We start from the raw sequence: 56,073 nt of genomic DNA on the forward strand, positions 1-56,073 counted from the left end.
CCTACATCGACCGCACCGACACCACAAAAGCGAAGGCTGCACTGCAACCGGCAGTCGACAAGCTCAAGAATGGTGTCTCGATAGTCATAGCTCCGGAGGGCACCCGTTCTCCGACGCCACGCCTGGGCCCTTTCAAGAAGGGCGGATTTCACTTGGCGATCCAAGCCGGTGTGCCGATCGTGCCCGTGGTGATTCATAATGCGGGCGAACGGATGTGGCGCAATTCGCTTGTCGCCCATCCAGGCCCGGTCTACGTCTCGGTGCTCGATCCCATCTCGACCGAAGGCTGGGAGACCAAAGACCTCGACGCACACGTCGAGAAGGTACGCGCGCAGTTCGAAGCTGCGCTACTTGCCGGCCACCGCTGAGCGTGCCAGGTGCTCGCGTGAAAACGCGAGCGCCTGCGCCAGCATCGACGACCGCTCCCGCCGGGTGCGCGCGTTCTGCGTGTTGATCTCGATGACAGCCTGGCCGCTGAATTCGCTCGCAGCCAATTGCTGACACAACTCCGCGCACGGCTGTGAGCCATGCCCCGGAATCAGGTGCTCGTCCATCGACGCCCCGCGACCGTCGGCCAGGTGCAGGTGCTCGAGCCCCTTGCCCATACGGGAGGCCAACTCCAAGGCATCCATGCCCGCCGTCGCGGTGTGCGACAGGTCGAGTGTGTAGTGAGCGTGATCGGAATCGGTCGGGTCGTACGACGGACTGAACGCGGACAACGCTGCCCCCGGACCACCACGCTTACGCAGACGCTCCGCGGATTTGTCCTTGCCGCCGAAGAAGCTGTCGGCGCGCATGGGGAACATGTTCTCCACCGCCACCACGACGCTGCTCTTCGATTCGAGATCGACAACCTGTTCCGCGAAGCCATCGGCGTACTTCCGCTGCCACCGGAACGGCGGGTGGACGACCACCGTCGTCGCTCCCAAGGTTTCGGCAGTGCGTACCGAACGCTCGAGCTTCTCGACCGGATCGGAACCCCACACGCGCTGCGAAATCAGCAGACACGGCGCATGCACGGCCTGCACCGGAATCGCATACTTGCGAACGAGGGCAGCCACAGCACCGATGTCCTGACTCACGGATTCGGCCCACACCATCAGTTCGACACCGTCGTATCCGAGATCAGCGGCGTAGCGAAATGCTGCTTCCGTGTTCTCCGGATACACCGAGGCCGTCGACAAGCCGACGGCTATCGGCCGACGAACCATGCGCTGCGATCCCCCGATCATCGTCCGATCAACCCGAGGTCAACAAGAACGCCAGTGGACCGAGCGTCACGATCATGCCGACGACCACGGCGATCACGAAACTCGTGATGTCGTCCGTCTTCCGCAGAACCCGCACGACGGCCACCAAGCCGACGATCACGATCAGCGCGAGCACCAACGCCACCCACGGCAGCATGTCCCACAGCTTCTCGAAGCCCTTGAACATCGCGCCGCCGACGATCAGTGCAACAACCACCTGACCGGCAAGCACTGCCCATTCACGGATCGAGTTACGCTCGCCTGCCTCTTCCGCTGCCGGTTCGGCTTCGACATCGGACTCCGCGACGGCACTGGAATTTTTTCCACTGTCATCGACAGCCGGCGCCTTGACCAGATCGACCACGGCGGTCGATTCGGCCTCACCGGCATCCGCGTCTGCGATCTTGTCGATCAGTTCGGTGCTCTCTTCCGGCGCGGCCGGAGCAGGAGCAGTCGGTGCAGGTGCCTTCACGACAGGAGTGGGGACACGCGGCGGCAGGATCGGCGGACGCAACGACGGCGACTGGGTTGCGGCGCGCTCCTGACGCATCAGGTCGCCCGCGAGGGTCTGACCCGACAGCAGTGCTGGTTCCTGCGTTACCTGCGTCGGTGACGAAGAGTTGAGCGGTGCCCGGCTCACCCACTGTCCGGGCGAGGACTTCGAGGTCTGTCCCGGAGAAGGTGTGGAAGTCGGCTTCGGAGTGGTGACCGGCGGTGTGGCAACCGGCTTCGATTCGGCCTTGGGTGCCTGCGGCTCGTCATCGTCATCGTCGTCGAACGAGACGGCGAAGGCGGCGGTGCGGTCGGCGGGAACCTTCGGTGCCGGTTCGGCTGACTTGGCGGTTTCCGCGACAGCCTCGGCCGGCGCAGAAGGTGCAGCGTTTTCTGGCGCAGCTGCTTCAGGCTGGGCTGCTGGTTCGTCCGACTCTGGCTCGGCGGCCGCGCGCGATCCCGACTGGCGAACGATCGGGATCTCACCCGTCAGTTCGGCGACGGAGATGCCACCGGCTACGCCGCGCCGGCGTCGTCCACCTCGGGATTCGACGCTCTGACCGTTCCGCTTGAGCAGTTCCGCTACGGAAATCTGCTGACTGTCCTCGGTCATCAAGCACTCACCACCAATTCACCGCCCATTTCTGTGTCGAGCTTTCGCAGAATCAGACCCTCACGCAGTGCCCAGGGACAAATTTCCAGTTCGTCCACTCCGAGCGCCCGCATGGTTGCCTCTGCGATGAGCGCGCCGGCCACAATCTGCTGTGACCGATCCGAGCTCACTCCTTCCAATTCTGCACGGTCCGCTGCCGTCATCCTGGATATGAAGGCTATGAGTTGCCTGAGTCCGCTGGAAGTCAGGGTCCGTTTTGCCCGGGGGCCTGCGGCAGAAGGGGCCGCGCCGGTGAGCCGAGCCAACGATCGGAAGGTCTTCGAGGTCCCGACCGTGCGGTCCCAGTCGCCGGCGGCGCGCAGTTCCTTGGCTGGTCCGACCAACTCCGCGTCCAGCCAGTCGCGCAATACAGCGACCCGGCGCTTGCCCGGCGGATCAGCCTGTAGCCAGTCGCGCGTCAACCGTCCCGCACCGAGTTGCAGTGAGAAGGCGACGTCCGGATCCTCGTCACCGCCTGCGGTGAGTTCGAGCGAGCCGCCGCCGATGTCCAGGTTCAGGATGCGTCCGGCGCTCCAGCCGTACCAGCGGCGCACGGCCAGAAAGGTCAGGCGGGCTTCGTCGACCCCGGAGAGAACCTCGAGATTTACTCCGGTCTCGGCGCGGACGCGGGCGAGCACAGCTTCGGAATTGTTGGCGTCACGGACGGCGGAAGTGGCAAAAGCCATCATTTCCTCGCATCCGGACGTCTTGGCGATACCGGCGAATTCGGAGACCGTCGACACCAAGCGATCGGCCCCTGACGTGGTGATATCGCCGCGGTCGTCAGTGTTTTCTGCCAGCCTCAACGTGGACTTGGTCGAGCTCATGGGTGTTGGGTGGCCGCCCCGATGGGCGTCCACAACCAATAGATGGACGGTATTGCTTCCGACGTCGAGTACCCCTAGTCGCACATCGCCACGTTACTGGGTCTACCGTCGGCCCTTGTGACAGCAGGTAACCCAGACCGGTCCCACAAGATGACTCCGAGCCCCGAGGTCGATCTCGATTTCCCGCGCGAATGGGTCGAATTTGTCGATCCGGACAACTCCGAGCACCTCATTTCCGCTGATATGACGTGGTTGCTCTCGCATTGGACCTGCGTGTTCGGCACGCCGGCGTGTCAGGGCATCATCGGCGACCGCCCGGACGACGGCTGCTGCTCGCACGGCGCTTTCCTCTCCGATCAGGAGGATCAGGACAAGCTCGATGCGTCAGTGAAAATGCTCACAGCCGAAGACTGGCAGTTCATGGAAAAGGGTCTCGGCAAGAAGGGCTACGTCGAAGAAGACGACCTCGAGGACGAGCCCGCGCTGCGCACCCGCCGCTACAAAGGTGCATGCATCTTCCTCAACCGGCCGGGTTTTGCCGGCGGCGAGGGCTGCGCACTGCATTCCATGGCGCTCAAGAAGGGCATCGAGCCGCTCGAGGTGAAGCCGGACGTGTGCTGGCAGCTACCCATCCGCCGCACCCAGGACTGGGTCGACCGGCCGGACGGCGTTCAGATCCTCAAGACCACGATCACCGAGTACGACCGCCGCGGCTGGGGTGAGGGCGGCGACGACCTCGCCTGGTACTGCTCCGGCTCCCCCGACTCTCATGTCGGGGAGCGGCAGGTCTGGCAGTCCTACGGGCCGGAACTGACAGAGCTTCTCGGAAAGCGTGCATACGACGAGCTGGCTCGCCTCTGCAGGCGTCGCGCCGGCCTCGGCCTCATAGCAGTCCATCCGGCGACCACGATCGCTCAGAACAAAGCTCAGGGCTGACTCCACGTAGACAAAAAGAATTCAGCCGCTCACACGATCGTGTGAGCGGCTGAATTCTTCTCGGCATTCGTCTCGATATTTCTTCTCGACGAGGTTCGATCACGCTTCGAGCTTGTAGCCCAATCCTCGGACCGTGACCAGGTGTTCGGGCTTGGCCGGATCCGATTCGATCTTCGAACGCAACCGCTTCACGTGTACGTCAAGGGTTTTGGTGTCACCGACGTAGTCGGCGCCCCAGACGCGGTCGATCAACTGTCCACGGGTCAGCACCCGGCCGGAGTTGCGGAGCAGGTACTCGAGGAGGTCGAACTCCTTGAGCGGCAACGTCACCGGGTTACCGGCGACCTGCACGACGTGACGCTCGACGTCCATCCGTACCGGTCCGGCCTCGAGCACCCCGTTGTCGGAGGCGAGATCCGCCTCGTTCTCCACCCCGCGACGCAGCACCGCACGGATGCGGGCAATCAGCTCGCGCGCCGAATACGGTTTGGTCACATAGTCGTCCGCGCCGAGTTCGAGGCCGACGACCTTGTCGATCTCACTGTCACGCGCCGTCACCATGATGACGGGAACGCCGGAGCGCGACCGCAGCGCCTTGCAGACGTCTGTGCCACTCATGCCGGGCAGCATGAGGTCGAGCAGGACGATGTCCGCTCCGGAGCGATCGAATTCCGCCAACGCCGACGGTCCGTCGTTGACGATGGTGGTCTCGAAGCCTTCCTTGCGGAGCAGGAACGCCAGCGGGTCCGCCAAGGACTCCTCGTCCTCCACGATCAGCACACTCGTCATCGTTTGGCCTCCATGCCGTTTTCTCTACTGCCTTGTTCTCGTCTGCCGATCCGCGTGGAACCGGCGGTTCCCGCGTCGTCAGAGTCGATGTCGTCGTCCGACTCCACGTGTGCCGGTATCTGCAACGTGAAGGTAGACCCTGTTCCCGGTTTGCTCCACAGTTCGATGGAGCCGTTGTGATTGGCCGCGACGTGTTTGACGATCGCCAGCCCCAGACCGGTTCCGCCGGTCTGCCGTGACCGCGCCTTGTCCACGCGGAAGAATCTCTCGAACACTCGCTCCTGGTCCGCTTTCGCGATGCCTTCTCCTCGGTCGGTGACTGCGATCGCGACATTGTCACCGCGTACCGACCGACTGACGGACACCGGAGAACCCTTGGGCGAGTATGCAATAGCGTTCTCGATGAGGTTGGACAATGCTGTGACGAGGAGAGTCTGATCCCCGAGCACTTCCAGCCCACTCGGATGGTCTGTGGTGACGGTGATCCCGGCGGCCTCGGCCGACAGATTCGACCTCGACAGCGCCTCGGACACCACGGTGTCGACGTCGACCACGTCGAGATCCGGCAGCTTCTCGGCACCTTGCAGACGCGAGAGTGCGATCAACTCGGTGACCATCTTGCCCAGACGAATCGACTCGCCCAGCACCCGTTCGCCGAAGTGCCGCACCGATTCCGGGTCGTCAGCAGATTCGAGCAGTGCCTCCGCGAGCAAACTCATCGCGCCGACCGGCGTCTTGAGTTCGTGGCTGACGTTCGCGACGAAATCGCGTCGCGTCGCCTCCATGCGGACCTGCTCGGAATCGTCGTCGGCGAACAGGACCACGAAATTGCGATCGTCCTTGCTGAGCAACCGGGCCGTGCCACGTACCGCGATCTTGTCGCGGCCGCGCTGAGCGGTCTGCGCCGTCAGATCGACCTCGACGGCTTGGCCCGTCCGCAGAACTTCCTGAGCAGCACGCCATGCCCTCTCGTCGACCAGACGATTCTTGACAAGGCCGAGTTCCTCGGCGCGAGGGTTGAAGAGCACGACGTCGTGGAAACCGTCGACGACGGCGATACCGCTTTCCGAAGCCAACACGATGAGGTCGAGAACCTGAGACATCGTGAGCCCGGTCTGTTCGTCCGAGCGCTGACTCTGGCGCGACGACAGCCTGGGTACCAGCACCCCGCCGACGAGGTAGCCGACCAAGCCGGCGACCACGACCAGCAGCACTGCAATCACGACACTCACGGCGCAATCGTACGTTCGCGCGAAGTGTCGGTTACGGCGGGTTCGGACGTTCCCGCCCGCGTAATCCGCCAGGTGGACGGCGTTGGTTCTTCGTTCATCTGTTGTTGGCCGAGGCCCCCCGAAAACACTGTTCGGGGGGCCTCGACGCACATCATCGGGTTGCTACTTTCCGCCCTGATTCGCCACCGCGGCGGCGCCGGCAGCTGCGGCCTCCGGATCCAGGTAGGTGCCGCCGGGATTGAGCGGCTTCAGGTTCTCGTCGAGGTCGTAACGCAGCGGGATTCCGGTCGGGATGTTCAGGCCCGCGATGTCCTCGTCCGAGATGCCGTCGAGGTGCTTGACCAATGCACGCAGCGAGTTGCCGTGTGCGGTGACCAGCACGTTCCGGCCGGCGAGCAGCTCCTGGGAGATGGTGTCCTCCCAGTACGGGATCAGACGCTTGACGACGTCGAGCAGGCACTCGGTCAAGGGAACCTCGTCGAGGTTCGCGTACCGGGGATCGGTGTCCTGGCTGTACTCGCTGCCGGCTTCGATGGCGGGCGGCGGGGTGTCGTAGCTACGACGCCAGAGCATGAACTGCTCGTTTCCGTACTCTTCCTTGGTCTGCGCCTTGTTCTTGCCCTGCAGAGCGCCGTAGTGGCGCTCGTTGAGACGCCAGTCGCGCACTACCGGGATCCAGTGGCGATCGGCGGCGTCGAGTGCGAGGTTGGCCGTGCTGATCGCGCGGCGCAGCAGAGACGTGTAGAGAACGTCGGGCAACAGGTTGTGCTCGGCGAGCAGTTCGCCGGCGCGCTTGCCCTCGGCCATGCCCTTGTCTGTCAGGTGTACGTCCACCCAGCCGGTGAACAGATTGAGTGCATTCCATTCGCTCTCGCCGTGGCGGAGCAGGACCAGGGTTCCGATACTCATGGCGTTCATCCTGGCACGAGTACCGGAACCCTTCTTGATCAACCCTGTCCGGAAATCAGCTCGGGGCTACTTCCGCAGTTCGCAGATCCTTGCGGAGGATCTTTCCGGCCGCGGATTTCGGCACGGTGCTGATGAACGAAACCTGGCGAACCTTCTTGTGCGGCGAGACTCGCTCGGCGACGAACGAGATCACGTCGGCTTCGGTCAACTCGGCGCCGCCCTGGAGCACGACGAATGCCTTCGGGACCTCTTCGCCCTCGGCGTCGAGCACGCCGATCACGGCGGCGTCGGCGATCTGCGGGTGGGTCAGCAGCAAGGCCTCGAGTTCCGCCGGGGGAACCTGGTAGCCCTTGTACTTGATCAGTTCCTTGAGGCGGTCGACGATCTTGACGACGCCGTCGCCGTCGACGGTCGCAATGTCACCGGTGTGCAGGTAACCGTCGTCGTCGAGGGTGTCCTTGGTGGCCTGGTCGTTGCCGAGGTAGCCGAGCATGATGTTCGGGCCCTTGCACCACAGTTCGCCGGGCTCGCTGACGCCGTCCGAGCCGAGAGCCGGGTACGCGACCTCTTCGCCCGTTCCGGGGTCGACGAGCTTGCATTCCATGTTGGCGATGGTCGGACCGCACGTGTCGAGGGCGATGTCGTCACGATCGAAGGGGATCGCGTGCGAGACCGGGCTCATCTCGGACATGCCGTAGCCCTGGCGGACGTGGCAGTTCAACCGGTCGGCGACGGCCTTGCCGAGCGCCGCGTCGAGCGGGGCCGCACCGGAGAAGATGGTGTGCACGCTCGAGAGGTCGTACTGATCGACGAGCGGGTGCTTTGCCAGCGCGACGGCAACGGGCGGTGCGACGAAGATGTACGTCGACTTCTGCTCGGCGACGATCCGCAGGAACTCGACGAGATCGAACTTCGGCATCGTGATGAGGCTCGCGCGGCGGTAGAGCGCAGCGTTGAGCAGGACAGTCATGCCGTAGATGTGGAAGAACGGCAGGACCGCGAGAATCTTGTCGTCGGTCTCGATGCCCATCCGCGGAATGATCTGGCAGACGTTGGCCACGAGGTTCCGATGGGTGAGCATGACCCCCTTGGGTCGGCCGGTGGTGCCAGACGAGTACGGCAGCACCGCGAGCTGGGTGGCCGGATCGAAGGAGACCTCGGGCGCCGCTGCGCCCTCGCCGAGCAGATCTCGCAGCGACAGATGGCCTTCGGCACCGTCGAGCACGAAGACGTTCTCTGCCGGGATACCGACCAGGTCAGCAGCTGCCTTTGCCTGCGGCAGGAGCGGCGAGACGGTGAAGAGGAACTTGGCCTTGGAATCGGTGAGCTGCTTGGCGATGTCCTCGGCGGTGTAGAGCGCGTTGATCGTGGTCGCGACGCCACCGGCACGAAGGATGCCGTGGAAGACGGAACCGAAGGCCGGGACGTTGGGCGAATGCAGCCCGACCACGTCGCCGACGGCGAGTCCGCGCGCTGCGAGAGCGCCTGCAACGCCGTTGATCTGTGCGATCAGCGAAGCGTATGTGGTGACTGCGCCCGAACTGCCCTCGACGAATGCCGTCTTGTCGAGGTCTGCGGGGTCGGTATTTCCGAACAGGAAGTCGTAGACGCTGAGGTTGGGGATTTCAACGTCGGGGAACGGACTCTTGAAGCTCACTGTGCTCCTCGAAAAGTTGCGCGGCGGGGTGGTGTGACCAACTTACTGTGACTCACGGGAACAGTATTATTCCGTGACGACAGTCACAAGTAAAGGCCACTTTACGTGACACATCCGCGATGTGTCTCACCCCGCTCGATCAGCTCTGCGCGGGCTCTTCCTCGATGAGGTGCTTGAACGGTTCGAGATTCGCCAGCGACTCGCCTCGCGACACCCGCCACGCCCACTCACGCTTGATGGAAGAGGAAAAGCCGAGTTCGAGGATGACGTTGAAATCGCCGTCGGCGGCTTCGAGAACCTGACCGAGCACTCGGTCGAGTTCATCGCCGGTCACGGCATGCTCCGCGATCTTGCCGACCAGGTAGATGTCCCCGACCTTGTCGAGTGTGTACGCCACCCCGTACAGACGGCGGTTGCGCTTGAGCAGGAACTTGTAGACGCCTTCGAAGTTCTCGTCCACCTTGCGGCACACGAAGGCCTCGACCCGCACACCGTGATTGCCGACGGTGAGCAGAGTCGACGTCTTGAGTTTGTGTTCACCGGGAAGTTCGACGATGAAATGCGCGTCGTCTTTTCTGGTGAATTCGAGTTCGCGCTCGGTGAGGGCCTGCTCGATGGTGTCCGAAATGCTGCTCATGTACGCACTCCCCCGGTCCGGCGCAGACGCCACAGACCCCGCGCACGGCGGGGCGAGAAGTCGCTTGGACCGGTTCCGTTGTTGTAGTTGACTGCGGCTTTGCGATAGCTCTCGAGCAAACCGTCCGCGGTGTGTTCCCACGAGAAATTCTCGGCGTGACGCGGTGCCTGCGCGGCGAGTTCGGCCAAGCGCGTCGGCGCTGTCACCAAAGATTCGAGGGCGCCGGCCCAGTCTTCGGTGCGGTGTCCTTGAACCAGCAGGCCTGTCTCCCCGTTGCGTACGGCTACTCCCAGTCCGCCGACGTCGGCGGCGATCACGGGAGTTCCGCAGGCTTGAGCTTCGATGGCGACCAACCCGAAGGACTCCGAATAGCTCGGCACCGCAACCAGATCCGAGGCACGGTAGACATCGGCGAGACGCTCCGGTGCCTGCGGTGGCAAGAACGTCACCTGCGCGGTGATACCGAGTGATCGTGCAAGTTCGATCAGCACGTCCGGCCGCGCGAGACCAGTTCCGGACGGGCCACCGACGACGAGGATGCGCAGCGGCAACCCGGGCCTGCGGCTGATCACTTCGGCTGCAGCACGCAGCAGAACGTCCGGCGCTTTGAGCGGTTGGATGCGGCCGACGAAAGTCACGACGATCTCGCCCGGGTCCAACCCCAACGACGCGCGGGCTGAATCGCGATCGCCCGGTCGATAGCGGGTGAGATCGGCGCCGGGAGCCACGACGTCGATACGCGTGGGATCTGCGCCGTACAACTCGTGCAGCGCCTTGGCTTCGTCGGTGGTGTTGGCGACCAGGCGATCGGACTCGGCGACTACTTGCTGCTCGCCGATCTGACGTGCTGCCGGCTCCGGGGTGTCTCCCTCGGCAAGCGAAAGATTCTTCACCGCCGCGAGGGTGTGTGCAGTGTGTACGAGGGGAACGCCCCAACGGTCGCGAGCCAGCCAGCCGACCTGCCCGGACAACCAGTAGTGCGAGTGGATCAGGCTGTAGTACCCGGGCTCGTGTCGCGCTTCCTCCCGTAGAACGCCCGCGACGAAGGCACACAGTTGAGTCGGCAGATCCGCCTTGTCCAGCCCTTCGAAGGGACCAGCTGCAATGTTCCGAACCCGCACTCCGGGAGCGGCGTCCACCACGGGTGCGTCGGCCGAGGACGTCGCGCGGGTGAATATCTCCACCTCGACGCCACGTTTGGCGAGCTGAATCGCGGATTGCAGAACGTAGACGTTCATCCCACCCGCGTCACCGGTGCCGGGTTGCGCCAATGGCGAGGTGTGGACCGAGAGAACGGCCACCCGGCGAGGGCGCGAAATGTGCATGGGCGTCACGACTCCATACTGCCCCCTCACCGGGCGCGAACTCTAACCGAGGCTCGAGATGAAGGTTCGCACTTCGGACACGAATCGTGTCGGATCCTCCACGAACGGGCCGTGATTGCAGCCTTCCCAGTACGACGCCTGGGACTTGGGAATCAGTTCCTCGGCGTGCTTACCTGCACTCACGTCGACGACGGAGTCCTCGGTTCCGTGCAGAACGAGAACGGGGATATCCAGGTTGCGAAGCAAGTCGTCGTGACCGACAGCACGGTTGAACAATGCTGCTCGTACCCGCGGACGGGTCGAGAGGCTGTACCCGAACAAGGCCTGCGACGCTGCACCCTTGCCCTCGGGTGGGCCGGTGAGAGCGTTGCCGAAAGCGCCGAGTGCCCTGATCGCCTCGCGGGGATCTTCGGACATCGCGCCGGGAACCGCGCTACGCATCGCCGAGCCGACCTTGCCGCCCTTCTCACCGCGGCCGATGCTGGTGATCGCACCGACCAGAACCGCACCTGCCACCGCACCGGTTCCGTGCGCTGCCAGATAATCGCAGATCACCAGCCCGCCGTACGACCAGCCGAGCAGTATCGCGTTCTCGGTGACGCCTTCTGCCGCGAGAACAGCCGCGACGTCGCCGGCCCAGTTCGCGGAGTCGTCGTATCCGGTTTCGGGAGCATCGGAGTAACCGTGGCCGCGCAGATCGACAGCGATCAGGCGGTAGTCCGCAGCCAGGTCCGCGAGGACCTGCTCGCCCCAGCACTGCGACGACTGAGCCCAGCCGTGCAGCAGCACCAGCGGGGTCCCCGCCGAATTTCCGGTTACTCGATAGACGATGGACGTGCCGTCGACGCTGACGGCTTCACGAATAGACATGCCGTCACGATAGAGGCTGCGACTGCAGCGCCGACCGCGAGCATGTACGCCGACGAGACGTCGTAGCGGTCGATCAGTTGCCCGGCCAGCGCAGACCCGAGCGCCACGCCGACGCCGAGGCCGGTGACCGTCAGGGTCATTCCCTCCGTGAGCTTTTCCGGGGGGACGATCTGTTCGACCAGGGCTGTCGCGATGATGAGCGTCGGTGCGACGGTCGCGCCCGCCAGCACGTACGCACCCGCGAGTGCGGCCACGTTTCCGACCAGGAGAAGTGGGACGCTGAGAACGGCGACCGCGGAGGACGCGATCATCAACTGCCCGCGCAGTGATCGCGCCGGGTGCATCGACCCGAAGATCAGTCCCGCGATTCCCGAACCGCCGGCGAAAAGCGCGAGGACCAGCGTCGCCGATCCCGGCGAATTCTGTTCCTGGGTGAACGCGATGGCGCCGACGTCGATGACGCCGAAGATCGTTCCGAGCATCACCATGATCACGATGACGATCCACATCACGTGATTACCGAGAACCGACCGTCCGCGGCCGGGTCGACGCGGATGCACCTTCGGTTCGGTTCCGCGCTGTATGACCAGCAGCAGGGTTCCGGTGACCAGCAGAATCAGTCCCGCCAGTGGTCCCGCCTCGGGAAAGAGCCCGATGCTCAGGCCAACCGAAATGACGGGGCCCGCCACGAAACAGAGTTCGTCCACCACGGATTCGAAGGCGAAGGCGGTGCGCAGCTGAGGTTTTCCGACATAGATCGCCACCCACCTGGCGCGGATCATCGCGCCGATCGTCGGGGTGGCGCCGCCGGGGACGACCAGAACGAAAAGCAGCCAATCGGGAGCTTCCATCCGCACTGCGAGCAAGAGCGCCCCGATCGCCGTGACGCTCACGGCTGCGGCAATCGGCAGGACCGCACGCTGTCCGAAGCGGTCGACCGCACGTGAGACCGCGGGCGCGATGATCGCCGACGAGAGCGCAAAAACCGCGGCGAGCGCGCCGGCGAGCGCGTAGTCACCACGAAGTTGCGAGATCATCGTCACGATTCCGATGCCGATCATGGCGATCGGCAACCTTGCGACAAATCCGGCGGCTGAGAAGGCGACCGATCCGGGGGCGGCAAAGATCTCGCGGTAGGCGCTCAGCAGGCCTTTGTTGGTGGATTCGCTCATGTCAGCTTCTCGTGCACTGAACAAGGTTCACAGAGCCGAGGCCGACTCGACAAATCGTTTTCACTGTGCGCTCGGGTTGACCTGTCGGTAACTTGCCTTACGATTGCGCGAATGAGTGTCCTGGTGTGTTTCCACGCCCATCCCGATGACGAAGTTTTCACTACGGGTGGCGTGATGAGAATGGCCGCCGACGCAGGTCACCGCGTCGTAGTCGTCACCGCTACCGACGGTGCTCTCGGTGAATTCCCCGACGGCCTGTTGGACGAATACGAGACGTTGGCTCAGCGCCGCAGCCGTGAACTCGAGGCGTCCACCGACGCGTTGGGCGCCAATCGCGTCGTGTCCCTGCATTACCCGGATTCCGGGATGGTGGGTACGCCCGAGAACGAGAATCCGGAAGCGTTCTGCAACGTCGACGTCGAGAAGGCCGCCGAGCGTCTTGCCGAGGTTCTTCGTGAAGAGAACGCCGATGTCCTGACCATCTACGACCCCAACGGCGGATACGGGCACCCGGATCACATCCAGGTCCACCATGTCGGCGTCCGGGCCGCAGAACTCGCAGGCACGCCGTTCGTCTACGAGGCGTCCACCAACCGCGATCACATGAAGATGCTGATGCAGGCCAACCCCGAGTGGACCGAAGAGGCGCAGCCGCCGGACATCGAATCGTTCGGGCTTCCGGCAGACCAACTCACCACCGCCGTCGATGTCAGTTCGGTGATCTCGTCCAAGCGCGCGGCCATGTACGCACACGCGACGCAGGTCGGCGATTTCGGCCCGTTCCTCGAAATGCCGACGGAGCAGCTCGCCGCGGCATTCGGCACCGAGTGGTTCCGTCGCCGCAACGCGCCGGAAGGTCTGTCCGAAACCGCCCTTCCCCTCTGAAGTCACCGCCCTCGATAAACCGAAGTCCCGACGGAGGTTTCGGCGGCTCGTTACCATCGGTAGGCATGGACCTCGAACAACTTGTCGCGAGCATGCCTTTTGCAGTTCACACCGGAATTCAGTTGGACAGCGCGGCACCCGAACAGGTTGTCGGCCATCTGGATTGGGACAGCCACCGCACCACCGCCGGCAACGGAATGCACGGCGGCGCCTTGATGACGCTGGCAGACAGCGTCGGCGCCGTCTGTGCATTCCTCAATCTTCCGCCCGGTGCAAGCACTTCCACCACCAGTTCGTCGACCGTGTTCACTCGCGGGGTGCGCAAGGGCACGGTCACCGCAACCGCCCGGCCACTGCATGCGGGGCGCAGCACCGTCGCGGTCGTGACCGAGATTCGCGACGACGAAGGCCGCCTCGTCGCTCAGGTCACCGCATCACAGGCAGTATTGGGACCGTGAAGCGTCCCGCGTACCGCGCCTCGGGTGCCACCCTGCCGTACGGCAATCTGCTTGCCTCCCATGACGTTGCGATGGAGGGTTACTTCTGGCGATTCACGATGCCAGGCAGCGGACGGGTGGTGATCGCGCTCGCCGGAATCAACAAGTCCGACGGCGGCAACTGGTCGACGCTCGGTCTCGCGGCGCATCCAGGCGGATTCCTCCGTACCGCCGAACATCCGAGCGGATCGGCCGATCCACGGATCCTGGGGGCCTACGCCGACAACGCTTTCCGCGGCAATGCCGATCGACTGCAGGTCGATTTCGGCGACAGCCATCTCGACGTACGGATCAGCAATCAGCGATTCTGGCCGCATCGCCGCTTCGGGGGATCGAGCTACTTCCAATCAGTTCCCGCACTCAATCAATACTGGCATCCGTGGCTGCTCGGCGGCCGGGTCGAGGGAAGCGCCGTCATCGACGGGCAGAACTGGGATCTCACCGGGGCACAGGTGTACGGCGAGAAGAACTGGGGAAAGGGAGGATTCCCGGAATCCTGGTGGTGGGGACAGGCACAGGGGTTCACCGATCCTCGAGCCTGCGTGGCGTTTGCCGGCGGCCAGGTCAGCGCCGGACCTCTGCGCACCGAAGTCACCGCCGTCGTTGCCGCGCTACCGGACGGAACGGTATTGCGGCTGGGTAATCCGCTGACGTCACAGGTGGAGACGACGGTGTCCGACGATCGCTGGACTCTTCGCGGCTACAGCCGGAACTGGAGCGTCGACATCGACGGGACCGCGCCCATCGCCGACGCACATATTCTTCCTGTTCCGATACCTGCCGAGCGTCGAAACGTGCCAGGAGCGCTCGAGCATCTCGGTGGAACCATGTCGGTCATCGTCCGCCGGCGCGGCACCATAGTCTGGAAGGACAGGTCACGGTTGGCTGCTCTCGAGCACGGCGGATTGGATCGGGCGCAGGCCGAACTCACTCGGCGGGAACAGCTCTCGCAAGATCGATGAGAGCAGAGGCCGCCGGATTCTTGCCGCCCGACGAACGCCAGACCAATTCCAGCCGAGATCGTGCTTCCGGTTCGAGATCGATCCGATGCAACTCCCCCACTGTCGACTCCGGAAGCACGGCCATTCCCAGCCCCTGCGCTGCCAATGAAACGATGATGCCGAGGTTGCTTGCCTCGAGCGCAACCGTCGGCTTGGTGCCGGCGGCGGCGCACGCGAAGTCCAGACACGTTCTGATGCCGGTTCCCTCCGGCAGACAGATGACCGATTGCGTCGCGAGTTCGGCAAACGGCAGAGACGACACCTCGGCCAGCGGATGATCGGCCGCCACTCCGGCCACCAGTCGTTCGTCGGTGATCACCCTCGATTCGAGCCCTTCCGGCAGCTCGCCCGCCACCCCGATGACGGCTATGTCGAAGGTTCCGTCCAACACTCCGGCAAGCAAACTGCGCGAATCGTCCTCGGCCAGCGAAATGTCCAGTCCGGGGTGTTTGTTGTGCAACCGACTGAGCAGATCTGTGAGGTCGGCGGAAGCGCAGGCGGTGACCATCCCGACCGAAACGGAACCCCGAACCAGTCCGTTCAAGGCATCGACAGCGTCGCGGGTGCTCTGAACGGAAGCAAGTGCAGCGTAGGCGTGCGGGAGGACAGCTCGCCCGGCGTCGGTCAGACAAACGGTCCGACCACTACGATCGAGCAATTCCTGCCCCAACTCACGTTCGAGCCGTTTGACCTGGGCACTCACACCCGGTTGGGCTACGTGAAGCCGCTCGGCGGCGCGAGTGAAGTTGGCTTCCTCCACTACCGTGACAAAGTATTCGAGCTGCCGAAGTTCCATAACTGCTAATTCTAGCTGCGAGACAAACTAGATCTTGGACTTATCGCCGGTGTGGTAGAACGATGGAAGCATGACAACAACAGATGACGTTCAGAAGGCCGGAACCCCGGAAGACATCGCAAAGCTTTTTTGTGCAGTTCGCCAACGCTGGTGACGCAGACGCCGTCGCCGCACTCTACGAGGAGGATGCGGTGATGGCCTTCCCGCCCGGATCCCTCACCGTGGGTCGCCAAGCCATCCGCGAGGTGATCTCTCAGATGCTGGCAGCTGCACCGAGATTCACCGTCGAGGAATCTCTTCCGACGGTGATCAGCGGCGACCTCGCCATGACCTCGACCAAACCTTCCGACGGAACCGGCGGGCGCACGCAGGTCGCGCGCCGCCAGTCCGACGGATCATGGTTGCGAGTCTTGGATCGACCGGAACTCTGACTACCCTCTTCGCAGTCAGACGGCCGACGCGCGACGCATGGCCGCAGCGGGATCAGCAAACAGTGAACTCAGTGACACGACCGTGGAAGCGTATTCCTGGACCCGATTACCGAAACCGGTAATTCGAATGTCCTTACGCTCCAACGAGGATGCCGTCGAGAAAGCCTCGGCGACATGGGGCACTCCGGCGGGATAGTCGGTGAATGCCTGACCACCCAGAATCACACGATCCGGGTTGAACAGGTCACGCAGCATTGCCACCGTCCGGCCGAGGACGCGTGCTCGATCAACCAGAAGTTCGTGTGCCGGAATGGAACCCGACGACGCAGCCCGGTAGACGTCCGCGATCGTGACACGCTCACTGCCCTGGATCACTGCGCCCGAAGACAAAGCCTGCGCGACTACGGCGCGGTCACTGATCGTTGCTTCAAGGCAACCCACGGCGCCGCAGGTGCACCGTGCGGACGAACCCGTCGGAAGGTGCGCGATCGAACCGGGTCCGCTGGACGGCGTGTGTACTCGACCTTCGAAAGTGATTGCGATACCGGCAGTTTCACGGGCGTAGAAGTACAGCCCGGTAGTACCCGGCGTCGGGGCCTCGGCACGGTCGGTGCTGAGCAGTAGTTCCGACGCAGCCATCGCCTCGACGTGGGCGGCGACTGAGACGGGGAGATCCAAGCCGGCTCCGATGATGGATCCGACTTTGGCGCCCTTCCACCCCAGGCGCGGGTGATCGACTACTCCGGTCGCCGAATCGACGCGACCGCCGATGGCCACGCCGACGGCGAGTGGACGACGCTTGTGCCACCGTGAGGCAAACGATTTGGCCGAGCGCGCAATGGTGGCAAGCGCGACAGCAGAATTGGTGGCGGGAGTCGGAATCTCGACGGCGCCGAGCACCTTGCCACGAATGTCGCTGGCGATGATGCTGGTGACGACGGCACCGATATGAATGCCCACGGTCAAGTACGGCTCGTGGTTGACCTCGAACGGAACCCGCGGACGCCCGATGGCGCCGGAGGCTGTCAAGTCTGCGCGTTCGCGCAGGATCCCGAGGTCCAGCAGGCTCGTGACCTGCCGGTTCACGGTGGCAATACTCAGTCCGGACGCTTTCGCCGCGGTATCGCGAGAGAGCGGCCCGCGGGATCGAGCAATGCGCAACACCGTCGCGGACGGTCCGTCGGCAATGCGCAGTTCGGGCACGACGATCTGGGTACGGGTCCGCGTTCCCGAGAGCGCGGTTCGCGATCGGATGTTCGGAATGGCGGAGATGGTGGGTGTCGACATGGCTGTCCCTTGCAGAAGGAGGAGAAGGCGCATATCTCTGTCGACCGCGAAATCAGCTTTTGCGCTGGTCAAGCGAAGAGAAAGACAGGAAAGGCGCAGAAATTAGCTGCAGAAAGAACGGCGGCGACAACACAGCTCTCGCGCCAAGGGCAGACGCGAACCAAGCGCAGCGGTCACATAGGTGACCCGCAAAGCGGCAGGCTGGTCGGTCGACATGGCTCCAAAAGTAGCAGCTTCACCGAGATTCACAAATCAGGTGCGGTAACGATCACACTGACCACAACCCTGTCGAGGCGGATTCTCGCGTGTTTGGGTGGGTGCACTCCCCACGAAAGGTGCACCATGTCTACAGCTTTCGCCAAGCCGACCCTCACGGACGCGGCATCAACGAACGGGGCGGCTGCCGGCGCCGCTCGCGGCACTGTCACCCCCCTCGGCGCGCATATCGGCGCCCGAATCGACGGAATCACTCTCGGCGAGCACCTCGATCCGGCGACGATCTCACTCATCCGACAGGCGCTTCTCGAACACAAGGTGATCTTCTTCCGCGGACAGAACCACCTCGACAACGATTCGCAGTACGAGTTCGCCCAGCTGTTGGGCACCCCGACCACTGCCCACCCCACGGTGAAGTCGCACGGCGCAAAAGTTCTGCCCATCGATTCGGACCTGGGCAAGGCCAACAGTTGGCACACCGACGTCACCTTCGTCGATCGCATCCCCAAGGCTTCGATCCTGCGCGCGGTGCAGCTACCCGAATACGGCGGTTCCACGACGTGGGCGTCAGGGGTAGCCGCGTACAACGGACTGCCGGATCCACTCAAGGCGCTCGCGGAGAACCTCTGGGCTCGCCACACGAACGTCTACGATTACGCGGCCACCAGCGCCGAGCGTCTCACCGAAGATCGCACGTCCGCCTACCGCGAGGAGTTCCAGTCAACGTATTTCGAGACGGAGCACCCCGTGGTGCGTGTCCACCCCGAAACCGGAGAACGCACGCTCGTCCTCGGACATTTTGTCAAGAACTTCGTCGGGTTGAGCACCGAACAGTCGAACGGTGTGTTCAAGCTCTTGCAGGATCACGCCATCAAGCTCGAGTACACGACGCGCTGGAACTGGGAAGCGGGTGACGTCGCGATCTGGGACAACCGGGCCACCCAGCATTACGCGATCGCAGACTACGACAACCAGTACCGGCGTCTGGAGCGCATCACACTTGCCGGCGACATCCCGGTCAACATCCATGGGGAACGAAGCCGCAGTATCGCCGGCGACGCTTCCGAGTATTCGGTTATCGAAGGTGCAGTTGCGGCAGAAGGTGCCTCGAACAACTCATGACTCACGCAGATTCCGCCCTTCCGCCGCACGCGCGCGGTTACGAAGGCTTCGAGGGTCGAATCGGCCGAACCGCAGCCGATTCGACCCCGGCGTGGCCCACAGCCACGACCCCGGCTCTCGGATCACCCAACATCGTCGTGGTTCTGATCGACGACATGGGATACAGCGACATCGGACCGTTCGGCTCCGAGATCGAGACTCCCACCCTCGACCGCCTTGCCTCGCAGGGCATTCGAATGACCAACTATCACACGACGCCCCTCTGCTCGCCGTCGCGCGCCGCGCTTCTCACCGGCCTCAATCCGCACCGCGCCGGGTACGGATTTGTTGCCAACGCCGATCCGGGATACCCCGGACTGCGTCTGGAATTGGCCGACGACGTCCAGACACTCCCCGAAATCCTCCGCGGCGCGGGCTATGCGACCTATGCGGTGGGCAAGTGGCATCTCGTGCGCGACGCAAACCTCGCCCCGGGACGAAGTCGTGACTCCTGGCCGACACAGCGTGGATTCGATCGCTACTACGGCTCACTCGAAGGACTCAACTCCTTCTACTACCCCAATCAACTGATCTCCGACAATTCTGTGGTCGACGTCGACGAGTATCCCGAGGGCTACTACCTCACCGACGATCTGACCGACAAGGCTGTCGGGTACATCAAGGACCTTCGCGCCCACGATCAGGACAAGCCGTTCTTTCTCTACTTCGCACACGTCGCCATGCACGGACCCTTACAGGCCAAACCCGCCGATCAGGCGAAATACCGCGGTCGCTACGACGAGGGCTGGGATCGAATCCGCGAGTCGCGGTTCGCCTCTCAGCTACTGCAGGGACTCTTTCCGGAGGGGACACGACAGGCACCGCGTAACTCCGAACCCGGGTTCGACGTGCCCGAATGGGATTCGCTCACGCCGGAGGTGCAGTCTCGGTTCGCCCGCTACATGGAGGTGTACGCGGCGATGGTCGACTCGATCGATCAGAGCGTCGGACGCATCGTCGACACCCTGGACGAACTGGGCGAACTCGACAACACGATCATCGTCTTCACCTCGGACAACGGCGGCACCGCCGAGGGCGGTTCGGACGGGACTCGAAGCTACTTCGCGCAGTTCGCACATATTCAGGATCCGGACTGGGTGGGCGATGTCCCACACGACGAATCCCTCATCGGCGGACCTGAATTGGGCGTGCACTATCCACGTGGATGGGGGCAGACGTCCAACACCCCCTTCCGGTTCTACAAAGGGCAATCCTTTGCCGGTGGGATCCGTGTTCCCTTCCTCCTGTCCTGGCCCGCGGGATTGAAACCCGAAGCGGGCGACAACGGGATCCGCGACCAGTTCGCGTATGTCACCGACCTGACGCCGACGCTTCTCGAACTGGCCGGAATCGAAACCCCCACCGTGCGAAACGGGCTGCCTGTCAAGGAGTTCGACGGCGCGTCGAGCGCGCCGGTTCTGCGTTCACCCACCGCTCCGAGTACCCACACCGAGCAGTACACCGAGGTGACCGGAATCCGCGGCTACTACAAGGACGGATGGAAACTGCTGGCGCTCGCTCCAGCTGACATCGACAAACCGCACTGGCAATTGTTCGACGTCCGAGCCGACCCGACCGAGCTCGACGACCTCGCATCACGGTTTCCCGACAAGGTTCGCGAACTCGCCGAGGCCTGGGACCACTCGGCGTGGGCGAACACCGTGTTTCCTCTACTGGGCAATACCGTCGGCGCGGTTCGCCGTCCGGAGGAGGAGGCACTCTCACGCCCGGTGCGACTACTTGCGGGAACGCCCCCACTGGAGCGCTACCGCTCATCCAAACTGATCGGGTTCCGTGACTTCGACATCACGATCGAACTCGACGGTTACCGCGAAGGCGACGCCGGCGTCCTTGTCGCCCATGGGGATCCACAAGGTGGATATCTTCTCTACGTCGAGGACGGCAACCTGCATCTCGGATACAACGCCTTCGGTTCCTACTCCGTGGTCGATGCGGGGCCATTGCCGGTCGGCACCAAGCAAATCGACGTGTCCGTGGCGGTGTTACCGCGGTTGCGTTGGGATCTCCACGTCAGCGTCGACGGCATTCACGCGGGCCAACTGCTCGGGCAAGTACAACTGGTCGGGATGGCGCCGTGGACCGGCATCTCGGTCGGGGTCGACGCCAGAGGACCTGTGTCGTGGGAAGTACGACGACGCCACGGACCATTCCGGTACAGCGGCGCGCTGCGCGCCGTCACCTACACCCCTGGCCCGGTCAAGGTACCGCGTCGTCACATCGAATCCATCGAACGGGAGGCAGAGTATGCCGCCGACTAGCCCTACGATTGCATCATGACCATTTCTTCCGATGCCCGCATCGCCGTAGTCACCGGAGCCAGCTCCGGAATCGGTGAGGCCACCGCCCGCACCCTGGCAGCTCAGGGATTCCACGTCGTGATCGGTGCTCGCCGCGTCGATCGTCTCGAGAAGATCGCCGAGGAGATCGGTGGTACCGCTCTCGAACTCGACGTCACCGACGAGGATTCCGTCGACGCGTTCGCGGCCGTGGTCCCCCGTGTCGACGTGTTGGTCAACAACGCGGGTGGTGCAAAGGGTCTGGCAACAGTCCTGGACGCCGATCTGGACGACTGGCGGTGGATGTGGGAGACCAATGTCCTGGGCACGTTGCGTGTGACGAAGGCACTGCTGCCCAAGCTGATCGATTCGGGTGACGGTCTGGTCGTGACCATCACCTCGGTGGCCGCGCTGGAGGCATACGACAACGGCTCGGGCTACACCACCGCCAAACACGCTCAAGCCGTCCTTCATCGGACATTGCGCGGTGAACTGTTGGGTAAGCCCGTTCGACTGACCGAAATCGCGCCGGGAGCCGTCGAGACGGAGTTCTCACTCGTCCGGTTCGAGGGCGATCAGGACAAGGCCGACAAGGTGTACGAGGGAATCACACCGTTGGTAGCGCAGGACATCGCCGAGATCATCGGGTTTGTCGCGTCCCGGCCGTCACACGTGAACCTCGATCAGATCATCGTCAAGCCGCGGGATCAGGCAAGCCCCGGTCGGTTCCATCGCACCACCAGCTAGTTCGAATCGCACCGAACAGCTAGAGCCTCGGGCGAATCGACTGACGGAGGACGGAGTCGAGATTGCGTGCAATCTCGGCCTCCGTCACTTCCGCGGAAGCGCCGCGGGCACTCACGGTTTCACCCGCAGTGATGATGTACCGACCGTCGCCGGCATAGTCGTACCAGTGGAATGTTATTCCGTCGTCTGTCGGCCTGCTGTCGACGGCTCCTCCCGGGTATGCGGTGACTTCACCGATCGAGGTCCGCTCTCGGCCGAAGAATCTGCTCACTTCCTCGCTCCCGCGCGCACCGGCTGCGCTGCTCAGAAAGCTCTGCCTCCCGGCAGTTTTCGGCCTTTCGATGTTCAGGCCACGCTCCGATCCAGCGGGGCAGGTCGGCAGGTGATCGACGAGCATCCGCGGAATTGCCGATGGGCGTGCCACGGTGAAAACCACGTCGGAGCCACAGTCGACAGTCCTGCCGGGCAGTTGAGTCAGGAGCACACCCAGGTCGCCGGCAACAACACCGTGCAATCGCGTCACCGTACTCATCTTCTGCCCATGGAAACCGGAAACCTCCACACGAGCATCAGGATTCGCAAGAGCACCGAGAACGTGATGCAGCCGATCGTCGAGCACGGCAGACAGGTGCGCTCCCGCTCGACGTCGCGCCGCTGTCAACTCGATCATGGTGTCGGCCGCCGGACGAAACCGCAGCGGGTACGGGAGTCGGTCACGTCCGACCGCTTCCCAGAGAATCTGGAATTCGAGGCCGGTGAACTGCCATTGCATGGTGGTCATTCGCCCAGTACCGCCGGGGAGACCATGGGTAGGTCGCCGATCAGGGCGTTACCGTTCTCGACGGTGACGAGGTAGCCGGGGGTGTCGTGAACGTTGTCTTCGTCTTGCCCTTGCCCTCGTCCCGGTGCCATGCCGCCGACGCCACCCATCGCGCCCCGACCGCTCTGCGCGCCCGTCGCCGAAGTACCGCCAGTTCCGTTGACTCCCCCACGTCCGCCACCGGCGAGGCCACCGCCGCCGCCAGGGCCGCCAGGTCCGAGGGCTCCACCTGGCCCGAAGCCGCCGGTACCGATTCCACCGGCAGAACCTCCACCCGAACCGCTACCCACCAGGCCTGACGGCACGCCGGAACCGAGCTGAGCACCATTCGGAGTTGCACGGGCAAGGCCATCCGGCGCTGCACCGGCGGACAGTGGACCGGCATGTGCCGCGGTGGTCCCGGCCGGGCCGGAATCGTTTGCGGACCGGGCGGCGTCGGCACCGGAATTCCCTTGGGTGTCAACACCACTACGGTTGTCACCATTTCCGGAATTGGGGCCTAAAGGGTTCTGACCGGAACCGTCTCCGGCCGGATTTGCACCGCCGGAGTTTCCACCGTCCACTCCTCCACCAACTCCGCCACCCGACGCCGATGGCGCGCCGAGCCCGTTCCCCGTTCCCGAGGCCATACCTCCGCCGGAACCACCACCACCGAATACGCCGCCACTTCCAGCCCCGCCACTTCCAGCCCCGCCACTGCCGGTGACCGGATTGAAAGCGGCCGGGAGGATCGGCACCTGGTCGTCCGCACGCTTCATGTACGGCAGATACACGTCCTTCATCACCTGGCGCGCTTGACGTTCGGCTTCTTCCGCTTCGTATTGGGCCTGCTTCCACGTAGCCCCGGGAACCAGGCTGAGAAACCTCTCGACCGTCGAGGCGCCGTCGGGTGCCGGAATCGAGCGTTTGGCCTCGTCGAGTGCGATCTTCGCCTCCTCGATCTTGTTCGAGATCAGATCGACCCGCACCTTCAGCTCACCCGCATCAGCCGAGTAGGCCAGCACTGCTTCCAACGCAGCCGAGCCGCCGCGCCCCTGCCAGCCTTCGGTGATTGCACCGTTCACATCGTTCTGGAACTTCCCGATGCCAGATTCCACCCGGCCGGCAATGGCCTTCCAGGCCTCACCGATTGCACTCAGGGTTGCCGGATTCATCTCGTTGACGTGGTTGAAGATTTCGGAGTGCGACATCGCATCGAAAGGATCGTCGTCCACGATTGCATGTTCGCTGTACTCGAGCGATGACGTCTGGGCCGTGAGGGCATCGCGCTCACCCCAGGCTCGTGCGCGCTCTGCATCGGCGTCGGCGGTCGCAACAGCCATCTCGTCGTCGAACGCGCCGCGGTCGTCGGTTACGGATTGCACCAGAGCAGATGTAGCGATTGCGCTCGCGATGGGAGCGCCGACAACTGGCAACGCCGCCACGCCGGACGGGACGGCATGCGTCGCTTCGGAGATCCTGCCAAGCACATCTTCCAGAAATGGAATGCCCACCGCTGCCCCCTGACGTCGAAATCCCCGTCAGACTCCCCCGAGCCGACAGCGCTTACCTGTATTGACGCAAGCAACGCCCGGATGGTTCCGCTCGTCGACGGATTTCTCGGTTCACAGCAGTACAGACTTACGCCAGTGCAGACATCGACTTCCAGGTCGGCAAATCGATCGCCCAGTCGTAGATGTCGCCGTCCGCAGGCGACAGGTCGATCGACGTGCCGGTCACCTCGACGGGGTCACCGTAGAGGGCGGTTCCGAAGTATTCCTGCGCGTCGGATGTCGACAGGTTGATGCAACCGTTCGTGACGTTCGACGAGCCCTGCACCCCGGTGGTCTCAGGATTGGCGTGGATGAATTCGCCGTTGTTGGAGATGCGCACCGCCCAACGCTCACGCACGTTCTCGTAGAACGGCGGATTGGACATCATGAAGTCTTCGTACTTCTCCGTCACCATGTGAATGCCACTGCGCGTGACGTTTCGAGGTTCGTTTCCCTCGCCGTAGCTGACGGGAATGTCCATGATCGTCTGACCGTCTCGCACCACCTGCATGCGGTGGCTCGGCGCGTTCGCCTTCACGATCTGGCTACGACCGATCGTGAAGTCGAGCGTGAGATCCTGGTCGCCGTACGCGCCACCGCCGTAGTTCAAGCCGTAGAGCTTGGCGTCCAGATGGACAGTTGTGCCCGGCACCCAGTAATCGGCCGGACGCCAATGGGCCCGTGACCCGCCGTTGTCGTCGGCCAGCCATGCCCACGATCCGGCGGTGGGCGGCACGGTGGTCACGACAAGCGCCTTCTCGACGGCCGCCTTGTCGACGACGGAGTTGTCGAACTGCAACGTGATCGGTGCCGCGATACCAACTTCCTGGCCGTCGGCGATATTGAGGGTGGCGCCGGTGGTCGACTCCGGGGCGACCGTCGTAAAGCTCCCCTGCACTGGCACGGATTTGCCGTCGGTTCCGGTTGCCGAGCCCGACCACGAATACGTGGTGCCGTAGCCGAGTGCCTCACTGACGGTGAACGTCGTCTTGTCAGGCGAGAGTTGTCCGGCGACGGCCTTACCGGCCGCGTTGCTGAGATTGACGTCGGCCAGTGTTCCCTGGGTCACCGCAACCGAGACGGGCGCGACCGGGCTGACGTCTTTGGTACCGGGTGCCGGCGTCGACACCACGGTCGCAACAGGTGCTGGTTCGGCGGCCGCCGCACCGCCCTGTCCGTCCTTGCCACCGATCGTGCAGCCGACAGCGGCCACCATCACAGCGAGCAATACAGCTACCAACGCAACAAGACGCGAACGACTTCTCCGACCACCCAGCTCATGCACTTCAACAGGCTACCTGCGGGCTCCGTCAGGAATCAGATGGTGAAGCCCACAGTTACCGGTTCCGGTTCAAGGTGGACACCGAACGCGGCTTCGACGCCGTCGCGAACCGTCCGCGCGAGCGAGACCACATCCGCGCTCGTTGCCGACCCTCTGTTGGTCAACGCCAAGGTGTGTTTCGTCGACAGCCTGGCCGGTGCATCTTCACCGGGATAACCCTTCGAGAATCCGGCCCGTTCGATCAACCATCCGGCCGAGAGCTTGGTTCCACCACTGCCCGGGAACTGCGGCACGGTGACGTCTCCGAGCTGTTCGGTTATTGCTCCGAGCACAGCGGGCAGCTTGTCGTCCGGCACCACGGGGTTGGTGAAGAAGGAACCCGCGCTCCACGTGTCGTGGTCGTACGGATCGAGCACCATCGCCTTGCCTGTCCGCAATCCCAGAACCGCCTCGCGGACCTGCGACGCAGGCAACCGCTCGCCTTCCTCGGCCCCGAGTGCGGTGAACAGTTCGCGGTACGCGAGCGGGGCGCTCAATCCGTCGGTCGACGCATCGAATTCGACGGCGAGAACCACTGCTGCATCGGAATGCTTGAGAACACTCGACCGGTAGCCCAACTCGAGTTTCGACGGTTCGACCCACGACACTTCGCCGCTGCGTCGGTCGAGCAATTGAACCTGCCGGAGCCGCGAGCCCACCTCGACGCCGTACGCGCCGACGTTCTGAACCGGCGTCGCACCGGTCGAGCCCGGAATCCCGGACAGGCATTCGAGGCCGCCCAGTTCCGCGGCGACGGATTGGCCGACTACTTCGTCCCACACTGCGCCCGCTTCGGCGATGACGCGGTCCGTGTCGAGGCTCACGGTGGTGTTGGCCACACGAACGACAACTCCGTCGAATCCCGCGTCCGAGATCACGAGATTCGATCCGCCGGCGAGAATCAGCGTCGGGATCTGCTCGCGATCGAGCAGCGTCACGACGTCGATCAACGACTGCGTCGTCGGGCATTCGGCGAGCAGCCGCGCCGGTCCTCCGATTCGGAGCGTCGTCAATCCCGACAAGTCAACGTTCTCGGACACGAAAGCGCCTGATTCCACGACGCGTCTGCCAATGGTTACGTCCCACACATCGATAAACGGTAGCCTCCACAATCGTGAGCCGTCGCATCGAGCATTCGTCGAAGTACACAGTCCCCGCCGAGAAGGTCCATGAGGCGGTGACCTCCGAGCAGTACTGGCGCGACCGAATCGTCGCTGTCGGTGGTCCCGGCGCGGCGATCGAAGAGCTGACCGTTCGCGACGAGACCGTCGCGGTCACGATGTCGCAGATCATTGCTGCCGAGCATCTCCCGAGCATGGTGTCGAAGGTCGTCAACGGCGACATCGTCATCAAGCGCAGTGAGACGATGGCTCCTTTCAAGGACGGCAAGGCCACTGGCACCTTCTCCGCCCACGTCGACGGTGTTCCCGCCCGTATCGAGGGCACGCAGGTCCTGACTGGCGACGAGAACTCCGCCACTCTCGAAATCGAGGGTGAGGTCGAGGTCAAGATCCCGTTCCTCGGCGGAAAGATCGAAAGCGCGATCGTCGACGAGGTTGTCCGGCTCATCCAGGCCGAACAGGACTTCACCCGGGAGTGGATCGCGAAGTAAAATCCTGCGGGCGGCGATAGTTGTGGATACGGCCAATTTGGCTTGTCACAGCGCGTAACAGGTATTCTTTCCGATCATGGCTCGCCGCATCGACTACTCCGCCCGCTATCAGCACTCCCCCGAGCAGGTCTACGCGGCACTGGCGGACCGCTCGTACTGGGAGGCCCGCGTCGAGGAGATGCGCAAGCATTCCGAGAACCATGTGGAACATTTCGAGGTCACCGATTCCGGAATCGATCTCGTACTGCACCACATTCTTCCGCGCACCGATTTGCCGGACATTGCTCAGACGGTGATGAAGAAGGATCTGGTCATCACGCGCAAGGAGTCGTACGGCGCCTTCGGTGACACCGTGACCGGAACGTACGAAGCGTCCATCCCGGCCGGGCCGGGGAATCTGTCCGGGACCATGGAATTGTTCGCGACCGATACCGGGTCCACGCTGCGAACCACGTCCGAGGCGAAGGTCTTCATACCGTTCATCGGCGCGAAGTTGGAACAGCTCATGCTCATCAACCTCGTCGATCTGTTCCGCACCGAAGCCCAGGTCACGGCGACCTGGCTCGCCGCACGCTGAATCCGGCGTGAAGAAGGCTCCACCCCCGAAGATCGAGGGGGTCATCACCCGTGGCACGACGGGGATCAACAGACTGCGACGAAGTGACCGGTGGATCGTCCACAACCGCACTATCGCGCACGCCCTGAACAACGCGGCCGATCCGTTGATCGTCGACCTCGGGTACGGGGCGAGGCCGGACACCACCTTCGAGATGGCAAGCCGCCTCACCGCTGTCCGGCGGGATCGACGCGTCATCGGGCTCGAGATCGCCCCCGCCCGCGTGGTCGAGAGTCGTGACGGTGTCAGCTTCGCCCGTGGCGGATTCGAACTGGCCGGTCTCACACCCGTTTTCGTACGCGCCTTCAACGTCCTCCGGCAGTATCCGGAAGACGCCGTGGACTCTGCGTGGGCGCACATTCAGTCCGGCCTCGCCCCCGGCGGACTGCTACTCGACGGAACCTGCGACGAGCTCGGAAGGCGTTGCGCCTGGGTGCTTCTCGACGCCGATCGTCCATTGACCCTGACACTGGCCTGGGACCCCTTCGACATCGAGCGTCCTTCCGACATCGCAGAACGTCTCCCGAAGGCTCTCATTCACCGCAACGTTCCAGGTGAGCCGATCCACGCGCTGCTCAGCGCGGCCGATCGAGCCTGGGCCACCGCTGCGCCACACGCCTCGTTCGGACCTCGACATCGATGGGCTGCCGCATTGGAAATTCTTCGGGCGCAAGGAATTCCCGTGCAACCCGCGCGACGACGTCTTCGCGACTGCATCCTGACGGTGCCATGGCGTGTCGTAGCGCCGAACCCCTGAACTCGCAGACGGGAAACGCCTCGCCGCGGAGGAGGTCTCCGCGGCGAGGCGTCTGTGTGCAGGCGTCGGGCTAGGACCCGAAGATGTTTTCCAGGCTTCCCAGCGAACCTGTCGAACTGCCGCCGTTGCCGGGATCGCCGCCGTCGGGCTCTGCCGTGACCTTGACGGTAACTGCGGCCTGGGTCTCGGAACCGAGGTAGCCGTCAGTTCCGCTGAACACCGCGGTGATTCGGCGATCTCCGAGTTCGGTGAAGGTGTGCGAGAGCGTGGCCTTACCGTTCACTACCGCAACCGGTCCACCGATCGGGGTGGTTCCGTCCATGAACTGAACGGTTCCTGCGCTGAGCGTAGGTGCCACTGCCGCAACGAGATCAACCTTCGCGCCCTTGACCGCTGACGCCGGAGCGCTCACGGTGATGGACGTTTCCTGATCCTCCGCGGCCGGAGCCGTGACCGAAACCGAGTGAGCGGCCGAGGTAGAGGTGAGGAATCCTGTTGCACCCGAGTAGACGGCCGTGATGTCGTGAGTACCGACGCTCGCGAACTCGTGCATGATCGACGCCTTGCCCTCGACGACCGGCACCGGCGAGCCGAGATTGCCCGAGCCGTCCTTGAACTGCACTGTGCCGCCCACCGGCGTCGGCGTGACGGTTACGGACAGACCAACTGCCGTACCGGTTTTTGCATCCGCCGGAACGGTCAAGACCGTCTGGGTCTGCTGGTCGGTGGGAGCCGGCGCCTTGACGTTCACGGTCTGGGCGTTCGATGTCGAGCCCAGGTAGTTACCCGAACCCGAGAACACTGCGGTGATGCTGTACTCACCCGCCACGTTGAAGATCGGCGTGGTTGTCGCTTTTCCGGTTGCGTCCACGGGAACCGGGGAGCCCAGATCCCTGCCACTTTCCTTGAACTGCACGGTGCCACCTGCAACACCGGTCGAGACAGAGGCAGTGAACGACAATGCCTCACCGGTCGACGCCGTCGACGGGCCGACGAGGGTGGTCGTTGTGTTCTCCTCGACCACCACCGGAGCGACTGTCAGCGCATGCGGCGCCGACGTCGAAGTCTGGTAGACACCGGAACCGGAGTACACCGCCACGATCGAATGTGCGCCTTCTGCATAGGAATTCGCCAGTGACGCCTTGCCGTTGGCGTCGACCGCAACAGCGCCGCCGAGGTCGGTTGCACCGTCTTTGAACTGCACCGTGCCACCCGCCGGAGTAGGCGACACCGTAGCCTCGACGGTCACGGACTCACCTGCAACTGCACTTGCGGGACCGGTGATCGCGGTTGCAGTGCTCTTGTCCGCTTCGGACACGACGACGTCGACAGCTGACGACGTGGAGGTCGCCACCTTTGCATTACCGAGGTACTTGGCCGTCACGCTGTGGGTTCGGACGTCAGCCGGTGTCCAGGCAAGTGTTGCAACACCATTGGCGAGCGCGCCCGCACCGATCTTGGAACCTGCGTCGAAGAACTCCACCGAATCACCGTCGGCACCACCGGTCACCGTCGCACTCAACGTCACCGGCTGCCCCACCTGAGCGCCACTGACCGGTGACACGGCCGTCGTCGAGACGTTCTTCTGAACATTGATCGACGGGCCACGACCATTCGTCGTGTCGTCAACGAACACCGTCCCGTCGAAATGCACCGTCGTCGACAAATTGGTACCACGAGCACAATCCGCGCCGACGCGATACTGGAATTCGAACGTCTTGACGTCACCGCCCCACATCGGCCACTCCGTAGCACCCGCACTCAACCGAACAGAATCAGTAGCCACCTCGTTGACACGGAACGCACTACCGTTCACCGTCGCCGAACCATCGACATACGTCATACACGCCGGATGAAAATCGCGCACCGCATACAGATTGTGAACCCCAGCAGTTCGCTTGAACACCGTCTTCGACGTGATCACATCACCCTCGGACGGCGTGCCGTTACTGATCGTCCGAGTCACCTTGTACCCATCGGAATTGAACTCAGCCGTCACCGGAGCCGCACCCGCAACCCCGACACCCGTAACCGCCGCGAAACCCGCAGCAACAGCAAACACACTCAAACCTGCAACTGCACGACGTGCAGAACCTACAGACATAGATTTTCCTTCTCGAGAAGTGAGGGATATGGGTGATGCCCCACCACCTGAAGCGGGCGGGGCATCACCGGGTATCGATTGCTAGGAGCCGAAGATGTTGCCGAGGCTGCCGAGCGAACCGGTGCCGTTGCCTGGTTCTTCACCGTCGACCGGTGCGGCGATCTGGACGGAGACCTGATCGGAGGATGCCGTCACTGTGCCGGCGCCCGAGTACTCCGCCGCGACAATTCGCTGACCCTGAGTTGCGGGCTTCCACGAAAGGCTGGCCTTTCCGGATGAATCGACCGTAGCCGTGCCGATGACGGTCTCGCCGTCCTTGAAGGTGACTGTGCCACCGGCATTTGCAGGACTGATCTGAGCGGAGATCGTCTGTGCAACGCCGACCTGGCCCGCTACTACGCTGAGATCTGTTGTGGAGCTAGTTGTTCCGGCGGGCTGTTCGGCGACTGTCACATTCGCGGTGGTACTCGACCCGGTGACGCCGGATCTGCCGGCGAACACAGCCTCGACGTTCTGCGCACCGGCAACCGTCGGAACCCAGGCGTAGGTCGCTTCACCGTTGCCTGCCACCGGCACCGAAGCGAGCACCGTGCCGCCGACCTTGAACGTGACCGTTCCACCGGTGCCCGACGCGGATACAGTCGCTTTGAGAGTGGTCGACTTGCCGACCTGCGCGCCCGAGATCGGCGCCAGCGTCGTACTGGACTGAGCATCGGCCTGCGAAACGTTCACGATCAGCGCTGCCGAAGCGGAACCGACGGCACGCGCCGTGTCGGCGAACTTCGCTGTGATCGAGTGATCTCCACGGGTGGTCGGTGTCCAGGCAAGTGTTGCAACACCATTGGCGAGCGCGCCCGCACCGATCTTGGAACCTGCGTCGAAGAACTCCACCGAATCACCGTCGGCACCACCGGTCACCGTCGCACTCAACGTCACCGGCTGCCCCACCTGAGCGCCACTGACCGGTGACACGGCCGTCGTCGAGACGTTCTTCTGAACATTGATCGACGGGCCACGACCATTCGTCGTGTCGTCAACGAACACCGTCCCGTCGAAATGCACCGTCGTCGACAAATTGGTACCACGAGCACAATCCGCGCCGACGCGATACTGGAATTCGAACGTCTTGACGTCACCGCCCCACATCGGCCACTCCGTAGCACCCGCACTCAACCGAACAGAATCAGTAGCCACCTCGTTGACACGGAACGCACTACCGTTCACCGTCGCCGAACCATCGACATACGTCATACACGCCGGATGAAAATCGCGCACCGCATACAGATTGTGAACCCCAGCAGTTCGCTTGAACACCGTCTTCGACGTGATCACATCACCCTCGGACGGCGTGCCGTTACTGATCGTCCGAGTCACCTTGTACCCATCGGAATTGAACTCAGCCGTCACCGGAGCCGCACCAGCAACCCCGACACCCGCCACCACCGCGAACCCCGCAGCAACAGCAAACGCACTCAAACCACCGACAATACGACGAACACCACTCACGGACATCCACATCCCTCTCGCACACGGGAGCAGACAGCCGTCCAGGACAAGCGTCCGTCTGCTTTTGATGCCGTGACGTTATCCCATTGACTGTAAAGTAACTACGCTTTTCGCCGAATTAGTTCATCGCCGACATCACCAAGCTGCAGCGATCATGGGTCGAAAGTCCCGAAGTACTGGTGCAGATATCGCTCCACCTGGACTGAAGTCAGAATATTCGCCCCGAAGTAGCGCATTTCAAATCTCTGATATTGGTCTCATATTCGATTTCGAACGTGATGCCAGAAGGTCGCAGAAGCTCAAAATACTATCTCGACTACAGGCTTGCGGCGAGCGCCAACTCCACTCGGACGGCAACGTCGATGCTCGCGTTTTCACACGAGAGATACAACTCGTGCGCGTCGAGTCGACCTATCGCTACCGCATCGGCGACTACTTCGTTGAGCAGAACTTGAGAAATTCCACCGGATGCGAGGTCGTGCACGGTGCGCAAAGGCGTGGTGATGCGGATGGGTCCGATCTGTTCGCACTCGTCGTCCGCGAGCGGCAGTCGGTGCAGGGCGACTTGGCGGGTCGGCGCCGCGAGTGGGTGCGCTGTCGAGAGATGAATAAAGCGAGGTTGCAGGTGCCCGAGGCCATGTAGATCTGCGGCGCTGTAATGCGAGACGGTGGCGCTACCGGCGAACCACGTGCACCACTTCGCAAATTCGTCCAAGGCAGTATGTCTGACGCGTTCGAGGCGAAAGAGTCCGCGGCACTCACATGTCCATGTTCCGGATTCCGCCATCTCCTCCATCGACGCCAGACCGAAACCCAGTTCGGACGCTTGGAGAGCCGTGACGAATCCACACTGTCGCAGCGCCAGCAGCTCGAGTGATTCGTAGTCCGAAGCCATGACCACCTCCGGTGACCGTCGAAAACGCCGTTTCGAACAGACTACGGGCGACTGTGTCGCGCATCACAGGAATGAGGAAGTGCGTATTCACAGAGTTCGTTCAGACTCGTCGGGAAGAATCTGGCGAATGACTGTCGCAGCGAACAACCCTCGTCCGCGCAACCGAGTGCTCGTCATCCTTCTCGTGGTGATCGCCGTGCTCGTGGCGGCACTCGTCGGTGGAGAACTGTACGTACGCAACCAGGTGAAGACCTGCATGGCCGATCAGTTCCAGAGCGAACTGGGATCCCAGGTCGACGTCGGGTTGAGCTGGAAGCCCGTACTCCTGCAGGCAGTCGACAAGAAGGTGCCGTACATCAGCATCGACAGTGACGACTCTTCGTTCGGCCCCGCAACGGGCATGCAGGTTCACGCGAAGGTGAACGACATCAACTTGCAGCCCTCGGCGGGTAACAGCGGCACCATCGGCAGCTCCAGCGCCGACGTCACCTGGTCTACGGCAGGCATTCTCGCCACCTTGCAGGAGCAGACCTTCGGTGGCCTCGTCTCCGGCGTCACCGCCGACTCGAGCGCCGGAACACTCGCGTTCGACGTCGGACCGGTCGGGCTCGCGAAGCTCACGGTCAAGCCCACCGTCACCAACGGTGTGGTCGACGTTCAGACCGTCGGCGCCGAGATTCTCGGATTGGGTCTGCCGACAGACCTGGTCGACGGCATCGTCCAGACACTCACCGACAGCCTGCAGACGTACCCGCTGGACATGAAGCCCACCAAGCTGACCGTCACCGACGACGCAATCCAGATCTCACTGGAGGGCGGCGCTTACGCCATGCCCGTCGCCGACGCGAACAACCAGAACGCCTCGGCGGTGCCGGACAGCTGCGGCCTGCTGACCTAGTCGGTCAGACCGTCCAATACTGCTCGGGTTCCGGACAATCCGAGACGGGTGGCGCCGGCCGCAATCATGTCGAGTGCGGCCTGCGTCGTACGTATTCCGCCACTGGCCTTGACTCCCACGCCTGGGCCGACCGTCCGTGCCATCAGTTCGACGGCCTCGACCGTCGCCCCACCCGCGGGATGGAATCCGGTGGAGGTCTTGACGAAATTCGCCCCGGCGCGCACGGCCGCGCGGCAGCATTCGACGATGGCCTCGTCGGACAGAGCAGCGGTTTCGAGGATCACTTTGAGGATCGCACTCTCCCCCATCGCCTCACGGACGGTGAGGATGTCTGCGAGCACAGCGCTGTAGTCTCCCGCGACCGCCGCTCCCACGTCGATGACCATGTCGATCTCGGCTGCGCCCTGATCGACGGCCAGTCGCGCCTCGGCACCCTTGACCAGTGAATGATGCTTCCCCGACGGGAATCCGACGACGGCCGCCGTCACCAGTCCGTCGGCGCGAATCGGCAACATCGACGGCGAGACACAGACGGCCAGCACACCGAGGCTGCGTGCCTCGTCGATCAGGGCGGTCACATCGGCCGCGGTGGCTTCGGGTTTGAGGAGAGTGTGGTCCACCATCGCGGCAACCTGGGAACGAGTGAGTGCAGCTTCAGACATGATGGAAAGCTTGGCACACCACCACGCGACCGTCGCCGCAGCCGCACCTGAGAGACTAGGCCGCATGACCGCTGCACCTTCGATCGACGATCGTCGCTATGTTCTGTCCCTCGGCTGCCCCGACACCACGGGCATCGTCGCACGCATCTCGACCTTTCTCACCGACGTCGGTGGATGGATCGTGGAGGCCGCATACCACGCCGATGCCGACACCGGATGGTTCTTCACGCGTCAGGCGGTCCGTGCGTCGTCTGTGAGCATGAGCATCGACGAGCTTCGTGAACGTTTCAAAGCTGTTGCGGCCGAGATCGGTCCGGAAACCGAGTGGACTCTTCACGACTCCGGCGCACCCAAGAAGATCGTGCTGCTCGTGAGCAAGGAAGGTCACTGCTTGCATGACCTCCTGGGCCGCGCCGCGGGCGGAGAACTTCCGGCAGAGATCAGCGCCGTCATCGGAAATCACGAGGACCTGCGCAGTGTCACCGAGCGCCACGGGATCGACTTCCACCACGTTCCGTTCGCCAAGGACCCGGCCGAACGGGGACCGTCCTTCGAGAAGGTCCGCGCCCTGGTCGACGCTCACAACCCCGATGCCGTGGTTCTTGCACGCTTCATGCAGGTGCTTCCCGAATCACTGTGCGAGCACTGGGCCGGCCGCGCGATCAACATCCACCACAGCTTCTTGCCGTCGTTCATCGGTGCCCGCCCCTATCACCAGGCGTTCGCCCGCGGCGTGAAGTTGATCGGCGCCACCTGCCACTACGTGACCGCCGAACTCGATGCCGGTCCGATCATCGAGCAGGACGTGATCCGCGTCGACCACGCCGACGATGTCGCCGACATGGTCCGCCAGGGTCGAGACATCGAAAAGCTCGTGCTCTCACGCGGACTGCGCTGGCACCTCGAGGATCGTGTGCTGGTCCACGGGCGCAAGACGGTCGTATTCAGCTAAGGCTGATCGGCAGGCAAAAGGGCAAGGACCTCCGGTACCGGCCGGAGGTGTGCGGCCAGAATTTCGAGAGCCTTGTCTGCATCGGATTCGTCCAGCGCCTCAACCAAGGCACGATGCTGCGCATTGATCGTGTCCAGGCGGTGCGGTCCCACGTTCAGGGCGCGCACCGCAACTCTCTGTTGCCGTGACCGGAGCGACTCGTAGAGTTCGGTCAGTACCGAGTTCTGTGCAGCTCTGACCATCGCAAGATGGAATTGCCGGTCGAGACCGGAAACCTCGAACCAATCACGTTCGCGCCCTGCAGCTTCCATCGGTTCGATCAGCTCGATCATTGACGTCGGCGCGCCGAAGCCTCGGGCACACAGCACCGTCACCGCGTGACCCTCGATCAGTTGCCGGCTCTGGTAGACCTCTTCGAGCTCACGGGCTGTCACGGTTCGGACCTGCGCGCCCTTGCGCGGCAGGAGAGTGATGAACTTTTCGGCGGCCAGCCGATGGAATGCCTCTCTGACCGGCGTACGGGACACCCCCATGGTCCCGGAGACCCACAGCTCGTCCAGGAATCGCCCCCCTTCGATCGATCCACGAATGATCTCGTCCCGCAACCAGACGTAGACGCGGTCGCGTGCCGGCCCCTGGGTGGCTGACGGGTCGGCAGTTGCCGGTGTCGACATCACAATCCCTTCGCACTGGCGTCCGCCGGGTTGACGAACTTGTAACAAATTCATCATACCGACTCTGGACACACCAAGTATTCTCTGTGTATACATGACGTATACGACAGCTGTGCGGGTCGTCACACCGATCAGATCAGTCGTAAAATCCCTACTGCCAAGGAGCCCACCAGCATGTTCAGCACTCCCGCCGACCGCCGTCACGCGATCTGGCTGTCCGATCCAAGCTTTGCCGCAGCAGAAATTGCGCGTGGGCTCGGCTACGGCGCGGTGATCCTCGACATCGAACACGGGTCGTTCGACCTTGCCGACCTCGAGCGATTCATCCCCTTCCTTCGCGGCCTGGACATGGAGGTTCTCGCGAAAGTACTGGGACCCGAGCGCGGACCCATTCAGCAGGCTCTCGACTTCGGCGCCACTGCCGTTGTCATTCCGCACATCGAAAATGCTTCCCATGCAAAGGAAGTCACTGCGTTCGCCAAATTCCCACCGCTAGGCGACCGTAGTTTCGCCGGCGGGCGCACGACCAACTACGGCGGTTTCACCGACGACTGGGTCCGTCGCCAGGACACCTTCACCCGTTGCTACCCGATGATCGAGGATGCCGGAGCAATCGAGAACATCGCAGACATCCTGGCACTGGACACCGTCGACGGCGTCTTCGTTGGCCCGTCCGATCTTTCGCTGCGCCGAGAACGCGGTGCATACACACGTACCGAGGGCGATTTTGCCGACCTCGCTATCGTTGCCGCAGCGGCAGCCGAAGCAGGCAAGCCGTGGGTACTGCCGGCGTGGAGCGTGGAAGAGAAAGAATTTGCCGTCCGACACGGCGCTGATCAGATGGCGTTGATCATGCAGCACGGTGCCCTCGCTGCCGGCTTTGCCGGACCGCTCGATCAGATCACTCGGATTCGGGAGTCTCGATGACAACACAAACCTCGGAACCCGGCTCGTCACCGATAAAGGCGGCCGTCCCGCCGAAGATCGGCCGTGCCCGTTGGGGTATCGCCGGAGTTCTCGGCGTCGGCATGTTCGTCAACTACATCGACCGCGTGAACCTCTCCATTGCCGCACCGGAGATCATGCGCGACTTCGACATCAGCGCTTCGCAAATGGGAATGGTCTCGTCCGCGTTCCTGTGGACGTACGCCATGCTCCAGATGCCGATCGGTTCGTTCATCGACCGCATCGGCGTGCGGTGGGTCAATCGAGCTGCCGCGTTTCTCTGGGCCGTGGCGTCGTTCGCCTCCGCTGCGGCAGGTGGACTGGGAATGCTCCTGGTCGCCCGACTCGTCCTCGGTGTCGGCGAAGCGCCTACTGTCCCGGCCGGCTGGAAAGCAATCGGCCAATGGTTCCCGAAGCAGGAGCGTGGGACCGCGACTTCCATCTTCGACGGGTGTGCCAAGATCTCGAACGTGATCGGCATCCCGATCATGGCGTTCTTGGTCACGACGTTCAGCTGGCACGCGGCCTTCATCTTCACCGGCATCCTCTCCGTGGCCTACCTCGCGATTTGGTGGCTGCTGTATCTGACGCCCAAAGAGGCACTGGCGAAAGGTCGGCTGAGCCAAGCGGAGTTCGACTACATCCGCGAGGGCGGCGCCGAAGACGAGGACGCAGAAACCAGCGGTTCGCTCAATGGTCTGGGCTACCTCCTGCGGCGACGCAAGACTTGGGGACTCGCACTCGGGTACGCGTCCTATACGTACGCCTACTACGTGCTCTTGACCTGGCTCCCCGCCTACTTGGAGAAGAGTTTCGGGGTCAACCTCCTCAAGGGCGGCATCTACACGATGATCCCGTGGCTCGTCGCCGTGATCGCACAGTTCCTCATCGCCGGCATCCTGATGGACAGGTGGTTGGCCAAAACGGGTGACGTCACCAAGGTCCGCCGTACGGTCCTCGTGGTCAGCCTCCTGGCATCACTTGCTGTCACGGGAGCGGCATACGCGGGATCGATCGCAGTCGCCCTGATCTTCCTCTCGATCGGAGCAGCAGGACTGGCAGTGTCGGTCCCCGCAGGTTCGTCCATCGTGGCGCTCATTGCGCCTGAGGGATACACCGGGTCGCTCGGCGGCATCGTCAATTTCGTGGCGAATCTGCTCGGAATCGCGGCGCCCATCGTGACCGGCATGGTGGTCGACGCCACCGGTTCGTTCGCCGGCGCGTTCATCGCGACCGGTGCGGTACTCATCGGCGGAATCTTCTGTTACACCGTGGTGCTCGGCAAGATCGAGAGAATGCCGGCGCCCCAAGCCCAGAAAGGCACAACCACATGGTCGACGTAGCAATCGCACAGTACGCCCCAGGACTCGACAAGCAGTCGAATCTCGAGCAACTCACGAAACTGGCGAGCGAAGCGGCGGAATCCGGCGCTCGCATCGTGGTCGCTCCCGAGTACGCGATGTTCACGGCTCCGAGCATCGACTCACGTTTCGTCTTGACCGCCGAGTCGCTCGACGGCGAATTCGTCTCAGCGCTGGCAGACCTCGCAACAACTCTCGGCATTCACATAGTCGCCGGGATCAACGAGGCAGTTACGGGCTCCGACAGGATCTCGAACACCTTGGTCGCCCTGGCCCCGAAACTCGGTGTCGTTGCGATCTACCGAAAGCTGCACCTGTACGACGCTTTCGGTTACAAGGAATCGGACGTCGTCCGTGCCGGTGAGATTCACGACCCCGAAACCTTTGTCGTGGAAGACGTCCGGTTCGGTCTTCAGACTTGCTACGACCTTCGCTTCCCGGAAACGACACGACGGATCGTCGATGCAGGCGCCGACGTTCTCCTCCTCCCGGCAGAGTGGGTGCCCGGCCCGTTGAAGGAAGATCACTGGACAACTCTCGTCCGCGCCCGCGCGATCGAGAACACGATCTACGTCGCGGCGGCCGACCAATGCGCACCGGCGGGATCAGGCGCGAGCATGATTGTGGATCCGATGGGCGTCATCGTCGCATCTCTGGGAGAACGCGTGGGTATGGCGACTGCAACCGTCTCCCTCGAACGAATCGCGGAGGTTCGGATGAAGAATCCGGCTCTCGAACTACGCAGATTCGGAGTCACCGCGCGCTAGAGATTGCGCAGTCGCACGATTTCCTTGTCGAACTCGTCGATATTCTCGATCGACGACATGTGACCGACGCCCGGCAACACGATCAACCGTTCGAGGTTGCCGGCGTCGTCGAGGACCTGCGCAAGCTTGCGCGCATGGACCGGCGGAGTGAGCCGATCGAGCGAACCGACGAGCACGGTGGTCGGCACTTCGAGATTGTCGAGTCCCTCGTGAATGTCGAGGGTGCTCAGCGCTGCTCCCCAACCGCCACGAATACGCGGCTTGCACTCACGAACGATGTTCTCGCAGAACTGAATCTCGGCCTTGGTCGCGTTCGGTGACATCGAGACGTACTGGATCGCCTTCGTCATGGCGCCCGAGGAGACAAACGGAACGGGCGAACTGAGGATGGCGCGGCCCACGGGGACCGGCACCCGAGGAAAGCGATTGGGCAGTGGGATGACCGTGGTCTCGGCGATCAACCTTTCACTCGCGGTGCTCGCGAGCATGACCGCCGACGCGTACTTCTTGACCTCGTCGGGGTGACGACCAGCCCAGGCGATGATGCTCATCCCGCCCATGCTGTGACCGACGATGACCGCCTTCTTGTCCTCGCGAACCGTGGCTGCCAGCACGGCAGAAAGGTCGTCGGCGAGGACGTCCGGGCCGAGCGGAAGATTACCGACGGTGCTGCGTCCGTGACCGCGCTGATCGTAGGTGATGACGCGATATTCACCGGCAAGCGCATTGACCTGCGGGTACCAGAATTCGGTTGAGCACGTCCAGCCGTGACTGAGAACGATCGGATCGCCGTCGACGGGACCGTAAGCCCGGACATTGATGATCGCACCGTCGTCGGTGGTCAGTTCGCTGATATCAGCTTTGAGCGTCGGAGTCTTAAGGAGTGCGTTGGGCTCGACGTCGCTCGAAAGAGTCAACCCTCGCGTGGATCGCCGATGACGGATCCCAGCGACTGCCGCGACGAGTGCTCCCACTCCGACGGCGCCTGCCAGTACTCGAAGCTCTGTGGTGCGCGAACGACTGGACATGCATTTACCCCTGACTGCTGCTGACGACAGACGGATGCAATCTATGTGTGACTGCCGTTAACCGACACTATCACTCGAACAACGCGCGTTGTCAGCGTTGGAGCGAAGAGTGGGGCAACACACGGTGACCTGGAACCGCGTCACCGGATGAGCAGAAACCGCGGCCCACTACCAGCGGGAACCGCCATGCTGGATGTCGTCCACGCGCGGTCGAACGTCGACGAGATATACACACACTGCAACAACCGCGATGATGCCCAGGAGACCGACTGGGGATGTCGCCAGCAGGATCAACGCCGCAACGATCAGAATTCCGAGCCAGATCGGCTTGGTCAATTTGTTGACCGCGGTAAAGGCGTCCGGACGCTGCCTGACGGCATGAACGATCGCGTAGACAGCACCCACCAACGCGAGCACTTTGAGTGCGAGAAAGATCAGACCGACTAGCCCATCGACTTGAGTCACAACTACATCCTAAGTTCTCATCCGGTTCCCGACGAACACGAAGGCTCCCACACTCGGCTGAGCGCGGGAGCCTTCGTCAGGTGGAGCTGGGCAAAATCAGGCCTTCTTGGCCGGAGCAGCCTTCTTGGCCGGAGCCGGCGCGGTGGCCTTTGCCGGAGCAGCCTTGGCCGGAGCAGCCTTCTTGGCGGCGGTGGTCGCGCGCTCCTGGACGTCGGAAGCGGCAGCGGTCACGCGAGCGGCAGCTTCCTTGGAAGCCTCGTCTGCCTGGTCACCGAGGTCGAGGACCTTCAGTGCTGCCTCGTCGCCTGCGTCGGCGATCTTCTCGCCGGCGTCAGCGATCTTCTCCCCGACCTCTTCTGCGGTGTCGGAGATGCGTCCGGCAGCGCGGCCGGCCAGCTTGGCAGCCTGCTCGCCCACGGCGCGCGTCTGACGAGCAACGGTTCCGAGTGCGTCTTCGGTCAGCTCGACGGCGTCGCCGAGTGCCGACTCTGCAGCAGCGATGCCCTCTTCGACTGCGGGCTGCTTGCGGATGCGCTCGACTGCGTCTTCGCCGCGCTCTGCGAGGGAGTTGTACAGATCGCCGGCAACCTTGAGGTATGCCTCGGCGACCTTGCGGAGTTCCTCGGGTGCGAACTTCTCTCGCAGCTCGGCGAGCTCTTCGGGCAGCTCGGACGGCAGGCCGGCGAGACGCTCGCGCAGTGCCTCGACGCTCTCGGCAACGTCACCCTGAACGGAAGCGAGCTTCTCGCGGGCACCGTCGACACGGCCGTTGACGTCACCCTGGGTGTTCTCGGCGCGCTCACGAACCTGAGCGACTACATCGGCCACGGCCTGGACAACCAGGTCGCCTGCGCCGACAGCGGCGTAGAGCGAGGTCTTGACGCTGTCGATGGCGTTCTTGTCAGTCATCTTGTTCTCCTAGTGAAGTCTCGGTGTCTGGAATTGCGGCCGATTCAGCGAAATCGGGCGCTGCGGCTGGTCTGGACGACTCGTTCTCGCGACAGAACGAATCGTAGATTTCGAGCAGTACTTGCTTCTGCCGTTCGTTGATGGCCGTCTCGGCCAACACCGCGTCCCTGATGGGACTGTGCGGGCGTTGTTCGAGATATCCCGCTTGGACGTACAGGACTTCTGATGAGACTCGAAGACCCTTGGCGATTTGCGCCAGTACGTCTGCCGACGGTTTACGCAATCCGCGTTCGATCTGACTCAGATACGGATTGCTGACGCCGGCGAGTTGAGCAAGTTGGCGCATCGAAACTTGGGCGGCTTCCCGCTGTGCACGAATGAACCCCCCGATGTCGTGTGCCGCAGAGCTGACGACGCGAGCTGCCAAGTCGCTTGCTCCGGCTGCGGCACCGGATAATTCACGATCTCCGTCATCGGAGTTCGTCGACTTCGCTGGCATTGCGTCCTCCCTTTCCAGTGGACATTTCCCAGGATAGGAGAGGGTGCTAACTATTGCAAGCACTACTGCTAGCACTCGTGGTGGACGTCACATACCGGACAGCTCAGCCGAAGATGAGCGTCGAAATCGTGTAGATCAGCAGCCCGGCGATCGAGCCGACAACGGTGCCGTTGATACGGATGAACTGAAGATCTCGACCGACCTGCAGCTCGATCTTCTGGCTCGCTTCGTCGGCATCCCACCGCTCGACCGTGTCACTGATGACTCCGGTGATCTCGTCGGTGTAGTTCTCCGCGATGTACTTGGTGCCCTGCACCAGCCAGCCGTCGACCTTCTCACGCATGGATTCGTCGTCTCGCAGCCTGATTCCGAAGCCGGCCACGTTCTCGGCGACCTTGGTCCGCAGGGTGCTGTTCGGATCGTCGACCGACTCCATGATGAGGCGCTTGGCGACCTGCCACGTCGAGGACGCCAGACCCGTCACTTCCTCGCGGCCCATGATCTCCGCCTTGATCCCTTCGGCCTTCTTGATGGTCTCCGGGTCGTTCTGCAGATCATCGGCGAAATCGATCAGAAAGCGGTTGGCGGCGAGACGTACCTCGTGTTCCGGGTTGGAACGGACCTTCCAGGTGAACTCGACGAGTTCCTTGTATATCTTCTCCCCCAGCATCGCGTCGACGAATTTCGGCGACCACGCCGGCGAATCGCGAACGATCACACGGTCGATCGTCTCCTGGCTGCCGAGTGCCCACTGATGCGCGCGCTCGGCAAGCAATTCGATGATCGGCAGTTGCTTGTTGTCCTTGAGCAACTCCCCGAGCACTCGGCCGATCGGCGGTCCCCACATGGGCTCGGCCAGCCGCTTCACGATCGTGTTGTCGATGATCTGGGCAATGTCCTCGTCGCGAAGAACCTCGACCATCCCGCGCAATACCGTCGACGTCTCGGCGGCGACGCGAGCGGCATTGGCAGGTTCAGCCATCCACGTACCGAGGCGGAGCGGAATCTGCGCCTGCTGCACCTTGGCCGACACAACCTCGGGAGCCAGGAAGTTCTGACCGACGAACGAGCTCAAACTGGCTCCGAGCTGGTCTTTCTTACGCTTGATGATGGCAGTGTGCGGGATGGGAAGCCCCATCGGATGACGGAAGAGCGCGGTGACGGCAAACCAGTCGGCAAGCGCGCCGACCATGCCCGCCTCGGACGCGGCCCGGACGTACCCGACCCACTCTCCGGCGCCGCGGGATTCCTGCCACCGGCAGAAGATGTAGACCACCGTCGCGAAGCCGAGGAGGCCAGTGGCGAAGACTTTCATCTTGCGAAGGTCCCGACGCTTGGCGGCGTCGTCGAAGGCGGAGAGGCTCAGTTGCTGCACCCTCGCCATTGTGCCGAAAGGTGTGACGCGGCGTAGCGCGAGCGACACGATGTCCGATTCGCTAGGACTTAATCCCCCGAACCGCGGATGTGAGTGCCCGAGATAAAGGCACGGACATTAAGCTGGACCGGAAAGTAGACCGATCGGACGTGGCTCGCACCACAGATATGAGATGACTCGTGGCCAAGAATGCCGTGCAGGACAACGAGCAGGTAGACGGCCCAGTCGTTGCTGATGCGAAGCCCGAGAAATCCGACGGTCGCAAGCGTCGGTGGCGCGAACACAAGATCGCTCGCCGCGAGGAACTCGTCGACGGCACCATCGCTGCTATCCGGGCCCGCGGCCGTGAGATCGGCATGGACGAGATCGCGTCCGAGATCGGTGTGTCCAAGACCGTGCTCTACCGGTACTTCGCCGACAAGAGCGACCTCACCACCGCCACGATGATGCGGTACGTCGAGACCATCCTGTCGCCGCGTATCTACGAAGCGATCAGCGGTGATCTCGACGATTTCGAACTCACCCAGGCCAGCATCACCGCGTACGTCGAGACGGTGGCATCCGACCCCGACATCTACCTCTACGTCATGGCCAACGGCGCCGGCGCCAACCGCGACGTCGTTGCCGATTCCGAGCGCATGATCGCCGAATTGCTCTCCACGGTGTTGGGCAATCGTCTTCGCGAGATGGAGATGGATTCCGGCGGTTCCCTGCCGTGGGCGTTCGGGATCGTCGGCGGAATTCAGCTCGCGACGCACTGGTGGATCTCCAACAAGTCGATGTCCGCAGAATCGCTGATCGACTACCTCACCATGATGACGTGGGGCGGCATCACCGGCATTGCTGCGGTCAACGGATCACCGGCCAAGTTCAAGTCGGTTCCGCATCCCCTCGTCAAGCCTGCCGAGGACTGACTCGCCCGAGACCGAACTTTCGAGCCACAGGGGTCGATCCTGTGGCACTCTTTCGGCATGGCACAAGACTCGCTGTGGGAAACACCGGCCGCCAAGACACTGCGGGCGGAGCCCGGGTTCGAACTCGATCAACTCGATCGCAACAGCACTCCGGGATTCACCGGAAACAAAGCTGACGGCGAACGTCTACTCGAGGAGCGCGGCGCGGTCCTGTCCGACCTGCAGGAGTTGCTCTACGCCAACGGCAGGTCCGGGGACAGCCGTTCCATCCTGCTGGTCCTGCAAGGAATGGACACCGCAGGCAAGGGTGGCATGGTCCGACACGTGATCGGTCACGTGGATCCTTCGGGAGTTCAGCACGCGGCCTTCGGCGTCCCGACCGAAGAGGAAAAGCAACATCACTACCTCTGGCGGATCAAGAAGGAACTCCCCCGCGGCGGCTATCTCGGTGTGTTCGATCGCTCCCACTACGAGGACGTCCTGGTCGTGCGCGTCCACGATCTTGTCCCTGAGGATGTCTGGAGCGCACGCTACGACGAGATCAACCAGTTCGAGAAGGAACTCGTCGACGCCGGAACCACCATCGTGAAGGTGGCGATGTTCGTCTCGCTCGACGAGCAGAAGAAGCGGCTCGAAGAGCGGCTCGACCGCCCGGACAAGTACTGGAAGTACAACCCGGGTGACGTGACCGAACGCGGTTTGTGGCCTGCCTATCAACAGGCGTATCAGGCAATGCTCGACAAGACGTCGACCGAGCACGCGCCGTGGTACGTCGTGCCGTGTGATCGGAAGTGGTACAGCCGAATTGCGGTCACGGAGCTACTGATCGACGCTCTGGAAAAGCTCGATCTCGACTGGCCGCCTGCCAACTTCGACATCGAGGCGGAGAAAGCGCGACTGGCACAGTCCTGATCAGAAGCAGTCCTGATCAGAACAGGTGTGGGGATTCGCGGTGCACTTTGTGGTCGTGATGAACGGTGCTGGTGTACAGGGCAACCGCCAGTCCGATGGACGCGACGCCGGCGAGCCCGGCAATCAACGCCCAACCACCGTGCCCTGAACCGGCGGCCACGAGAAAGCTGCCGAGACAGACAACTGTGGCCAGCACCAGGAAATACGACGCCCACGCTGCAAAGAGATTGAGCTTCATCGTTCGCTCCTCCGGTCGGATCTCTTTCGTTTCGACCGTACGCCGGAGCATGACGGTCGACAAGACACTCCTGTCGTGAGGTTTCCCGACGTCTACGCCGGGTAGCCGAATTGCATGGACATCGGAACTCTTTACCGCGGAATCGAATCGGCGCGCGGACTGGACGGTCCGTCCACTGGCATCAGACGCCGAATCCTCCAGATCACCGAGCGATCCGACAGATCGCGTACTGTCGCCGCACTTCTGCGCGGCGCCCTCGTCGGGCATCCCATCCATCCCGCCCTCGTGACCATTCCCGCGGGCGCGTGGACGGCTTCGCTGATCTTCGACGTGTCAGGCGATCCGCAGACTGCACGACGGTTGATCGGGCTCGGACTGGTCTCGACGCCGCCGGCTTTGCTGACAGGCTGGCTGGACTGGTCCGAACGTGGCGACGTCGCACGCCGTGTGGGGCTGGTACACGCCGCATCGAATGCTGTGGGGATCTGGTCTTTTGCCGCGTCGTACAGGCTACGCGGCAAGGATTCACTCGCGCTGGCGCGAGTTCTGTCGGTGCTGGGGCTCACCGCGGTCGGTGTCGGTGGCGCGCTCGGCGGTCACATCGTTTTCAAACTCATGGACGATCCTGCCGTCGAGGCTGCAGCGACTCCGGTTCTCGATCCCATCCTGGACGTGGTCAACTGAGCTGATCGGACCTCAATACTATTCAGGCGTAAGCACTTCCGGAGTAGCTCCGTAGTTCTCGCGCGGTCTCGTCCGAATCCGCCAGTGGCCTGTTCATGACCCAGTGCGGGCTGCGCGTGCCCAGTGTCGCGGCAAAGTCGGCGACGGCGTCCGGGGTCGGCACTGCGTGTTCGCCCAGATATCCGAGAACGATGAGGTCCTCCCCTGAACGAGTCTCCACGGCCAGGGCCCAACCGCACGTCTCCTCCCACAGCAACGCCACCTCACGCCCAGGGAAACGCGGCACAGTTCGATCCAACGCGATGTAGGCCTCCAGAGGATGCTCGCGCCTGCAACACCATTGCTCTATGCCGGCCCCCACGCCGACCGCCACCCGTTGTACGTACCGCTCGAACCCGAGTCCGACGGTTGCGTCGACCAGCATTTGTTCTGTCATCGAACCTCACTCCTCGCCATCGTGTTTGGAATGTGCCCAGCGCTGACCGCGCCGAAACCCGGTTCAGATCACGGACTCCGGGTATCCCCAGACGAACCGATCAAGTGGAGAGGGGACCCGATGAAGTACTCGCCCGCTATGGCTCCCGGACGAATGCTGAAGATCTCCATGGTGTCGGTGAACGCCGATCCACTCGCACCGGTGGGCTGCTCGGCAGCCGGTGCACAGAACCTGCACGTCGACGAACTGTCCGCGGCCCTGGTTCGCGCCGGACACGATGTCACCGTCTTCACCAGGCGGGCACACGTCGGTGGACCGGACCGCGTTCGCGCCCGCGCCGGGTACTCCGTCGACTATCTCGAAGCCGGCCCGACACATGCTCTCCCGGACGCCGAAATACTCCCCCACCTGGGCACCTTTGCCAGCATTCTGCGCGCTCAGTGGAGTACCGACCGACCCGATGTGGTGCACTCGCACTTCTGGATGTCTGGTGTGGCAACGGAACTCGCGACCCGCTCACTCGGCATCCCTGTACTTCAGACATTCCATTCCCTGGGATCTGCGGCGCACCGACACCTCGGAGCAGCCGACGACAGCCCCTCGGAGCGGACTCACCTGGAACCGTTGATCGCCAGGGGCGCAACCCATGTCATCGCGACAAGTTCGGACGAAATCTTCGATCTGGTTCGGCAGGGATCACCACGATCACGGACCACGATGGTGCCCTCGGGTGTCGATACCGAAGCGTTCACCCCGGAGGGACCCGCCGCGAAGAAGACCGCGCCGCACCGATTGATCTGCGTCGGAAGGCTGGTGGAGCAGAAGGGCTTCGATGTTGCCGTCGCCGCGCTGGCTTCACTGCCGGACACGGAGTTGGTGGTGATCGGCGGGCCACCCGTCGCGCAACTGAGCACCGACGAGGTTGCGATCCGCTTGGTCAAGCTCGCCGAGCGGCTCGGCGTCGCAGATCGAGTCCAATTACTGGGACGGGTTCCGCACCGCCAACTACCGAAACTGATGCGGTCGGCCGACGCCCTCGTATGCACCCCCAGATACGAACCTTTCGGAATCGCGGCGCTGGAAGCGATGGCGTGCGGAGTTCCTGTAGTCGCGACTCCTGTTGGCGGACTGCGGGATACGGTGATCGACGGACTCACGGGGCGTCGGGTGCCGGTGAACAGCCCCGTGGAAACCGCGCGCGCGGTCCGGCATCTTCTGGACGACGAAGACGAGGGCGCGGCGTTTGCACGGCAGAGTCGGGCCCGAGCGTGCGAATCGTATTCATGGGATCACGTCGCCACCGAGGTGGTCCGAACCTACGGCCGCTGCGTCACAGCACCGCCGAGAGCCCGCCAACACAAGGGCACTCACCGAAGTGAAGTGCACTGACGCTGACGGGCTCTACGAAGCTGATTTCTCGAAACTGTAGGTGACTCGAAACTATCGGCGAAAGGGCGGTATCAAGCCGGGAAACGTCGGGTCTCTTCGAGTCCGATTGCATGATCCAGCGACTCGTAGCAGGCAAACATCGACTCCTGACCAGCTGCTTTGAGTAGCCTCTGAACCGGGCGGGCGCAGACGAGCGCGAGTGTGCCGCCCACGTCGCGTGATCGCGTCGACAGGACCGACAGCACGGACAAGCCGCACGTCCCCATGAATTCGAGTTCGGAGAGATCGACAACCAGCGTCCGGTCCGCGGCAACGTGGTACGTCAAGAAGTCACGAAAAGCATTGGCGCTCATCAGGTCGATCTCGCCACGAACGTGGATCACAGCGGTATGTGCACTGATGCGGTGCGCGTGAAACGATGCGGTCGCTGTCCCGGTCGCGGGAGGTCCGTAATCTACCGATCCCTTCGCCGCGTTCGTAAAGCCTGAAATAGATGATCCTGGAACAACAGTCATGGTTCTCCCATCCCGCAACGGTTTACACTCTGCAAAAGAGAAGGGACCTCCGAAGGAGCCGCACGATGAACGGGTCTCCAGAATTACGGATAAATCCCTCATCGGCTGTGTGCTCAACCTCGGTTTGAAACAGTACGCCAGCATGACCGGCGTCACAAGTGCGTTGCGACCATTCGTTTCGGTGTTCCGAACAAAAATGTGGTTTGGTCTGCGGTTCCGCGAGGTAATCCGATGTTGCGATCGCCAACGGTCGTGAGCAGAATCGTGTCGTTTACCCCGGCACCACCATCGACCAAATTTCGTGTTCGGGGGTCACTGTGAAGGTCGAGATGGGTATCGTTCTCGGCACCAGACTTCACCGCGACCCCTGGTACGACGATCCGGAGAACTTATGGCACACCTCAGCGCACTCGAGCCCGATCAGGATCAGACTCAGCCAGTTGTGGAGTTGAGGATTCAAGCGACTCTCGATCAGCTGTCGATTTTGCGTGCACTGGCCGCCACTGTTGCCATTCAGGAAAACTTCGACCTCGACGCCATTGCCGACATCAAATTGGCCATGGACGAAATCTGTACGCATCTGATTGTTCGTGCTGCGCCTGATTCGGTTCTGGTGTGTCGGTTCGTGTTCACTCCCCCGCAACTGCACGTATCCGTATCGACGACAACCACGGAGTACGAGGACAGCACTCAGCGATCGTTCGGGTGGCACATCCTCACCGAACTCACCGATTCGATTTCACTCGACCAGGAAGAGAACCTGGGCGGCGTCGGCTACATCACGACCATGAAGTTCACCAAGGCCCTCAGCGGGCGCCTGTGACCGCTTCCGCAGACGGCCCGTCACGCCCGCGCCGGCGGTCCACCGACGAATATCGGGACGTCATACCCGTTTTCGAGGAAATGCGGACCCTCGAGCCCCACAGTCCGGAGTACGAACGAGTGCGCACCGCACTGATCACCAGGTGCCTACCGTTGGCCGAACACATCGCCAGACGATTCGACGGGCGCGGCGAGGCACACGACGATCTGGTTCAGGTGGCGCGCCTCGGTCTGGTCAACGCCGTCGACCGTTTCGATTCCACGCGCGGATCCGATTTCGTCTCGTTCGCGGTTCCCACCGTGATGGGCGAAGTTCGACGACACTTCCGCGACACCGGTTGGGCATTGCGGGTTCCACGCCGGATGAAGGAGTTGCACTTCCAACTCGGGCAAGCCATCAGCGAGCTGTCACAACAACTCGGGCACGCGCCGACCGTCGACGAGTTGGCCGAGACGTTGGGGATCGAACGTGAAGAAGTTGCCCAGGCGTTGATCGCCGGCAACGCGTACCAGACCGTCTCGGTCGACGGTGCCGCGTCCAATCACACCGACGATCTTCCGCTCGTGGAAACACTCGGTGACTACGACGCAGCACTCGAGAACGTCGAGAATCACGAGGCCTTACGTCCACTTCTCGACAAGCTGCCCGAACGAGAGCGGACGGTGTTGATGCTCAGATTCTTCGGAAACCTGACGCAGACACAGATCGCCGAGAAAGTCGGTGTGTCCCAGATGCACGTGTCGAGATTGCTCGCGAAGACATTGAGTAATCTTCGCGAGCAACTCGACTGAACGTGACTGAGGTGGTCAGATTGTTGCGGTGTCGATCACGAATCGGTATCGAACGTCGCTCTTGATCACGCGCTCGTAAGCGTCGTTGATGTCGCTCGCCGGAATCAGTTCGATTTCTGCGCCGATGCCGTGCTCGGCGCAGAAGTCGAGCATCTCCTGTGTCTGCGGGATGCCGCCCACCATGGAGCCGGCGAGGCTACGACGGTTTGCGGCGAGCGAGAATGCTCGAACTTCGATCGGCTTCTCCGGCAGGCCCAGTTCGACGAGCGTGCCGTTGATGGCGAGCAAGGACATGTAGGCGTCGATATCGAGATTGACCGAGACCGTGTTGAGGATCAGGTCGAACTCGCCGCGAAGAGCCTTGAACGTCTCACGGTCATTGGTCGCGTAGTAGTGATCGGCGCCGAGACGAAGGCCGTCTTCCTTCTTGCCGAGCGTCTGGCTCAGGACGGTAACTTCCGCGCCGAGCGCCTTGGCGATCTTCACACCGACGTGACCGAGGCCGCCGAACCCGATGATGGCGACCTTCTTGCCGGGGCCGGCATTCCAGTGCCGCAGCGGTGAGTACAAGGTGATGCCGGCGCACAGCAGCGGCGCGGCAACGTCGAGTTCGATGCCCTCGGGGATCGAGAGAACAAAATGCTCGGTGACGACGATGTGCGTCGAGTAGCCACCCTGAGTGCGCTCGCCGTCGCGTCCGGTGGCGTTGTATGTACCGGTCACACCCTTGCGGCAGTACTGCTCTTCGCCGGCCAGGCAGGCGTCGCACTCTCCGCAGGAGTCGACGAAGCAGCCGACGCCCACGCGGTCGCCGACTTTGTGCTTGGTGACATCCGAACCCACCGCGGCGACGACGCCGGCGATTTCGTGTCCGGGGACGATCGGGTACTTGGCTCCGCCCCACTCGTTGCGAGCGGTGTGGATGTCGGAGTGGCAGATGCCGGCAAATTTGATGTCGATGAGAATGTCCAGTGGACCGAGCTCGCGGCGTTCGACGGTGGTCTTCTCGAGCGGACCGTCAGCGGACGTCGCGGCGTAAGCAGCAGCAGTAACCATGCACACATGCCTACCCGTGCATGGAGGGACCTGCAAATCGCAGGCCCCTCCATGACGTGTTCGTGACGTGACTTACCCGGCGTCGCGCTCCGCTTGTTCGGCGCGACGACGCAGGCGCCTCGCGGCCGCAACCATGTTGCGCAGCGAAGGCTCGAGCTGCCATGGATGGCGGGTCTTGAGGCCACCGTCCGGGTTGGCCCACAAACGATCGAGAGAGATCGATTCGCTTGCCTCGGTGAGCAATTCGTCGAGCTCGTCGATGTCGGGAATCCGAGCCGAACGAGATTCGTACACACCGGGGCCGACGCCGTGCGTGAGCGCGCCTTCCTTGAGTGCTTCGAGAACCCACGTGATGGAGCGGGTCGCGACGATAGCCGTCACATCGGCGTCCAACCGTTCGATGGCGTCGACCACCGACGACCGAGCGGAGTACGTCAGATGTGTGTGGATCTGTGTTTCCGGCTTCGCTCCACCTGTTGCCAGACGGAACGCGTCGACGGCCCACTCCAGGTAGGCCTCCCGGCCGTCCTCACGCAGTGGCAGCAGTTCACGAATTGCCGGCTCGTCCACCTGGATGATGGCGATTCCGGCAGCTTCGAGATCCGCGATTTCGTCTCGAATGACAAGTGCCAGTTGCTCTGCCGTTTCGTAGAGCGGCTGATCCTGACGAACGAACGAACGGGCGATCATGGTGACCGGACCCGTCAGCATGCCCTTGACCGGCTTGTCGGTCAGCGACTGCGCGTACGCAATCCACTCGACCGTCATCGGCTTCGGACGTGCGATGTCGCCGTAGAGAATCGGCGGACGCGTGCAACGAGATCCGTAGGCCTGAACCCAACCGTTGTGCGTGAAGGCATAGCCCTCGAGCAGTTCGGCGAAGTACTGGACCATGTCGTTGCGCTCGTGCTCGCCGTGCACGAAGACATCGAGACCGATGTCCTCTTGCAGACGGATTGTGCGCTCGATCTCTTCCTGGATGCGCTTGTAGTAGTCGTCCCACTCCAAACGCCCCTGGCCGAGTTCGTAACGAGCCTGGCGAATCGCGTCGGTCTGCGGGAACGAACCCAATGTCTGGGCCGGAACCAAGGGCAGGTTCAACCGTTCCTGCTGAGCTTTACGACGCTCCTCGTACGGTGCACGCACACGATCTTCGGGCTTGATCGCGTTGACCCGAGCACGGACAGCGTGCTTGAGCTTGAAGTGCACCTTCGTCGGACGCTTACGCCACTTGTCCGAAGGACCTTCGGTGAGTGCCTTCGCCAGGGAGACGACCTCGCCGACCTTCTGCTTCGCAAAAGCCAGACGGTCTGCGACGTCTCCCGGAATGTCGTACTCGGAGAGCACGTCGTACGGCACGTGCAGCAGCGACGACGACGTGGAGACGACGAGGTCGGGCACAACGTCCTTGAGTTCGTTCAGGTACGTCAAGGTGTTGAACCGGTCGACGCGCCAGACGTTGCGACCGTCGACGACGCCCGCGTAGATGCGCTTGCGCTTGATGTTCGGCACTGCGGCCAGTTCCTCGGCCGTGATCTTGCCGTGCACCAAGTCCAGACCGAAGGCTTCGATCTTGGTGGGCGCCAAGATGTTGAGGGCTTCGCCGAACTTGCCGTACGGACCGGTCACCAACAGGCGTGGGCGGAGCGGAGCCGTCGACAGCTTCTCGTACGCACGTCCAAGAGCGGCTAGCTCCTCGGGGGTGCGGTCCTCGGTCACCGAAGGCTCGTCCAACTGAACACAGGTGGCACCGGCCTTGGCGAGCTGCTCGAAGAGCTTCTCGTACTCGGGCAGGAGCGCGTCCAACAAGTCGAGCGGGGTGAAGTTCGGATCGGACTTCTCGGTGGCAGGTCCGACCTTCGAGAGCAGAAGCAGCGAGACGGGCCCCATGATGACGGGGCGCAATTCGATGCCGCGCGCCTTAGCGCGTTCGAACTCGTCGAGAAGTGCCTCCGAGTTGAGCGAGAACACCGTGTTCGCGTCGATCTCGGGCTGACGGTAGTAGTAGTTCGTGCCGAAGAAGCGCACCAGCTCGAGAGGCGGGAAGTCCGGGCGACCGCGGGCCATCGTGAAGTAGAAATCGAGCGGATCGAGGGCGCCCTCGAGCGGCTTGAACCGCTCCGGCACTGCGCCGAAGAGCAGCGCATTGTCGAGGACGTGATCGTAGAAGGAGAAGGTGTTGCCCGGAACCTGGCTCAGTCCCGTCGCAGCCAGTTCACTCCAGGTCGATTCCTGGAGTTCCTTGGCGACCGCGAGAAGTGCGTCCTTGTCCGAAGTGCCGTGCCAGTAGGACTCGAGGGCGCGCTTGAGCTCACGGCGCGGCCCGATGCGCGGATACCCCAGGACGCTGGAGCCGAATGCTGCAGTGCTGCTGGACATGCGGTCGACCTTTCTAACCGAGGGGCGCGAGCGCCCTGTGCGCCTTTGTGGTAGCCGGAACTACCAGAAAGGCGCACAGGGGCTTTGGGCCTTAGCTTGCCTGCTTGGTGGAGCGACCGTTGTCGGCGTATTCGTAGAAGCCCGCGCCGGACTTCTTGCCGGTCAATCCGGCTTCGACCATACGCAGGAGCAGCGGCGGAGCGGAGTACAGCGGCTCCTTGAACTCTTCGTACATGGAGTCGGCGATGGACTTGACGGTGTCGAGTCCGACCAGGTCCGTCAGAGCCAGCGGACCCATGGGGTGCGCGAGGCCGAGAACCGTTGCCTTGTCGATGTCTTCCTTCGTAGCGAAGCCCGACTCGACCATGCGAATCGCCGAGAGCAGGTACGGCACCAGGAGTGCGTTGACGACGAAGCCGGAGCGGTCGGCACTGCGGACGACCTGCTTGCCGAGGATGTCGCTGGCAAAAGCCTCGGCGCGCTGCGAGACGGAGGCACTGGTCTTGAGCGTCGTCACCAATTCGACGAGCGGCAGGACCGGAACCGGGTTGAAGAAGTGCATACCGATGACTCGCTCGGGACGCTTGGTCGAGATGCCGAGCTTCATGATCGGGATCGACGACGTGTTGGACGCGAGAACCGCATCCGGATCCGTCACGACCGCGTCGAGCTCGGCGAAGATTTCGCTCTTGATCTTCTCGTCTTCGACGACGGCCTCCACGACGAGCTGGCGGTCCGCGAAATCTCCCAGATCGGAGGTGAAACGCAGACGCCATGCGGCCTGCTCACGCTCACGTTCTGTGATCTTTCCGCTGCTCACACCGCGGTCGAGCGAACGCAGGATGCGTGAACGCCCGGCTGCTGCAAGCTCGCGAGTCTGCTCGAAGACCAGAACATCGACATGTGCGCGGGCGCACACCTCGGCGATTCCGGCACCCATGATTCCGGCGCCGATAACGCCGACGCGCTGAATTTTTTCGCTGGTCACGTCAGCTCCTTGTTTGTCTCGTGGAGTTTGTCTGGTGAAGGTGTTGTAAAAGAAGCACTTCGAACTGCGTCGACGCTGGTGGCCGATGCAATCGGAACTGCCTTGAAGACGAGAGAAAGTAGTGCGGTGATACAAGCAGGGGAGAGACCCGAAGCCGAGCCTCTCCCCCACCCGAAGTCAGTTCTTAGTGGAACTGGCCCTCTTCGGTGGAGCCCTTGAGAGCTGCCGTCGAGGTGTTGGGGTCAACGGTGGTGGCGATGGTGTCGAAGTAGCCGGCGCCAACCTCACGCTGGTGCTTGATGGCGGTGAAGCCACGCTCTTCGGCAGCCTTGAACTCGCGCTCCTGCAGGTCGACGAATGCCGTCATGCCTTCGCGGGCGTAACCGTAGGCCAGGTCGAACATGCCGTAGTTGAGCGAGTGGAAGCCGGCCAGCGTGATGAACTGGAACTTGAAGCCCATCGCGCCGAGCTCCTTCTGGAACTTCGCGATGGTCGCGTCGTCCAGGTGCGCCTTCCAGTTGAAGGAAGGGGAGCAGTTGTAGGCCAGGAGCTGGTCCGGGAATTCGCTGCGAACGGACTCGGCGAACTTCTTTGCAACCTCGAGATCCGGCACGCCGGTCTCCATCCAGATGAGGTCTGCGTACGGTGCGTAAGCCTTGGCGCGAGCGATGCAGGGCTCGATGCCGTTCTTGACGCCGTAGAAGCCTTCAGCCGTGCGGGTTCCGTCGAGGAACGGGCGGTCACGCTCGTCCACGTCGGAGGTGATGAGGGTTGCAGCCTCAGCGTCGGTGCGGGCGATGATGACGGACGGAACGTCCGCAACGTCGGAAGCCAGGCGAGCCGAGGTCAGGGTGCGGATGTGCTGCTGCGTGGGGATGAGCACCTTGCCGCCGAGGTGGCCGCACTTCTTCTCCGAAGCGAGCTGATCCTCCCAGTGGACACCGGCAGCGCCGGCGCCGATCATGGCCTTCTGCAGCTCGTAAGCGTTGAGAGCGCCACCGAAGCCGGCTTCGGCGTCGGCAACGATCGGAGCGAGCCAGTTGCTGACGGAGGTGTCACCCTCGGTCTTGGCGATCTCGTCGGCGCGCAGCAGTGCGTTGTTGATGCGACGAACGACGGTCGGAACCGAGTTGGCCGGGTAGAGGCTCTGGTCCGGGTACGTGTGGCCCGAGAGGTTAGCGTCG

56 protein-coding genes and 1 pseudogene (2 of these 57 cut by a window edge) are annotated in these 56,073 nt (G+C 63.0%); 23 read left to right on the forward strand and 34 right to left on the reverse strand.

Annotated features, from left to right (window positions below):
- Positions 1 to 368 carry the final stretch of an HAD-IB family hydrolase gene (locus QMA15_RS10775; protein WP_019744387.1) on the forward strand. It extends 1,066 nt beyond the left edge of the window, so only the last 368 of its 1,434 coding nucleotides appear in the window; the start codon falls outside the window, past its left edge; the stop codon is at positions 366 to 368.
- Here the strand turns inward: QMA15_RS10775 and QMA15_RS10780 are convergent.
- From QMA15_RS10780 to QMA15_RS10790, 3 genes are read right to left on the reverse strand one after another with little or no spacing between them, the layout of a single operon-like run.
- Positions 348 to 1,232 (reverse strand): sugar phosphate isomerase/epimerase, encoded by an 885-nt coding sequence (locus QMA15_RS10780; RefSeq protein WP_279163255.1) that lies wholly within the window; start codon positions 1,230 to 1,232, stop codon positions 348 to 350. The genes QMA15_RS10775 and QMA15_RS10780 overlap by 21 nt on opposite strands.
- A gap of 7 nt (positions 1,233 to 1,239) precedes the next feature.
- The gene (locus tag QMA15_RS10785) at positions 1,240 to 2,355 is read right to left on the reverse strand and encodes a hypothetical protein (RefSeq protein ID WP_279163254.1); all 1,116 of its coding nucleotides are present in this window, start codon (positions 2,353 to 2,355) and stop codon (positions 1,240 to 1,242) included.
- Positions 2,355 to 3,305 carry a Ppx/GppA phosphatase family protein gene (locus QMA15_RS10790; RefSeq protein WP_003941975.1) on the reverse strand — a complete coding sequence of 317 codons (951 nt, stop codon included), beginning with the start codon at positions 3,303 to 3,305 and terminating at the stop codon, positions 2,355 to 2,357. Before QMA15_RS10790 ends, QMA15_RS10785 begins: the two co-directional genes overlap by 1 nt.
- A gap of 66 nt (positions 3,306 to 3,371) precedes the next feature.
- On the opposite strand from QMA15_RS10790, the gene QMA15_RS10795 reads away from it, so the two are divergent.
- Entirely contained in the window at positions 3,372 to 4,157 is a 786-nt protein-coding gene (locus QMA15_RS10795; RefSeq protein ID WP_279163266.1) for a hypothetical protein, read from the forward strand.
- A gap of 99 nt (positions 4,158 to 4,256) precedes the next feature.
- On the opposite strand, the gene QMA15_RS10800 is transcribed toward QMA15_RS10795, so the two are convergent.
- From QMA15_RS10800 to QMA15_RS10835, 8 genes are all read right to left on the reverse strand, one after another.
- Positions 4,257 to 4,946, reverse strand: coding sequence for a response regulator transcription factor (locus QMA15_RS10800; protein ID WP_003942020.1), 690 nt, complete (start codon positions 4,944 to 4,946; stop codon positions 4,257 to 4,259).
- Positions 4,943 to 6,178: an ATP-binding protein gene (locus QMA15_RS10805; protein WP_019744391.1), complete on the reverse strand. Its 1,236-nt coding sequence runs from the start codon at positions 6,176 to 6,178 to the stop codon at positions 4,943 to 4,945. Before QMA15_RS10805 ends, QMA15_RS10800 begins: the two co-directional genes overlap by 4 nt.
- A 162-nt stretch (positions 6,179 to 6,340) precedes the next feature.
- Complete coding sequence (locus QMA15_RS10810) at positions 6,341 to 7,096, reverse strand: phosphoglyceromutase (protein WP_003941992.1); 756 nt, start codon at positions 7,094 to 7,096, stop codon at positions 6,341 to 6,343.
- A gap of 46 nt (positions 7,097 to 7,142) precedes the next feature.
- The gene (locus QMA15_RS10815) at positions 7,143 to 8,744 is read right to left on the reverse strand and encodes an AMP-binding protein (protein ID WP_019744393.1); all 1,602 of its coding nucleotides are present in this window, start codon (positions 8,742 to 8,744) and stop codon (positions 7,143 to 7,145) included.
- A 139-nt stretch (positions 8,745 to 8,883) separates the two neighbouring features.
- The gene (locus QMA15_RS10820) at positions 8,884 to 9,381 is read right to left on the reverse strand and encodes a YbjN domain-containing protein (RefSeq protein ID WP_003941943.1); all 498 of its coding nucleotides are present in this window, start codon (positions 9,379 to 9,381) and stop codon (positions 8,884 to 8,886) included.
- On the reverse strand, positions 9,378 to 10,706 hold the full coding sequence (mshA, locus tag QMA15_RS10825) for a D-inositol-3-phosphate glycosyltransferase (RefSeq protein WP_019744394.1): 1,329 nt from the start codon (positions 10,704 to 10,706) through the stop codon (positions 9,378 to 9,380). The genes QMA15_RS10820 and mshA overlap by 4 nt, the downstream gene beginning before the upstream one ends.
- Before the next feature lie 42 nt (positions 10,707 to 10,748).
- Positions 10,749 to 11,576 carry an alpha/beta hydrolase gene (locus tag QMA15_RS10830; protein ID WP_020906763.1) on the reverse strand — a complete coding sequence of 276 codons (828 nt, stop codon included), beginning with the start codon at positions 11,574 to 11,576 and terminating at the stop codon, positions 10,749 to 10,751.
- Positions 11,522 to 12,748 carry an MFS transporter gene (locus tag QMA15_RS10835; protein ID WP_019744396.1) on the reverse strand — a complete coding sequence of 409 codons (1,227 nt, stop codon included), beginning with the start codon at positions 12,746 to 12,748 and terminating at the stop codon, positions 11,522 to 11,524. The genes QMA15_RS10830 and QMA15_RS10835 overlap by 55 nt, the downstream gene beginning before the upstream one ends.
- A gap of 111 nt (positions 12,749 to 12,859) precedes the next feature.
- Between QMA15_RS10835 and QMA15_RS10840 the strand changes: the two genes are divergently transcribed.
- The 3 genes from QMA15_RS10840 to QMA15_RS10850 all read left to right on the forward strand — a co-directional run bounded on the left by QMA15_RS10840 (position 12,860) and on the right by QMA15_RS10850 (position 15,092).
- Entirely contained in the window at positions 12,860 to 13,633 is a 774-nt protein-coding gene (locus QMA15_RS10840) for a PIG-L family deacetylase (RefSeq protein WP_019744397.1), read from the forward strand.
- A 65-nt stretch (positions 13,634 to 13,698) separates the two neighbouring features.
- Complete coding sequence (locus QMA15_RS10845; RefSeq protein WP_003942017.1) at positions 13,699 to 14,091, forward strand: PaaI family thioesterase; 393 nt, start codon at positions 13,699 to 13,701, stop codon at positions 14,089 to 14,091.
- Positions 14,088 to 15,092, forward strand: a complete 1,005-nt coding sequence (locus QMA15_RS10850; protein ID WP_060939282.1) for a tocopherol cyclase family protein — start codon at positions 14,088 to 14,090, stop codon at positions 15,090 to 15,092. The genes QMA15_RS10845 and QMA15_RS10850 overlap by 4 nt, the downstream gene beginning before the upstream one ends.
- Here QMA15_RS10850 and QMA15_RS10855 read toward each other — a convergent pair.
- Positions 15,058 to 15,927 carry a LysR family transcriptional regulator gene (locus QMA15_RS10855; protein WP_020968922.1) on the reverse strand — a complete coding sequence of 290 codons (870 nt, stop codon included), beginning with the start codon at positions 15,925 to 15,927 and terminating at the stop codon, positions 15,058 to 15,060. The two genes, QMA15_RS10850 and QMA15_RS10855, sit on opposite strands and share 35 nt — an antisense overlap.
- A 70-nt stretch (positions 15,928 to 15,997) precedes the next feature.
- Here QMA15_RS10855 and QMA15_RS10860 point away from each other — a divergent pair.
- Positions 15,998 to 16,358 (forward strand): annotated as a pseudogene (locus tag QMA15_RS10860) (nuclear transport factor 2 family protein).
- A gap of 15 nt (positions 16,359 to 16,373) precedes the next feature.
- Here QMA15_RS10860 and QMA15_RS10865 read toward each other — a convergent pair.
- The gene (locus QMA15_RS10865; RefSeq protein ID WP_020906761.1) at positions 16,374 to 17,645 is read right to left on the reverse strand and encodes an ROK family protein; all 1,272 of its coding nucleotides are present in this window, start codon (positions 17,643 to 17,645) and stop codon (positions 16,374 to 16,376) included.
- Positions 17,646 to 17,987: 342 nt separating this feature from the next.
- On the opposite strand from QMA15_RS10865, the gene QMA15_RS10870 reads away from it, so the two are divergent.
- From QMA15_RS10870 to QMA15_RS10880, 3 genes are read left to right on the forward strand one after another with little or no spacing between them, the layout of a single operon-like run.
- Entirely contained in the window at positions 17,988 to 18,983 is a 996-nt protein-coding gene (locus tag QMA15_RS10870) for a TauD/TfdA family dioxygenase (protein WP_060939283.1), read from the forward strand.
- Positions 18,980 to 21,301 (forward strand): arylsulfatase, encoded by a 2,322-nt coding sequence (locus QMA15_RS10875; RefSeq protein WP_092764728.1) that lies wholly within the window; start codon positions 18,980 to 18,982, stop codon positions 21,299 to 21,301. The genes QMA15_RS10870 and QMA15_RS10875 overlap by 4 nt, the downstream gene beginning before the upstream one ends.
- Positions 21,302 to 21,316: 15 nt before the next feature.
- Positions 21,317 to 22,066, forward strand: a complete 750-nt coding sequence (locus QMA15_RS10880; RefSeq protein ID WP_003942076.1) for an SDR family oxidoreductase — start codon at positions 21,317 to 21,319, stop codon at positions 22,064 to 22,066.
- Positions 22,067 to 22,085: 19 nt separating this feature from the next.
- Here QMA15_RS10880 and QMA15_RS10885 read toward each other — a convergent pair whose 3' ends face one another.
- From QMA15_RS10885 to QMA15_RS10900, 4 genes are all read right to left on the reverse strand, one after another.
- A complete protein-coding gene (locus QMA15_RS10885; protein WP_029254829.1) occupies positions 22,086 to 22,847 on the reverse strand; it encodes an ESX secretion-associated protein EspG in 762 nt (253 codons plus the stop codon).
- Positions 22,844 to 24,379, reverse strand: a complete 1,536-nt coding sequence (locus tag QMA15_RS10890; protein ID WP_279163253.1) for a hypothetical protein — start codon at positions 24,377 to 24,379, stop codon at positions 22,844 to 22,846. Before QMA15_RS10890 ends, QMA15_RS10885 begins: the two co-directional genes overlap by 4 nt.
- Positions 24,380 to 24,506: 127 nt before the next feature.
- Entirely contained in the window at positions 24,507 to 25,703 is a 1,197-nt protein-coding gene (locus tag QMA15_RS10895) for an Ig-like domain-containing protein (protein ID WP_029254827.1), read from the reverse strand.
- 32 nt (positions 25,704 to 25,735) lie between these two features.
- The gene (locus QMA15_RS10900) at positions 25,736 to 26,779 is read right to left on the reverse strand and encodes a UDP-N-acetylmuramate dehydrogenase (protein WP_020906754.1); all 1,044 of its coding nucleotides are present in this window, start codon (positions 26,777 to 26,779) and stop codon (positions 25,736 to 25,738) included.
- 74 nt (positions 26,780 to 26,853) lie between these two features.
- On the opposite strand from QMA15_RS10900, the gene QMA15_RS10905 reads away from it, so the two are divergent.
- The 3 genes from QMA15_RS10905 (at position 26,854) to QMA15_RS10915 (ending at position 28,724) form a co-directional block, all read left to right on the forward strand.
- Positions 26,854 to 27,351 (forward strand): DUF2505 domain-containing protein, encoded by a 498-nt coding sequence (locus tag QMA15_RS10905; RefSeq protein WP_019744408.1) that lies wholly within the window; start codon positions 26,854 to 26,856, stop codon positions 27,349 to 27,351.
- Between the two features lie 76 nt (positions 27,352 to 27,427).
- Positions 27,428 to 27,928, forward strand: coding sequence for a DUF2505 domain-containing protein (locus tag QMA15_RS10910; protein ID WP_019744409.1), 501 nt, complete (start codon positions 27,428 to 27,430; stop codon positions 27,926 to 27,928).
- A gap of 7 nt (positions 27,929 to 27,935) precedes the next feature.
- Positions 27,936 to 28,724: a class I SAM-dependent methyltransferase gene (locus tag QMA15_RS10915; protein WP_290284400.1), complete on the forward strand. Its 789-nt coding sequence runs from the start codon at positions 27,936 to 27,938 to the stop codon at positions 28,722 to 28,724.
- Between the two features lie 70 nt (positions 28,725 to 28,794).
- On the opposite strand, the gene QMA15_RS10920 is transcribed toward QMA15_RS10915, so the two are convergent.
- The 3 genes from QMA15_RS10920 to QMA15_RS10930 all read right to left on the reverse strand — a co-directional run bounded on the left by QMA15_RS10920 (position 28,795) and on the right by QMA15_RS10930 (position 33,229).
- Positions 28,795 to 30,828, reverse strand: coding sequence for an Ig-like domain-containing protein (locus QMA15_RS10920; RefSeq protein WP_283569199.1), 2,034 nt, complete (start codon positions 30,826 to 30,828; stop codon positions 28,795 to 28,797).
- A gap of 81 nt (positions 30,829 to 30,909) precedes the next feature.
- A complete protein-coding gene (locus QMA15_RS10925; RefSeq protein ID WP_279163251.1) occupies positions 30,910 to 32,340 on the reverse strand; it encodes an Ig-like domain-containing protein in 1,431 nt (476 codons plus the stop codon).
- Positions 32,341 to 32,650: 310 nt separating this feature from the next.
- Complete coding sequence (locus QMA15_RS10930) at positions 32,651 to 33,229, reverse strand: hypothetical protein (RefSeq protein WP_069146209.1); 579 nt, start codon at positions 33,227 to 33,229, stop codon at positions 32,651 to 32,653.
- Positions 33,230 to 33,356: 127 nt separating this feature from the next.
- Here QMA15_RS10930 and QMA15_RS10935 point away from each other — a divergent pair, with 127 nt between their 5' ends.
- Complete coding sequence (locus tag QMA15_RS10935) at positions 33,357 to 34,127, forward strand: DUF2993 domain-containing protein (RefSeq protein ID WP_029254824.1); 771 nt, start codon at positions 33,357 to 33,359, stop codon at positions 34,125 to 34,127.
- Here QMA15_RS10935 and deoC read toward each other — a convergent pair.
- Positions 34,124 to 34,789: a deoxyribose-phosphate aldolase gene (deoC, locus tag QMA15_RS10940; RefSeq protein WP_024488037.1), complete on the reverse strand. Its 666-nt coding sequence runs from the start codon at positions 34,787 to 34,789 to the stop codon at positions 34,124 to 34,126. The genes QMA15_RS10935 and deoC overlap by 4 nt on opposite strands.
- Positions 34,790 to 34,853: 64 nt before the next feature.
- Between deoC and purU the strand changes: the two genes are divergently transcribed.
- Positions 34,854 to 35,741 carry a formyltetrahydrofolate deformylase gene (gene purU / locus QMA15_RS10945; protein ID WP_003941509.1) on the forward strand — a complete coding sequence of 296 codons (888 nt, stop codon included), beginning with the start codon at positions 34,854 to 34,856 and terminating at the stop codon, positions 35,739 to 35,741.
- Here the strand turns inward: purU and QMA15_RS10950 are convergent.
- Positions 35,738 to 36,415 carry a GntR family transcriptional regulator gene (locus QMA15_RS10950; RefSeq protein ID WP_020968909.1) on the reverse strand — a complete coding sequence of 226 codons (678 nt, stop codon included), beginning with the start codon at positions 36,413 to 36,415 and terminating at the stop codon, positions 35,738 to 35,740. The two genes, purU and QMA15_RS10950, sit on opposite strands and share 4 nt — an antisense overlap.
- 174 nt (positions 36,416 to 36,589) lie before the next feature.
- On the opposite strand from QMA15_RS10950, the gene QMA15_RS10955 reads away from it, so the two are divergent.
- The 3 genes from QMA15_RS10955 to QMA15_RS10965 are packed head-to-tail and all read left to right on the forward strand — an operon-like array spanning position 36,590 to position 39,488.
- Positions 36,590 to 37,342, forward strand: a complete 753-nt coding sequence (locus tag QMA15_RS10955) for an aldolase/citrate lyase family protein (protein WP_020968908.1) — start codon at positions 36,590 to 36,592, stop codon at positions 37,340 to 37,342.
- A complete protein-coding gene (locus tag QMA15_RS10960) occupies positions 37,339 to 38,703 on the forward strand; it encodes an MFS transporter (protein ID WP_003941494.1) in 1,365 nt (454 codons plus the stop codon). Before QMA15_RS10955 ends, QMA15_RS10960 begins: the two co-directional genes overlap by 4 nt.
- Positions 38,691 to 39,488 carry a carbon-nitrogen hydrolase family protein gene (locus QMA15_RS10965; protein ID WP_290284416.1) on the forward strand — a complete coding sequence of 266 codons (798 nt, stop codon included), beginning with the start codon at positions 38,691 to 38,693 and terminating at the stop codon, positions 39,486 to 39,488. Before QMA15_RS10960 ends, QMA15_RS10965 begins: the two co-directional genes overlap by 13 nt.
- Here QMA15_RS10965 and QMA15_RS10970 read toward each other — a convergent pair.
- The 5 genes from QMA15_RS10970 to QMA15_RS10990 all read right to left on the reverse strand — a co-directional run bounded on the left by QMA15_RS10970 (position 39,485) and on the right by QMA15_RS10990 (position 43,773).
- Entirely contained in the window at positions 39,485 to 40,516 is a 1,032-nt protein-coding gene (locus tag QMA15_RS10970) for an alpha/beta hydrolase (RefSeq protein WP_021333908.1), read from the reverse strand. The two genes, QMA15_RS10965 and QMA15_RS10970, sit on opposite strands and share 4 nt — an antisense overlap.
- 168 nt (positions 40,517 to 40,684) lie before the next feature.
- On the reverse strand, positions 40,685 to 40,981 hold the full coding sequence (locus QMA15_RS10975; protein WP_003941505.1) for a DUF2516 family protein: 297 nt from the start codon (positions 40,979 to 40,981) through the stop codon (positions 40,685 to 40,687).
- 96 nt (positions 40,982 to 41,077) lie between these two features.
- Positions 41,078 to 41,890, reverse strand: coding sequence for a heparin-binding hemagglutinin (locus QMA15_RS10980; protein ID WP_290284419.1), 813 nt, complete (start codon positions 41,888 to 41,890; stop codon positions 41,078 to 41,080).
- Complete coding sequence (locus tag QMA15_RS10985; RefSeq protein WP_019744418.1) at positions 41,883 to 42,389, reverse strand: helix-turn-helix transcriptional regulator; 507 nt, start codon at positions 42,387 to 42,389, stop codon at positions 41,883 to 41,885. The genes QMA15_RS10980 and QMA15_RS10985 overlap by 8 nt, the downstream gene beginning before the upstream one ends.
- Positions 42,390 to 42,492: 103 nt before the next feature.
- A complete protein-coding gene (locus QMA15_RS10990; RefSeq protein WP_046378191.1) occupies positions 42,493 to 43,773 on the reverse strand; it encodes a DUF445 domain-containing protein in 1,281 nt (426 codons plus the stop codon).
- 185 nt (positions 43,774 to 43,958) lie between these two features.
- Between QMA15_RS10990 and QMA15_RS10995 the strand changes: the two genes are divergently transcribed.
- Together QMA15_RS10995 and QMA15_RS11000 are read left to right on the forward strand one after the other, a co-directional pair.
- Positions 43,959 to 44,678, forward strand: a complete 720-nt coding sequence (locus QMA15_RS10995) for a TetR/AcrR family transcriptional regulator (protein ID WP_020906745.1) — start codon at positions 43,959 to 43,961, stop codon at positions 44,676 to 44,678.
- A 57-nt stretch (positions 44,679 to 44,735) separates the two neighbouring features.
- Positions 44,736 to 45,590 (forward strand): polyphosphate kinase 2 family protein, encoded by an 855-nt coding sequence (locus QMA15_RS11000; RefSeq protein ID WP_019744420.1) that lies wholly within the window; start codon positions 44,736 to 44,738, stop codon positions 45,588 to 45,590.
- Positions 45,591 to 45,606: 16 nt separating this feature from the next.
- Here QMA15_RS11000 and QMA15_RS11005 read toward each other — a convergent pair whose 3' ends face one another.
- Positions 45,607 to 45,828, reverse strand: coding sequence for a hypothetical protein (locus tag QMA15_RS11005; RefSeq protein WP_020968904.1), 222 nt, complete (start codon positions 45,826 to 45,828; stop codon positions 45,607 to 45,609).
- 114 nt (positions 45,829 to 45,942) lie between these two features.
- Between QMA15_RS11005 and QMA15_RS11010 the strand changes: the two genes are divergently transcribed.
- A complete protein-coding gene (locus QMA15_RS11010; RefSeq protein WP_020906743.1) occupies positions 45,943 to 46,512 on the forward strand; it encodes a DUF2231 domain-containing protein in 570 nt (189 codons plus the stop codon).
- Positions 46,513 to 46,534: 22 nt separating this feature from the next.
- On the opposite strand, the gene QMA15_RS11015 is transcribed toward QMA15_RS11010, so the two are convergent.
- The gene (locus tag QMA15_RS11015; RefSeq protein ID WP_003941464.1) at positions 46,535 to 46,948 is read right to left on the reverse strand and encodes a DUF6292 family protein; all 414 of its coding nucleotides are present in this window, start codon (positions 46,946 to 46,948) and stop codon (positions 46,535 to 46,537) included.
- A gap of 120 nt (positions 46,949 to 47,068) precedes the next feature.
- Between QMA15_RS11015 and QMA15_RS11020 the strand changes: the two genes are divergently transcribed.
- Entirely contained in the window at positions 47,069 to 48,337 is a 1,269-nt protein-coding gene (locus tag QMA15_RS11020) for a glycosyltransferase (RefSeq protein ID WP_020906742.1), read from the forward strand.
- Between the two features lie 71 nt (positions 48,338 to 48,408).
- Here QMA15_RS11020 and QMA15_RS11025 read toward each other — a convergent pair whose 3' ends face one another.
- A complete protein-coding gene (locus tag QMA15_RS11025; protein ID WP_020968900.1) occupies positions 48,409 to 48,852 on the reverse strand; it encodes an STAS domain-containing protein in 444 nt (147 codons plus the stop codon).
- Positions 48,853 to 49,243: 391 nt separating this feature from the next.
- Between QMA15_RS11025 and QMA15_RS11030 the strand changes: the two genes are divergently transcribed.
- The gene (locus QMA15_RS11030) at positions 49,244 to 49,675 is read left to right on the forward strand and encodes an anti-sigma factor (RefSeq protein WP_020968899.1); all 432 of its coding nucleotides are present in this window, start codon (positions 49,244 to 49,246) and stop codon (positions 49,673 to 49,675) included.
- Positions 49,672 to 50,466, forward strand: a complete 795-nt coding sequence (locus tag QMA15_RS11035; protein WP_020906739.1) for an RNA polymerase sigma factor SigF — start codon at positions 49,672 to 49,674, stop codon at positions 50,464 to 50,466. Before QMA15_RS11030 ends, QMA15_RS11035 begins: the two co-directional genes overlap by 4 nt.
- Positions 50,467 to 50,481: 15 nt before the next feature.
- On the opposite strand, the gene QMA15_RS11040 is transcribed toward QMA15_RS11035, so the two are convergent.
- The 4 genes from QMA15_RS11040 to aceA all read right to left on the reverse strand — a co-directional run.
- Entirely contained in the window at positions 50,482 to 51,522 is a 1,041-nt protein-coding gene (locus tag QMA15_RS11040; protein WP_019744429.1) for an NAD(P)-dependent alcohol dehydrogenase, read from the reverse strand.
- Positions 51,523 to 51,594: 72 nt separating this feature from the next.
- On the reverse strand, positions 51,595 to 53,901 hold the full coding sequence (gene metE, locus QMA15_RS11045; RefSeq protein ID WP_019744430.1) for a 5-methyltetrahydropteroyltriglutamate--homocysteine S-methyltransferase: 2,307 nt from the start codon (positions 53,899 to 53,901) through the stop codon (positions 51,595 to 51,597).
- Between the two features lie 91 nt (positions 53,902 to 53,992).
- Complete coding sequence (locus QMA15_RS11050; RefSeq protein ID WP_003941541.1) at positions 53,993 to 54,889, reverse strand: 3-hydroxybutyryl-CoA dehydrogenase; 897 nt, start codon at positions 54,887 to 54,889, stop codon at positions 53,993 to 53,995.
- A gap of 184 nt (positions 54,890 to 55,073) precedes the next feature.
- Positions 55,074 to 56,073, reverse strand: the 3' portion of a protein-coding gene (aceA, locus tag QMA15_RS11055; RefSeq protein WP_003941533.1) for an isocitrate lyase. It continues 290 nt past the right edge of the window; the window shows 1,000 of its 1,290 coding nt (coding positions 291-1,290); its start codon lies off the right edge, out of view; its stop codon occupies positions 55,074 to 55,076.

This window comes from Rhodococcus sp. APC 3903 (assembly GCF_030407755.1).
Lineage (GTDB): Bacteria > Actinomycetota > Actinomycetes > Mycobacteriales > Mycobacteriaceae > Rhodococcus_F > Rhodococcus_F erythropolis.

What these genes read in the sequence shown, in the direction of transcription:
- QMA15_RS10870 (WP_060939283.1), top strand. Translation starts at nt 17,988, where the DNA reads ATGTCTACAGCTTTCGCCAAGCCGACCCTCACGGACGCGGCATCAACG.
- QMA15_RS11010 (WP_020906743.1), top strand. Translation starts at nt 45,943, where the DNA reads ATGGACATCGGAACTCTTTACCGCGGAATCGAATCGGCGCGCGGACTG.
- QMA15_RS11000 (WP_019744420.1), top strand. Translation starts at nt 44,736, where the DNA reads ATGGCACAAGACTCGCTGTGGGAAACACCGGCCGCCAAGACACTGCGG.
- QMA15_RS10800 (WP_003942020.1), bottom strand. Translation starts at nt 4,946, where the DNA reads ATGACGAGTGTGCTGATCGTGGAGGACGAGGAGTCCTTGGCGGACCCG.
- QMA15_RS11005 (WP_020968904.1), bottom strand. Translation starts at nt 45,828, where the DNA reads ATGAAGCTCAATCTCTTTGCAGCGTGGGCGTCGTATTTCCTGGTGCTG.
- mshA (WP_019744394.1), bottom strand. Translation starts at nt 10,706, where the DNA reads ATGCACATTTCGCGCCCTCGCCGGGTGGCCGTTCTCTCGGTCCACACC.
- QMA15_RS10985 (WP_019744418.1), bottom strand. Translation starts at nt 42,389, where the DNA reads ATGCCAGCGAAGTCGACGAACTCCGATGACGGAGATCGTGAATTATCC.
- QMA15_RS10785 (WP_279163254.1), bottom strand. Translation starts at nt 2,355, where the DNA reads ATGACCGAGGACAGTCAGCAGATTTCCGTAGCGGAACTGCTCAAGCGG.
- QMA15_RS10920 (WP_283569199.1), bottom strand. Translation starts at nt 30,828, where the DNA reads ATGTCTGTAGGTTCTGCACGTCGTGCAGTTGCAGGTTTGAGTGTGTTT.
- QMA15_RS10955 (WP_020968908.1), top strand. Translation starts at nt 36,590, where the DNA reads ATGTTCAGCACTCCCGCCGACCGCCGTCACGCGATCTGGCTGTCCGAT.
- QMA15_RS10965 (WP_290284416.1), top strand. Translation starts at nt 38,691, where the DNA reads ATGGTCGACGTAGCAATCGCACAGTACGCCCCAGGACTCGACAAGCAG.
- QMA15_RS10795 (WP_279163266.1), top strand. Translation starts at nt 3,372, where the DNA reads ATGACTCCGAGCCCCGAGGTCGATCTCGATTTCCCGCGCGAATGGGTC.
- QMA15_RS10835 (WP_019744396.1), bottom strand. Translation starts at nt 12,748, where the DNA reads ATGAGCGAATCCACCAACAAAGGCCTGCTGAGCGCCTACCGCGAGATC.
- QMA15_RS10930 (WP_069146209.1), bottom strand. Translation starts at nt 33,229, where the DNA reads ATGGCTTCGGACTACGAATCACTCGAGCTGCTGGCGCTGCGACAGTGT.
- QMA15_RS10830 (WP_020906763.1), bottom strand. Translation starts at nt 11,576, where the DNA reads ATGTCTATTCGTGAAGCCGTCAGCGTCGACGGCACGTCCATCGTCTAT.
- QMA15_RS10910 (WP_019744409.1), top strand. Translation starts at nt 27,428, where the DNA reads ATGGCTCGCCGCATCGACTACTCCGCCCGCTATCAGCACTCCCCCGAG.
- QMA15_RS10980 (WP_290284419.1), bottom strand. Translation starts at nt 41,890, where the DNA reads ATGACTGACAAGAACGCCATCGACAGCGTCAAGACCTCGCTCTACGCC.
- QMA15_RS10885 (WP_029254829.1), bottom strand. Translation starts at nt 22,847, where the DNA reads ATGACCACCATGCAATGGCAGTTCACCGGCCTCGAATTCCAGATTCTC.
- QMA15_RS11020 (WP_020906742.1), top strand. Translation starts at nt 47,069, where the DNA reads ATGAAGTACTCGCCCGCTATGGCTCCCGGACGAATGCTGAAGATCTCC.
- QMA15_RS10935 (WP_029254824.1), top strand. Translation starts at nt 33,357, where the DNA reads ATGACTGTCGCAGCGAACAACCCTCGTCCGCGCAACCGAGTGCTCGTC.
- purU (WP_003941509.1), top strand. Translation starts at nt 34,854, where the DNA reads ATGACCGCTGCACCTTCGATCGACGATCGTCGCTATGTTCTGTCCCTC.
- QMA15_RS10820 (WP_003941943.1), bottom strand. Translation starts at nt 9,381, where the DNA reads ATGAGCAGCATTTCGGACACCATCGAGCAGGCCCTCACCGAGCGCGAA.
- QMA15_RS10780 (WP_279163255.1), bottom strand. Translation starts at nt 1,232, where the DNA reads ATGATCGGGGGATCGCAGCGCATGGTTCGTCGGCCGATAGCCGTCGGC.
- QMA15_RS11025 (WP_020968900.1), bottom strand. Translation starts at nt 48,852, where the DNA reads ATGACTGTTGTTCCAGGATCATCTATTTCAGGCTTTACGAACGCGGCG.
- QMA15_RS10855 (WP_020968922.1), bottom strand. Translation starts at nt 15,927, where the DNA reads ATGGAACTTCGGCAGCTCGAATACTTTGTCACGGTAGTGGAGGAAGCC.
- QMA15_RS10865 (WP_020906761.1), bottom strand. Translation starts at nt 17,645, where the DNA reads ATGTCGACACCCACCATCTCCGCCATTCCGAACATCCGATCGCGAACC.
- QMA15_RS11040 (WP_019744429.1), bottom strand. Translation starts at nt 51,522, where the DNA reads ATGGTTACTGCTGCTGCTTACGCCGCGACGTCCGCTGACGGTCCGCTC.
- QMA15_RS11030 (WP_020968899.1), top strand. Translation starts at nt 49,244, where the DNA reads ATGGCACACCTCAGCGCACTCGAGCCCGATCAGGATCAGACTCAGCCA.
- QMA15_RS10950 (WP_020968909.1), bottom strand. Translation starts at nt 36,415, where the DNA reads ATGTCGACACCGGCAACTGCCGACCCGTCAGCCACCCAGGGGCCGGCA.
- QMA15_RS10970 (WP_021333908.1), bottom strand. Translation starts at nt 40,516, where the DNA reads ATGTCCAGTCGTTCGCGCACCACAGAGCTTCGAGTACTGGCAGGCGCC.
- QMA15_RS10960 (WP_003941494.1), top strand. Translation starts at nt 37,339, where the DNA reads ATGACAACACAAACCTCGGAACCCGGCTCGTCACCGATAAAGGCGGCC.
- QMA15_RS11015 (WP_003941464.1), bottom strand. Translation starts at nt 46,948, where the DNA reads ATGACAGAACAAATGCTGGTCGACGCAACCGTCGGACTCGGGTTCGAG.
- metE (WP_019744430.1), bottom strand. Translation starts at nt 53,901, where the DNA reads ATGTCCAGCAGCACTGCAGCATTCGGCTCCAGCGTCCTGGGGTATCCG.
- QMA15_RS10810 (WP_003941992.1), bottom strand. Translation starts at nt 7,096, where the DNA reads ATGAACGCCATGAGTATCGGAACCCTGGTCCTGCTCCGCCACGGCGAG.
- QMA15_RS10990 (WP_046378191.1), bottom strand. Translation starts at nt 43,773, where the DNA reads ATGGCGAGGGTGCAGCAACTGAGCCTCTCCGCCTTCGACGACGCCGCC.
- deoC (WP_024488037.1), bottom strand. Translation starts at nt 34,789, where the DNA reads ATGTCTGAAGCTGCACTCACTCGTTCCCAGGTTGCCGCGATGGTGGAC.
- QMA15_RS10875 (WP_092764728.1), top strand. Translation starts at nt 18,980, where the DNA reads ATGACTCACGCAGATTCCGCCCTTCCGCCGCACGCGCGCGGTTACGAA.
- QMA15_RS10880 (WP_003942076.1), top strand. Translation starts at nt 21,317, where the DNA reads ATGACCATTTCTTCCGATGCCCGCATCGCCGTAGTCACCGGAGCCAGC.
- QMA15_RS10925 (WP_279163251.1), bottom strand. Translation starts at nt 32,340, where the DNA reads ATGTCCGTGAGTGGTGTTCGTCGTATTGTCGGTGGTTTGAGTGCGTTT.
- QMA15_RS10840 (WP_019744397.1), top strand. Translation starts at nt 12,860, where the DNA reads ATGAGTGTCCTGGTGTGTTTCCACGCCCATCCCGATGACGAAGTTTTC.
- QMA15_RS10845 (WP_003942017.1), top strand. Translation starts at nt 13,699, where the DNA reads ATGGACCTCGAACAACTTGTCGCGAGCATGCCTTTTGCAGTTCACACC.